The 57,671-nt window shown below is 41.4% G+C and carries 53 protein-coding genes (1 of these 53 running past the window's edge); 9 read left to right on the top strand and 44 right to left on the bottom strand.

Annotated elements, in window-relative coordinates:
• Together DWZ33_RS08240 and DWZ33_RS08235 are read left to right on the top strand one after the other, a co-directional pair.
• Positions 1-2,095 carry the 3' portion of an ATP-binding cassette domain-containing protein gene (locus DWZ33_RS08240; RefSeq protein ID WP_118454478.1) on the top strand. The gene continues 344 nt to the left of window position 1, outside the view, so the window shows 2,095 of its 2,439 coding nt (coding positions 345-2,439); its start codon lies off the left edge, out of view; it ends in the stop codon at positions 2,093-2,095.
• Positions 2,096-2,098: 3 nt separating this feature from the next.
• Positions 2,099-2,356: a GNAT family N-acetyltransferase gene (locus tag DWZ33_RS08235; protein ID WP_022938125.1), complete on the top strand. Its 258-nt coding sequence runs from the start codon at positions 2,099-2,101 to the stop codon at positions 2,354-2,356.
• A gap of 168 nt (positions 2,357-2,524) precedes the next feature.
• Here DWZ33_RS08235 and ptsP read toward each other — a convergent pair whose 3' ends face one another.
• From ptsP to DWZ33_RS08155, 16 genes are all read right to left on the bottom strand, one after another.
• Positions 2,525-4,231: a phosphoenolpyruvate--protein phosphotransferase gene (ptsP, locus tag DWZ33_RS08230; RefSeq protein ID WP_022938126.1), complete on the bottom strand. Its 1,707-nt coding sequence runs from the start codon at positions 4,229-4,231 to the stop codon at positions 2,525-2,527.
• Between the two features lie 106 nt (positions 4,232-4,337).
• Complete coding sequence (locus DWZ33_RS08225) at positions 4,338-4,649, bottom strand: MG284/MPN403 family protein (protein WP_118454477.1); 312 nt, start codon at positions 4,647-4,649, stop codon at positions 4,338-4,340.
• 58 nt (positions 4,650-4,707) lie between these two features.
• Entirely contained in the window at positions 4,708-5,418 is a 711-nt protein-coding gene (locus DWZ33_RS08220) for a response regulator (RefSeq protein WP_022938128.1), read from the bottom strand.
• Positions 5,411-8,092, bottom strand: a complete 2,682-nt coding sequence (locus DWZ33_RS08215; RefSeq protein WP_118454476.1) for a sensor histidine kinase — start codon at positions 8,090-8,092, stop codon at positions 5,411-5,413. Before DWZ33_RS08215 ends, DWZ33_RS08220 begins: the two co-directional genes overlap by 8 nt.
• A gap of 90 nt (positions 8,093-8,182) precedes the next feature.
• On the bottom strand, positions 8,183-9,061 hold the full coding sequence (locus DWZ33_RS08210) for a hypothetical protein (RefSeq protein ID WP_118454475.1): 879 nt from the start codon (positions 9,059-9,061) through the stop codon (positions 8,183-8,185).
• Between the two features lie 3 nt (positions 9,062-9,064).
• On the bottom strand, positions 9,065-9,673 hold the full coding sequence (gene kdpC / locus DWZ33_RS08205; protein ID WP_022938131.1) for a K(+)-transporting ATPase subunit C: 609 nt from the start codon (positions 9,671-9,673) through the stop codon (positions 9,065-9,067).
• Positions 9,674-9,687: 14 nt separating this feature from the next.
• Complete coding sequence (kdpB, locus tag DWZ33_RS08200; RefSeq protein WP_220452416.1) at positions 9,688-11,760, bottom strand: potassium-transporting ATPase subunit KdpB; 2,073 nt, start codon at positions 11,758-11,760, stop codon at positions 9,688-9,690.
• A 5-nt stretch (positions 11,761-11,765) separates the two neighbouring features.
• The gene (kdpA, locus tag DWZ33_RS08195) at positions 11,766-13,574 is read right to left on the bottom strand and encodes a potassium-transporting ATPase subunit KdpA (RefSeq protein ID WP_118454473.1); all 1,809 of its coding nucleotides are present in this window, start codon (positions 13,572-13,574) and stop codon (positions 11,766-11,768) included.
• Positions 13,575-13,919: 345 nt separating this feature from the next.
• A complete protein-coding gene (locus DWZ33_RS08190) occupies positions 13,920-14,117 on the bottom strand; it encodes a hypothetical protein (protein WP_022938135.1) in 198 nt (65 codons plus the stop codon).
• Entirely contained in the window at positions 14,117-15,520 is a 1,404-nt protein-coding gene (locus tag DWZ33_RS18420; RefSeq protein ID WP_118454472.1) for an ABC transporter ATP-binding protein, read from the bottom strand. The genes DWZ33_RS08190 and DWZ33_RS18420 overlap by 1 nt, the downstream gene beginning before the upstream one ends.
• Positions 15,520-16,503, bottom strand: coding sequence for an ABC transporter ATP-binding protein (locus tag DWZ33_RS08180; RefSeq protein ID WP_022938137.1), 984 nt, complete (start codon positions 16,501-16,503; stop codon positions 15,520-15,522). Before DWZ33_RS08180 ends, DWZ33_RS18420 begins: the two co-directional genes overlap by 1 nt.
• Positions 16,504-16,512: 9 nt before the next feature.
• Entirely contained in the window at positions 16,513-18,363 is a 1,851-nt protein-coding gene (locus DWZ33_RS08175) for an ABC transporter permease subunit (protein WP_118454471.1), read from the bottom strand.
• A gap of 12 nt (positions 18,364-18,375) precedes the next feature.
• Positions 18,376-19,332, bottom strand: coding sequence for an ABC transporter permease (locus DWZ33_RS08170; RefSeq protein WP_118454470.1), 957 nt, complete (start codon positions 19,330-19,332; stop codon positions 18,376-18,378).
• Between the two features lie 93 nt (positions 19,333-19,425).
• Positions 19,426-21,261, bottom strand: coding sequence for an ABC transporter substrate-binding protein (locus tag DWZ33_RS08165; RefSeq protein WP_118454469.1), 1,836 nt, complete (start codon positions 21,259-21,261; stop codon positions 19,426-19,428).
• A 237-nt stretch (positions 21,262-21,498) separates the two neighbouring features.
• Positions 21,499-22,563, bottom strand: coding sequence for a C45 family autoproteolytic acyltransferase/hydrolase (locus tag DWZ33_RS08160; protein WP_118454468.1), 1,065 nt, complete (start codon positions 22,561-22,563; stop codon positions 21,499-21,501).
• Between the two features lie 148 nt (positions 22,564-22,711).
• Complete coding sequence (locus DWZ33_RS08155; RefSeq protein WP_118454467.1) at positions 22,712-24,619, bottom strand: FAD-binding protein; 1,908 nt, start codon at positions 24,617-24,619, stop codon at positions 22,712-22,714.
• Between the two features lie 92 nt (positions 24,620-24,711).
• Here DWZ33_RS08155 and DWZ33_RS08150 point away from each other — a divergent pair, with 92 nt between their 5' ends.
• On the top strand, positions 24,712-25,506 hold the full coding sequence (locus DWZ33_RS08150) for a MerR family transcriptional regulator (RefSeq protein ID WP_118454466.1): 795 nt from the start codon (positions 24,712-24,714) through the stop codon (positions 25,504-25,506).
• Positions 25,507-25,567: 61 nt separating this feature from the next.
• On the opposite strand, the gene DWZ33_RS08145 is transcribed toward DWZ33_RS08150, so the two are convergent.
• From DWZ33_RS08145 to DWZ33_RS08110, 8 genes are all read right to left on the bottom strand, one after another.
• A complete protein-coding gene (locus DWZ33_RS08145) occupies positions 25,568-26,221 on the bottom strand; it encodes a bactofilin family protein (protein WP_022938147.1) in 654 nt (217 codons plus the stop codon).
• Between the two features lie 46 nt (positions 26,222-26,267).
• On the bottom strand, positions 26,268-26,963 hold the full coding sequence (locus DWZ33_RS08140; protein ID WP_118454464.1) for a LytR/AlgR family response regulator transcription factor: 696 nt from the start codon (positions 26,961-26,963) through the stop codon (positions 26,268-26,270).
• Positions 26,964-27,351: 388 nt separating this feature from the next.
• Positions 27,352-28,554, bottom strand: a complete 1,203-nt coding sequence (locus tag DWZ33_RS08135; protein ID WP_022938149.1) for a diphosphate--fructose-6-phosphate 1-phosphotransferase — start codon at positions 28,552-28,554, stop codon at positions 27,352-27,354.
• Between the two features lie 65 nt (positions 28,555-28,619).
• On the bottom strand, positions 28,620-28,970 hold the full coding sequence (locus DWZ33_RS08130; protein ID WP_022938150.1) for a hypothetical protein: 351 nt from the start codon (positions 28,968-28,970) through the stop codon (positions 28,620-28,622).
• The gene (locus DWZ33_RS08125; protein ID WP_118454463.1) at positions 28,967-30,820 is read right to left on the bottom strand and encodes an ABC-F family ATP-binding cassette domain-containing protein; all 1,854 of its coding nucleotides are present in this window, start codon (positions 30,818-30,820) and stop codon (positions 28,967-28,969) included. The genes DWZ33_RS08130 and DWZ33_RS08125 overlap by 4 nt, the downstream gene beginning before the upstream one ends.
• Positions 30,821-30,824: 4 nt before the next feature.
• Complete coding sequence (locus DWZ33_RS08120) at positions 30,825-32,132, bottom strand: N-acetylmuramoyl-L-alanine amidase (RefSeq protein WP_022938152.1); 1,308 nt, start codon at positions 32,130-32,132, stop codon at positions 30,825-30,827.
• An 11-nt stretch (positions 32,133-32,143) separates the two neighbouring features.
• A complete protein-coding gene (locus DWZ33_RS08115; protein ID WP_118454462.1) occupies positions 32,144-32,956 on the bottom strand; it encodes a LicD family protein in 813 nt (270 codons plus the stop codon).
• A 211-nt stretch (positions 32,957-33,167) separates the two neighbouring features.
• Positions 33,168-33,719 carry a DJ-1 family glyoxalase III gene (locus DWZ33_RS08110; RefSeq protein WP_118454461.1) on the bottom strand — a complete coding sequence of 184 codons (552 nt, stop codon included), beginning with the start codon at positions 33,717-33,719 and terminating at the stop codon, positions 33,168-33,170.
• A gap of 172 nt (positions 33,720-33,891) precedes the next feature.
• On the opposite strand from DWZ33_RS08110, the gene DWZ33_RS08105 reads away from it, so the two are divergent.
• The 6 genes from DWZ33_RS08105 to DWZ33_RS08080 are packed head-to-tail and all read left to right on the top strand — an operon-like array spanning position 33,892 to position 40,053.
• Positions 33,892-35,151 (top strand): ABC transporter substrate-binding protein, encoded by a 1,260-nt coding sequence (locus tag DWZ33_RS08105; protein ID WP_118454460.1) that lies wholly within the window; start codon positions 33,892-33,894, stop codon positions 35,149-35,151.
• 42 nt (positions 35,152-35,193) lie between these two features.
• The gene (locus tag DWZ33_RS08100) at positions 35,194-36,489 is read left to right on the top strand and encodes an alkaline phosphatase family protein (RefSeq protein WP_118454459.1); all 1,296 of its coding nucleotides are present in this window, start codon (positions 35,194-35,196) and stop codon (positions 36,487-36,489) included.
• Positions 36,490-36,498: 9 nt separating this feature from the next.
• Positions 36,499-37,554 carry an ABC transporter ATP-binding protein gene (locus DWZ33_RS08095; protein WP_118454458.1) on the top strand — a complete coding sequence of 352 codons (1,056 nt, stop codon included), beginning with the start codon at positions 36,499-36,501 and terminating at the stop codon, positions 37,552-37,554.
• Complete coding sequence (locus DWZ33_RS08090) at positions 37,551-38,447, top strand: carbohydrate ABC transporter permease (RefSeq protein WP_118454457.1); 897 nt, start codon at positions 37,551-37,553, stop codon at positions 38,445-38,447. The genes DWZ33_RS08095 and DWZ33_RS08090 overlap by 4 nt, the downstream gene beginning before the upstream one ends.
• 2 nt (positions 38,448-38,449) lie before the next feature.
• On the top strand, positions 38,450-39,271 hold the full coding sequence (locus DWZ33_RS08085) for a carbohydrate ABC transporter permease (RefSeq protein WP_118454456.1): 822 nt from the start codon (positions 38,450-38,452) through the stop codon (positions 39,269-39,271).
• Positions 39,272-39,273: 2 nt separating this feature from the next.
• A complete protein-coding gene (locus DWZ33_RS08080; protein WP_118454455.1) occupies positions 39,274-40,053 on the top strand; it encodes an HAD family hydrolase in 780 nt (259 codons plus the stop codon).
• Positions 40,054-40,485: 432 nt separating this feature from the next.
• Here DWZ33_RS08080 and DWZ33_RS08075 read toward each other — a convergent pair whose 3' ends face one another.
• From DWZ33_RS08075 to DWZ33_RS07980, 20 genes are all read right to left on the bottom strand, one after another.
• Positions 40,486-40,800 (bottom strand): type II toxin-antitoxin system RelE/ParE family toxin, encoded by a 315-nt coding sequence (locus tag DWZ33_RS08075; RefSeq protein WP_022938161.1) that lies wholly within the window; start codon positions 40,798-40,800, stop codon positions 40,486-40,488.
• Positions 40,790-41,089: a type II toxin-antitoxin system RelB/DinJ family antitoxin gene (locus tag DWZ33_RS08070; RefSeq protein WP_022938162.1), complete on the bottom strand. Its 300-nt coding sequence runs from the start codon at positions 41,087-41,089 to the stop codon at positions 40,790-40,792. The genes DWZ33_RS08075 and DWZ33_RS08070 overlap by 11 nt, the downstream gene beginning before the upstream one ends.
• 238 nt (positions 41,090-41,327) lie before the next feature.
• Positions 41,328-42,131, bottom strand: coding sequence for an HAD family hydrolase (locus DWZ33_RS08065; protein WP_118454454.1), 804 nt, complete (start codon positions 42,129-42,131; stop codon positions 41,328-41,330).
• Between the two features lie 7 nt (positions 42,132-42,138).
• Entirely contained in the window at positions 42,139-43,431 is a 1,293-nt protein-coding gene (locus tag DWZ33_RS08060; protein ID WP_118454453.1) for an extracellular solute-binding protein, read from the bottom strand.
• Positions 43,428-44,099 carry a response regulator transcription factor gene (locus DWZ33_RS08055; protein WP_022938165.1) on the bottom strand — a complete coding sequence of 224 codons (672 nt, stop codon included), beginning with the start codon at positions 44,097-44,099 and terminating at the stop codon, positions 43,428-43,430. Before DWZ33_RS08055 ends, DWZ33_RS08060 begins: the two co-directional genes overlap by 4 nt.
• Positions 44,100-44,101: 2 nt before the next feature.
• Positions 44,102-45,409: a sensor histidine kinase gene (locus tag DWZ33_RS08050; RefSeq protein WP_118454452.1), complete on the bottom strand. Its 1,308-nt coding sequence runs from the start codon at positions 45,407-45,409 to the stop codon at positions 44,102-44,104.
• A 1-nt stretch (position 45,410) separates the two neighbouring features.
• Positions 45,411-46,382 (bottom strand): sugar ABC transporter substrate-binding protein, encoded by a 972-nt coding sequence (locus DWZ33_RS08045; RefSeq protein ID WP_118454451.1) that lies wholly within the window; start codon positions 46,380-46,382, stop codon positions 45,411-45,413.
• A gap of 80 nt (positions 46,383-46,462) precedes the next feature.
• The gene (locus tag DWZ33_RS08040; RefSeq protein WP_118454450.1) at positions 46,463-47,296 is read right to left on the bottom strand and encodes a PTS system mannose/fructose/sorbose family transporter subunit IID; all 834 of its coding nucleotides are present in this window, start codon (positions 47,294-47,296) and stop codon (positions 46,463-46,465) included.
• A complete protein-coding gene (locus DWZ33_RS08035; RefSeq protein ID WP_022938169.1) occupies positions 47,296-48,138 on the bottom strand; it encodes a PTS mannose/fructose/sorbose/N-acetylgalactosamine transporter subunit IIC in 843 nt (280 codons plus the stop codon). The genes DWZ33_RS08040 and DWZ33_RS08035 overlap by 1 nt, the downstream gene beginning before the upstream one ends.
• A 17-nt stretch (positions 48,139-48,155) precedes the next feature.
• Complete coding sequence (locus DWZ33_RS08030) at positions 48,156-48,647, bottom strand: PTS sugar transporter subunit IIB (RefSeq protein WP_022938170.1); 492 nt, start codon at positions 48,645-48,647, stop codon at positions 48,156-48,158.
• 14 nt (positions 48,648-48,661) lie between these two features.
• Complete coding sequence (locus DWZ33_RS08025) at positions 48,662-49,081, bottom strand: PTS sugar transporter subunit IIA (RefSeq protein ID WP_118454449.1); 420 nt, start codon at positions 49,079-49,081, stop codon at positions 48,662-48,664.
• A gap of 207 nt (positions 49,082-49,288) precedes the next feature.
• Entirely contained in the window at positions 49,289-50,398 is a 1,110-nt protein-coding gene (gene ald / locus DWZ33_RS08020; protein ID WP_118454448.1) for an alanine dehydrogenase, read from the bottom strand.
• Positions 50,399-50,499: 101 nt separating this feature from the next.
• A complete protein-coding gene (gene asnS, locus DWZ33_RS08015; protein WP_118454447.1) occupies positions 50,500-51,882 on the bottom strand; it encodes an asparagine--tRNA ligase in 1,383 nt (460 codons plus the stop codon).
• Positions 51,883-52,138: 256 nt separating this feature from the next.
• Positions 52,139-52,762 (bottom strand): redox-sensing transcriptional repressor Rex, encoded by a 624-nt coding sequence (locus tag DWZ33_RS08010; protein WP_022938174.1) that lies wholly within the window; start codon positions 52,760-52,762, stop codon positions 52,139-52,141.
• Between the two features lie 65 nt (positions 52,763-52,827).
• Positions 52,828-53,829 carry a tRNA (adenosine(37)-N6)-threonylcarbamoyltransferase complex transferase subunit TsaD gene (tsaD, locus tag DWZ33_RS08005; protein WP_118454446.1) on the bottom strand — a complete coding sequence of 334 codons (1,002 nt, stop codon included), beginning with the start codon at positions 53,827-53,829 and terminating at the stop codon, positions 52,828-52,830.
• On the bottom strand, positions 53,807-54,853 hold the full coding sequence (locus tag DWZ33_RS08000; protein ID WP_118454445.1) for a PDDEXK nuclease domain-containing protein: 1,047 nt from the start codon (positions 54,851-54,853) through the stop codon (positions 53,807-53,809). Before DWZ33_RS08000 ends, tsaD begins: the two co-directional genes overlap by 23 nt.
• Positions 54,841-55,299: a ribosomal protein S18-alanine N-acetyltransferase gene (rimI, locus tag DWZ33_RS07995; RefSeq protein WP_022938177.1), complete on the bottom strand. Its 459-nt coding sequence runs from the start codon at positions 55,297-55,299 to the stop codon at positions 54,841-54,843. The genes DWZ33_RS08000 and rimI overlap by 13 nt, the downstream gene beginning before the upstream one ends.
• The gene (gene tsaB / locus DWZ33_RS07990; RefSeq protein ID WP_118454444.1) at positions 55,296-55,889 is read right to left on the bottom strand and encodes a tRNA (adenosine(37)-N6)-threonylcarbamoyltransferase complex dimerization subunit type 1 TsaB; all 594 of its coding nucleotides are present in this window, start codon (positions 55,887-55,889) and stop codon (positions 55,296-55,298) included. Before tsaB ends, rimI begins: the two co-directional genes overlap by 4 nt.
• Positions 55,886-56,338 (bottom strand): tRNA (adenosine(37)-N6)-threonylcarbamoyltransferase complex ATPase subunit type 1 TsaE, encoded by a 453-nt coding sequence (tsaE, locus tag DWZ33_RS07985; RefSeq protein ID WP_118454443.1) that lies wholly within the window; start codon positions 56,336-56,338, stop codon positions 55,886-55,888. The genes tsaB and tsaE overlap by 4 nt, the downstream gene beginning before the upstream one ends.
• A gap of 3 nt (positions 56,339-56,341) precedes the next feature.
• On the bottom strand, positions 56,342-57,565 hold the full coding sequence (locus DWZ33_RS07980; RefSeq protein ID WP_118454442.1) for a peptidoglycan bridge formation glycyltransferase FemA/FemB family protein: 1,224 nt from the start codon (positions 57,563-57,565) through the stop codon (positions 56,342-56,344).
• Positions 57,566-57,671: the final 106 nt, after the last annotated feature.

Raw genomic sequence — 57,671 nt, 5'->3', positions numbered from 1 at the left:
AATCTGTCATGAGCTGTTTGATCAATCGATGATTAAGGAAGAAACTGAAAAACAAGAGGATTCGTTTAAGGTTTACATTCATTGTCCGCATTGTCATGCAAGGATTGAAAAATTAACCCGTTCCCATTTTTCTTATAATACAAGAGAAGGTGCCTGTTCGGCTTGTCAGGGACTTGGTCAGGAGCTGATGCTTAATGAGTCAAAGCTTATTGATGATACATTAAGCTTAAAGGCAGGTGCGGTTGCTTATTGGGAAGCCCGCTACAAAGAGTATCAGATTGAATTATATGAAAAGGCTTTAAAGGTTTATGGCTTGCCTGCTGTTCATAATTTGCCGGTTAAAGACTTCTCAGAGGCTCAGAAATCGCTGCTGCTTGATGGAACTGATAACCAATGGATACGAATTGCCTATCCGCATATTAAAGCGCCTAAAACGGTTTCTGAAGGTCTGTTTGAAGGTGTGCGGCCCATCCTGTGGCGGCGGTTAAGTGAAAAAGGCAGTTTAAGCAAACAGCTGGCGCCTTATTTCATTGAGGGTGAATGCCGTGAATGCCATGGCGAACGGCTTAATATACTCAGCCGTGAAGCAAGTATTATGCATACCCGGCTGCCAGAACTAGTGCAATATTCCTTAGAAGCGCTCTGGCAATGGATTGATTGCCTTGAAAAGCAGTGCAGTCAAGAACAGCTGGTATTGGTTGAGGATTATCTGCTTGATTTAAAAACCAAGCTGCAGCGGCTGATTAATGCCGGTCTTTCCTATCTGACACTTGACCGGCAGACGATGACGCTTTCCGGCGGTGAGCTGCAGCGAATCAGACTGGCCGCGGCTTTAGATTCTGAATTAAGCGGTGTCCTCTATATTCTCGATGAACCGACAACCGGTCTGCATGCCAAGGATACAGAAGGTATTATTCAATTGATGAACAAGCTCAAGGCTATGGGTAATACGGTACTTGTCATCGAGCATGATCCTGATGTGATGAAGGCTGCTGATCAGATTATCGACATGGGTCCAGGGGCCGGTCGTTTTGGCGGTGAAATCGTTGCTCAGGGCAGTTTTGAAGAACTGCAGAAACAGGCCTCCTCCATCACGGGTCAGTATTTTAAAAAGCAGCGGACCTGCCAAGGAAAAAACCGTCAGCCTCAGGGCTGGATTGAAATCATCAATGCAACGCGCAACAACTTGAAGCACCTCGATATTGAGCTGCCGATCAATGTGTTATGCGCAGTCACCGGGGTGTCCGGATCAGGCAAATCAACGCTAATATTTGAGGTGCTGGCAAAGCAGCAGGCATGTGATGCAATCTTGAATCTTCAACAATTTAAAAAGATTATCGCCATTGAGCAGACACCGCTGAACCGCATGAAACGCTCTAATGTAGCGACATACAGCACTCTTTTTACCGAAATCAGAAAGATCTACGCCAAACAGGGTTATGCGGCTGGTCTGACACCTCGGCATTTCTCATTTAATGCTCCCGGCGGCCGCTGTGAGCATTGTGAGGGATTGGGTACGGTCACCAGCAATCTCTTATTTTTCAATGATATAGAAGTCACATGCCCGATCTGTCATGGCAGACAATTCAGTGATGATGTATTAAAAATAAAATTTAAGGGCTACAATATTCATGAAATTCTGCATTTATCAATTATGGAAGCCGCGGAAGTCTTCCAAGAATTTCCGAAGCTGATGAAAATATTAACACTGCTTATCGACAGCGGCTTAGGTTATCTTGAACTGGCGCAGTCTTGCACGACATTATCTGCCGGTGAAGCACAGCGGCTAAAGCTTGCCAATGAATTAAATCAGAGTCAGAAGCAGGGAAATCTTTATCTGATTGATGAACCAACAACGGGTCTGCATCCCATCGACATAGATAATTTTCTGAAGCTGCTTCAGCGTCTGGTTGATCAGGGAAACACGGTTATTGTGGTAGAACATAATCTTCAGCTGATCCGGCAAGCCGATTACATCATCGATCTGGGACCTTTGGGCGGCATTCATGGCGGTAAAGTCATCGCCCAAGGAACACCTCTTGAAATCAGTGAAAATCCGGAATCAATCACCGGTCATTATCTAAAGGAGATATAAACTATGAACTTTACAACTGAAAAGAATCGCATTTATTATGAAGCAGACGGCAAACTGCTCGCGGAAATTACCTTTATCGACAGCGATGAAAACAGTATGACCATTAATCATACCTTTGTCGATGACAGTCTGCGCGGACAGGGCATCGCTTCCCAACTTGTACAAGCGGCAGTCAATGAAATTAAAAAACAGAAGAAGCATGTAAAAGCGTCCTGTTCCTATGCGGTGAACTGGCTTGCTAAACACCCTGACGCAGCTTAAATAAAACACATTTATAAAAAACCACTGACACTATTAAGAAGCGTCAGTGGTTTTGTTATTTTAATCAATCTGATTTTTATCTCAAGAAAAATCAGAATTTTTGTATTTTTTTTGAGATAAAAGTCAAAAAAAGATGTACAAGTTAATATGTACACCTTTTTGATATGTTTATTTATTTAATGCAGCCTTTACCAGTTCAGTTACTTCTTCAGCTGTATCCAGAGTCAGCGCCTTAGCAGCCAGCTCTTCCATTTCTTTCTTGCTTAAAGAGTTAACGATCTTACGTGCAGGCAGGATTGATGTTGCACTCATTGAGAATTCATCTAAGCCTAAACCAAGCAGTACAGGCACTGCATATGGATCACCGGCCATCTCACCGCACATACCAGCCCAGCGGCCATTGCTGTGAGCACCATCAATTGTCAGTTTGATTAAACGTAACAGAGATGGATTCAGCGGCTGATACAAGTAAGAAACTTTCTCACTCATACGGTCAGCAGCCATTGAGTATTGTACTAAGTCATTTGTTCCGATTGAGAAGAAATCAGCTTCCTTCGCAAAGTTATCAGCCAAAATAGCCGAAGCCGGAATTTCAACCATCATACCTACTTCAATATTATCCGCAACTTTAACACCTTCCTTAATCAGATTTTCTTTTTCTTCAAGGAAGATTGCTTTAGCCTGACGGAATTCATTGATTGTCGCAATCATTGGGAACATGATGCAAAGCTTGCCATATACAGATGCTCTGATCAGCGCTCTTAATTGAGTACGGAAAATATCAGTACGATCCAGACACAGACGAATCGCGCGATAACCCAAGAATGGATTCATTTCTTCAGGGAATGTGAAGTAAGGCAGCTTCTTATCACCGCCGATATCCAATGTACGAACAACAACCTTCTTGCCGTTCATTCCCTCTAATACTTCTTTATAAGCTTCAAATTGTTCATCTTCAGTTGGGAAATGATCTGAATTCATGTATAAGAATTCAGTACGGTACAGACCTACGCCTTCACCGCCATTATTCAATACACCTTCAACATCCTTCGGTGTACCGATATTACCTGCCAATTCAACCTCATGACCATCAACAGTCACTGATTTTGCAGTCTTTAATACTTTTAATGCTTCTCTTTCTTCAGCAAAATCTTTTGCTTTCTGTTCATATAAAGCAACAGTTTCAGCATCTGGATTCAGGAACACTTCACCAGCAACCGCATCCAAAATTACTAAATCACCATGATTAGCTGCTTCAAGAACACCGGCACAGCCAACAACGGCAGGAATTTCAAGGCTTCTTGCCATGATAGCGGAATGAGACGTTCTGCCGCCGATTGCAGTCGCAAAACCTTTAGCGTGCTCATTCAGCTGAGCTGTATCAGAAGGTGTTAAATCATGTGCTACGATAACAGAATCTTCATCAACCGCAGACAGATCAGGAATGATCAGACCCAATAAATGAGCTGTTAAACGATGCGTAACATCCTTAATATCAGCCGCTCTTTCACGGAAATAATCATTATCCATCGCTTCAAACATCGCAATTGTATTCTTCGCAACTGTATCTGCTGCGAATTCAGCATTTACCTTATCATTTTCAATCATCGCAACGATTTGTGACGCAAAATCAGGATCTGAAGCCATCATTAAATGGGCGTCAAATACTGCCAGCTCTTCTTCGGATAATTTTCCAGCAGCTCTTTCTTTGATTCCTTCGATATCTTTCTTAGTTGCCTCTAAAGCCTCATTAAACTTGGCAATTTCATTAGCAGCATCGATATTGTCAACCTTGACAATTTCAACCTTAGGCTGTTCAAGCTTATAAACTTTCGCAATAGCAACGCCAGCAGATGCAGCAATACCTTTTAACATACTTTTTTCGTCCTCCTCAAGATCTCTTCATGATAAGCACAACGTCTAAACGTCGTTCAGTTGACTATAAATAACCGTTCTTATCTAAACTTTATTTTATCATTATTTAAGCGGTTACGCAACGCACAAATTCATCAATAGCTCTTGATCGGATACGGTAATAAGTGCTCTTTGTGAAATAATTCATATACCATTTAGCCTGACGGCTGCTGAAATAATCATTACGCAGGATCAGCGCCTCATCATCAGGCAGGCTGGCAAGAATCGCGTCAATCGTTTCGATATATTCAAAAGCCTCTGCCAGCTCACGATTATCACACTCCGAAACCATCAAATTATCTATATCATAATACTGGCGTTTCAGCTTCTTATAGATTATCGCCAATTGCTTCACAATAGCTTCATTGTCCTTCTGCATATCATTCACCCATTCCCTTAGTTAATATATATGCAGAAAAGCATTAAATACCTAAAAATCATTCATTTTTTTCATCAATTCTAAGTAAACGATAACCAATCCCGACATGAGTTTGAATATATCGCGGATGAGACGGATCAGGTTCGATTTTTTTGCGCAGCCCAGCCATAAAAACACGCAGTGAAGCCACATCATTATCCCATGCGCTGCCCCAGATTTCACGGGTGATAGTTGTATGTGTCAGTACCTTGCCGACATTTTTTGCCAGCAGACACAATAATTTATATTCAATAGGTGTGACATGCAGTTCCTGATCATTAAGGTAAACACAGCCGCCCGCATAATCAATTTTCAAACCGCCATTAACGAAGACGGACGCGGCGGCATTGCTACTTTGCATATAATGAATACGGCGCAGCGCCACCCGTAAGCGAGCCAGCAGTTCTTCCACGGAAAAGGGTTTAGTCAGATAATCGTCAGCCCCAGCATCCAGTGCCTCAATCTTATCCCGGTCTTCAACCCGGGCACTTATTACAATAATCGGCATCAGTGACCAGGAACGCAGCTTCTTTATAATTTCAATACCATCAATATCCGGCAGTCCGAGATCAAGCAGGACAACATCAGGATTATGCGTAACCGCTTCGCTGATTGCTTCACTGCCGGTAGTGCTCACATGAAAATGATAACCTTGTGTTTCCAAGGTTGCCGCAATTAAATTACGGATGGCAGAGTCATCCTCAACCACAAGCAGAAAGGGTTTATTCATGTAAATCTACCTCCTCACTTGGCAGCAGAATCGTAAATATTGTACCATGCCCAACATTATCAGCTACCATAATGCTGCCGCCATGCGCCTGTACAATGGTACGGCATAAGGATAACCCAATCCCCATACCGCGCCGGCTGTCAGCAACCGATTTCTTAACCGTATAAAACATGTCAAACAGCTGAGCTTTATCCTTATCTTGAATTCCATTGCCATTATCCGCTACCTTAATTTCAATCATATCACCTTTTTTATTACTGCTTATAATGATTTCAGAACCTGAAGGCGTATATTTAATCGCGTTGTCGATCAGATTGATTAAAACCTGCATAATTAAATGACTGTCCATCTTAGCCAATAAAACTTCATCACTTTCAATTACCTTAAGCTGATGTTCAGAAGCATGACGATTAATGTGTTTCATGGCTTCCAAAATCACCTCATCAACAACTTCTGCCTGCATATTTAAATGCGCTGTACCATCTTCAATCCGAGTTACTGAAAGCAGATTCTCAGTCAGATTAATCAGCCACATTGAATCATCATAGATATCCATCAGCAGCTGATTTCGTTTGGCAGCCTCTAAGCGGTCGCAGTTATTCATCAGCATGCTGGCATTGCCGGAAATACTGGTCAGTGGTGTCCTGAAATCATGAGAAATGCTTCGCAGCAGATCAGCTCTTAATTTTTCATTGCGGGCCTTTACAGCAGCTTCCTCACGCTTATAATTATACATATCCTTTTCCAAGGCAAGCGCACATTCACTGAGAATTGATAATACAAGATTACTGGCAAACGTGTCCAGCGCCTCCTTTAAAGCCAATCCTACAACCCCCTGTACTTGGGAATCACTGCGGACAGCAAGATAAAGACATTGGGCGTTGCCTAATGTATTCGTTGTCTTACCGGCACGTTTATTGTTTTCATAAACCCATTCCGCAACTGCCTTCTCATTATCCGAAACGATTTGGGCTGCCGGCATTGGTTCTAAAGCAAAGATACTTGGCTCCTTTAAGCCATGACCATCGTCAGACGGATAAAAGATTACCGGCACTTCAAGCAGTTTTATCAATTGATTTGATGTACATGCGATAATATCCTCCGCACTCTTTGCATTCTGCAGCAGCTGACTGGTTTCCAGCAAAATCTTTGTCTGAAAAGCTGTATTCGCTGATTGCCGCGCCTGCTTACGAATACGGATTGCTAAATCACCGGTTATTACAGCCGCAATAAACATGATGATAAAGGTAACCGGATAACCAGAATCATAAGCTGCCAGTGTATAGCGCGGGATAGTAAAAAAGAAATTAAAGATAACAACACTTAAAATTGAAGACAAAGCGCTGATTAATTGATTAGCGGTAACCACCGAAGTTATTAATACACCTAAAATATAGATTGTAATAATATTTGCTTCACTGAAACCCATCTCATAAAAAATAAAACTAATCAAGGTCGACAGCAGCAACGCGGCCGCCGCAAAGCCCAAATTTTTAATATTTAATTCACGGCTGCCCGCATATGTTAACTTACGCTTTAATACCGGCGTATCTTTATCCGGAATAATATAGATATCCAGATTGGGAGCATAAGCCGTCAGCTGTTCAGAGAACGGGCGGCGGATTAAACCAAATCTCGTACGTGTATTACTGCGGCCAAGAACAATCTTACTAACCTTATTATTGCGGGCAAATTCAGCGATTTGAAACGCTACATCATCACCAAAAGCCGTTTCAATATTTGCCCCCAGCTGACTTGCTAAGTGGATATTATCGCGCAAACGTTCCCGATTTTCCTTCGTCATCGATGGAAATGCCGAGGTTTCCACAAATAAAGCCGTCAGCTTTCCTTTAAATGCTGATGCCATGCGCGAGCCTGTGCGGATGATCTTTGGATTTGATGGTGAGGGAGATAAACACACAAGGATATGCTCATCAGCATATCCTATACCTGCATGATTTACCTGTTCTGCCAGCTTATTTACTCGATCCGCCGCTCTGCGCAAAGCAATTTCACGCAGAGAAGTCAGATTGGCTGAATTAAAAAAGCCTGTAATAGCCTGATCTGCCTGCTGCTTGCGGTAAATCAATCCCTCATTAAGACGGCGTGTCAGTTCCTCCGGCTCAATATCCACAAGCTCTACCTGATCCGCCTGATCAAAAATCCGATCAGGAATCCGCTCATGAACAACAACACCGGTAATCGAAGCGATAATATCATTTAAGCTTTCAAGATGCTGAACATTAACGGTGGTAAATACATTAATTCCCGCCTTCAGCAATTCTTCAATATCCTGATAACGTTTTTCATGACGGCTGCCATGGGCATTGGTATGTGCCAATTCATCAACCAGCAAAACCTGCGGATGACGTACTAAAGCCTGATCAAGATCAAATTCGTTTAATTTTATATTGTGATAATTAACTGTTTTAGTCGCTATCTTTTCCAAACCTTCACACAATGCCATGGTCTTTTCACGGGTATGCGGTTCAATATAACCAATCACGACATCAATACCCTGTTTTTTCAGATCATGAGCCGCTGACAGCATCGCATAAGTTTTGCCAACCCCCGCCGCATAGCCAAAAAAGATTTTCAGCCGGCCGCGGCTGTTGATCGATTCTTCATATTTAAGACGTTCTAACAGCTCATCTGGCGTTTCTTTTCTGATCATCAGCTCACCTCTATATGCTTCATATTATATCATAAGTGAAATTAATAAATCATAAGGAATAAAGCCGCCGGTATTAAGATTGTATAAAGATCAGCGATGAAGCGGCGGGGCTGGAAAGATAATTTTCAGCAGCAGCTGTTGAGCCGGTGACCCATGAACATAGTCATACAGTATTCGTTTACCATTTCTATCCTGCATGATAAAGCCATTATCATCATAAGTTATTTTTATATTAGCTTGCTGAAGGGCAAAACGAAGTGATAGCTCCCATGTGAAGAAAGAATTAAGACAGCCCATTTCAAGCTTATTCATCAAGACGCTAAACTCCACAGCACTTACCCCATCTATTAACAGCAGCAGCCATAAATCGACCTGCTGCTTCAGCGTATAACTGAAACGATCCAGATCTAATTCATCAACGGGTCTAAGCGGCAGATAGCGAAAATACGTATTCTTATCTAAGTCAGGATAATGTGTAAAGCTTTGATTGGTAAACGCATTCCTTTTGATGAGCAGAAAATCATGACGATAATCAATGCCCTGCAGGATATCACTCAGCATTTTTAACTGCTCCTGATCTGGACAGCTGATCCGCAGACATAAATCATATAGTTCACTGAAATCCTGTCCGGAAACATTCAGCTTTTGGACCTTTACTTTATCATTTCCTACTTCTAGTATAATTTGAGCTGTTTCGATACCATTGGCACAGCCATAGATAGAAATGGGATATTTATGTGAAATATAAGCTATCGAATAGAGTAAATCATTCAGTAAAATCTCACATTGGAAATATGAATGACCATAATAAATCCAAAGATTATTCTCATTTGTGTAAATTGTCGGATTCATCGATAATTCTGATGATATTGTCAGTAACAGGGCTATCAATTCCTCCTGTGCGCCATCGGTACAATCATAGGCAGGCAAGTCTATTTCAAATTCTAGGGCGATGTTTTTCTTGTGCATAATTTACTCCAATATTCCATCCAGCATTAAATTTACTTTCAATACGTTCACGCATCCTTCGCCAAAGAAGCCTAAGAATTTATCTTCGGTGCATGCCTCAATGATGGCGTCAATTTCCGTCAGTGTCATATTATTATTTTCAGCTAAGCGGGCGGCTTGATATTGAGCGGCTGCCACTGAAATATGCGGATCTAAGCCGCTTCCAGACATGGTAACTAAATCAACCGGAATCGGCTGATCTTTCATTTGCGGATGCGCGGCCTGAATCGCTTCAACTCGCTGAGCAATTAATGCCTCATATTCATCGCTGGCTGGACTGATATTACCTGCCCATGCATACATCATCATTTCTCCTTCATCGTTTGTGAAGGTCGCTGCTTCAATATTCATGATTCTTCCCCACATATGTGCTTCATCCGTATATTGCTGGCCAAGCAGTTCACTGCCGTATACTTTGCCGTCAACCTCAATCATGCTGCCATTGGCCTGAATGGGAAACAAAAGCTGTGAAATTCCTGTGACTGCCAGTGTATAAATCACACCGCAGATCAATGTAAAAATTAATACTAAGCCAGCCGCTTTACCTAGCTGGGCTTTAATTGTTTGTATCATAAGCTTACCCCTTTCTAAACAAGATGGAAAAATACCAGAAGCATATCAATCAGTTTAACGAAAATAAACGGTGTAATAATGCCGCCAAGACCATAAATCAACAGATTCCTGCTTAACAGACTGCCGGCTGAGACCTCACGGTAACGTACTCCCTTTAATGCCAAGGGAATTAATGCCACAATAATCAGCGCGTTATAGATAATTGCTGATAAGACAGCACTTTGTGAATTATGCAGATGCATGATATTTAATGCCGAAAGTTCTGGATAGATGGTAAGAAACATTGCCGGAATAATCGCAAAGTATTTAGCGACATCATTAGCGATGCTGAAAGTTGTCAGACTGCCGCGGGTCATCAGCAGCTGCTTGCCGATTCGCACTATATCAATCAATTTTGTCGGTGAAGAGTCTAAATCAACCATATTGCCAGCTTCTTTAGCCGCCTGTGTGCCGGAATTCATAGCCACTGCGACATCTGCCTGTGCCAGAGCCGGCGCATCATTGGTACCATCTCCAGTCATTGCTACCAGATGTCCCTGACGCTGAAAATCACGAATCATAGCAAGTTTACCTTCCGGTGTTGCTTCAGCAAGGAAATCATCAACGCCTGCTTCAGCCGCAATCGCTGCGGCAGTTAAAGGATTATCACCGGTAATCATAATCGTTTTTATACCCATTTTCCGCAAATCAGCAAACTTTTCCGAAACACCATGCTTGATGATATCCTTTAAATAAATGACACCTAAGACTTGATAATTTTTAGAAACAACCAGCGGTGTACCGCCCATATTCGCTATGCGGGTTACAATCTCATCACATTCCTTTGGATAGATGCCGCCATTTTCTTGAACATATGCCTTAATGGTTTCAGCCGCCCCCTTGCGAATTTCTTCGCCTTTAATATCTACACCGCTCATTCTTGTTTTAGCGGTAAACGGAATAAAGGTCATGCCTTGATCGCTGAGACTGCGGCCGCGCAGATTAAATTGTTCCTTAGCAAGAACCACGATGCTTCTTCCCTCCGGCGTTTCATCAGCCAGTGAGGAAAGCTGTGCCGCATCAGCTAAATCATCAGCGGATACACCCTGTAAAGGGATGAATTCACTTGCCTGGCGATTGCCAAATGTTATCGTTCCGGTTTTATCCAGCATCAGAATATCGACATCGCCTGCCGCTTCAATAGCACGGCCGCTCATTGCCAATACATTAGCCTGATTCAGCCTGCTCATACCGGCAATACCGATGGCAGAAAGCAGAGCACCTATCGTTGTTGGCGCTAAGCAGACAAGCAGTGCCACCAATGTCGTTACGGATGTCGGATTAACAATACCTGCCAGTTTCGCCGAGAAATTGGCATACATATACAAAGACAGAGTAACTAAAATGAAGATGATTGAAAGCGCGATTAAAAAGATCTGCAAAGCAATTTCATTCGGTGTTTTTTTACGTGACGCTCCCTCTACCATTGCAATCATCTTATCAAGAAAGCTTTCACCGGCCTCATTGCTTACTTCTACGATCAGCCAATCTGATATTACAGTAGTTCCGCCGGTAACAGCACTGCGGTCACCGCCGGCTTCTCTAATTACTGGTGCTGATTCACCAGTAATAGCTGATTCATCAACAGAAGCTGCACCCTCTATAACTTCACCGTCAGCAGGAACCTGTTCGCCTGCCTTGACGATGTATAAATCTTTCTTTTTCAATGCTGTTGACGCGACATCACAAATCATATCACGCTGATCTAAAGAAGGGATCTTATGGGCAATTACATCTTTTTTAGCTGCCCGAAGCGCATCTGCCTGTGCCTTTCCCCTTCCCTGAGCAATTGCTTCCGCAAAGTTGGCAAACAATACGGTGAACCAGAGAATAATAGCGATTGCTGATGTATAACCACCTGAACTATCTTTTATATCAAAGATTGCTAAAATGGAAAGAAGCGTAGTCAAAATTGCTGATACATAGACTAAAAGCATGACTGGATTTTTGACTTGAATTCTGGGATCTAATTTTATAAAAGAATCCTTTATGGCACGCAGTACCATTTTGCGATCCGCAAAAACTGTTTGTTTATGACTCATATTCATCCCTCCTAAACAATCATCTGAAAATACTCAGCGATAGGTCCCAAAGCCAGCGCTGGGAAGAAGCTTAACGCGCCAACCAGCAATACGACAAAGACCAGCAAGAATACAAACAGCGGACTGCATGTTGATAATGTACCAGCCGTAACTGCAATCTTCTTTTTCTTAGCCAGATTGCCGGCAATCGCCAAAATACTGATGATTGGTAAAAATCTTGCAAACAGCATGACTAATCCTAAAGAAACATTAAGGAATACGGTATCGGCCGCAAAGCCAGCAAAGGCTGAACCGTTATTGCCGCCAGCTGAAGAATATGCATACAGCAATTCAGAGAAGCCATGAGCACCGCCGTTTGTTAAACTATCCATGATTGAAGGTAAACCAGCTGCGATGCCGCTGCCAACCAGAATACTAATCGGTGTTGCCAGACAAGCCAGCACCGCCCATTTCATTTCGTAGGGTTCTATCTTCTTTCCCAGATATTCAGGTGTACGGCCAACCATTAAACCTGCGATAAACACGGCCAGAATTGCAAATGCCAGCATGCCGTACAACCCACAGCCGACACCGCCGAATATAACTTCGCCCAACTGCATCTGAAGCATCGTCATCATACCGCCCAAAGGCGTATAGCTGTCATGCATCGAGTTGACAGAACCATTTGAAGCCGCCGTTGTGAAAGCTGCCCACGTTGATGAACCAGCAATACCAAACCGCGATTCTTTACCTTCCATATTACCGCCTGCCTGATTAATGCTGCTGATATCCACAATACCGTTCTGTGCAAGCTGCGGCGTAGCAGCTTGTTCATTTACCGCAATAACAGCCCATGCCACTAACAGCATACTCAGCATAGCAATAAATATCGCTCGCCCCTGCCGCTTATCCTTAATGCTTTGACCAAAGGAGAAGCACAGTGCCGCAGGAATCAGCAAGATAGCAATTACCTCAGCTAAATTGCTTAAATAAGTTGGGTTTTCAAGGGGATGCGCAGAATTAGTTCCCATATAACCGCCGCCATTTGTACCTAGCTGTTTAATTGCAATCTGACTAGCTGCCGGACCCATTGGAACAAATTGCTCAGTAACTATTTGAGCATCAACTTTCTGACCCTTAGCAAATACCTCACCGTTTACAATTTCAATATCCGTCAGAATTGTTCCATCTTCGCCGACAGCAACAGGTTCAACCAACGATACAGCCGCCCCCGGCTTTAAGTTTTGAATTACTCCCTGTGATACTAGCAGTAACGAAAGCACAAGACTCAGCGGCATTAAAATATAGAGAATACTCCGTGTCAGATCAATCCAGAAATTACCTAACGAATTCGCGTTCGTCTTTAAGAAACCACGAATCAGCGCATATAGTACCGCAAGTCCAGTACCGGCTGACACAAAGTTTTGAACGGTCAGTCCCAATGCCTGTGACAGATAACTCAACTGTGACTCACCGCTGTATGCCTGCCAGTTTGTGTTGGTTACAAAGCTGGCCGCCGTATTAAACGACAGGTCCCACGGCAAACCTGAAAATCCTTCTGGATTGCCAAGCAATACACCCTGAAGCATCAGTAATAGAAACAATAATACAAAACCAAATAGAGAGAAGAGTATGACACTGATCAAGTATTGTTTCCAATCCATTGTCTGTGTTTCATCAATTCTTAAAAGCTTATAAATTAATCTCTCGCATGGCTTTAGAAATCTTGAAAGAAATACATGTTCGCCATCCATAACACGGCTGATGTATCCGCCTAATGGCACAGCTAATACTAGCAAAATAAGTAAATATGGCAGATATTGCATTAACATCTCAATCATTGTTATCACCCCTCATCAATAAAACAATATAGTAAATAAGCATGAGCAGGGCACATAGCCCAATCCCTAGTATGATTAAATTCATCTTTATTTCCTCCTGCATGAATACAATAACATTTAAAGAATTAGGATGGTGTTAGGGTTAAAAGCACCGGCATTAAGATTTCGTTAAGAAAAAAAGTCATTGGCAGCAGCCAATAACTTAGTTATTTTTATATATAATTTAAAGAAAATATGCATATTTACCGATTTTATCAAGTTAATATATGCATTTTTGCATATTTTATCAAGTTATCACTTTTAGGCCAGAAAAAAAGCCACTGACAATAGCCAGTGACTCATCAACTATCTAAGAAATAACAGCCAGACAATGAAATAGATACCGCCAAGAATAACAAGGATAACGGGAACAAACGTAACGAAAGCAGCAATAAACATTGCAATACCGTCATGCTTATCAAATTCCACATCTTTAAACTTGTCTTTTAATTCTTCATCCCTATCCCCAAGCTGTTTTTTATATTCCTTAAAATTTTTACTCATTATTCATTATTATCCAGAAGATGACAAGCTACCCAATGCTCTGGTTCAACTTCACGCCATCTTGGGCACTCAGCCTTACAGATATCCATTGCATGCTTACATCTTGTATGGAATTTACAGCCCGTCGGAGGGTTGACAGGACTTGGAATATCCCCTTCAAGTATAGCCAATTCCTTGCTGTCTGGTTCCGTAGTTGGAATTGCTTCCAGCAAAGCGATTGTATATGGGTGCTTAGGATTTTTGAAAATGCGTTCTGATGGCGCGCTTTCAACCATATTACCCAGATACATTACACCGATACGATCAGAAATGTATTTAACAACACTTAAATCGTGGGAAATAAATAAATAAGTCAAATCTTCTTTTTCTTTTAAGTCTTGCAGCAGATTAATTACCTGTGACTGAATCGAAACGTCAAGCGCTGATACAGCCTCATCACAGACAATGAACTTAGGATTCAAAGCAAGCGCTCGGGCAATACCGATACGCTGTCTCTGACCGCCTGAGAACTGGTGAGGATAGCGGTGAATAAAATATTTATCCAAACCACATTTTTCCATGATGTCAATAATGTAATCTTCAAGTTCCTGAGAACCTTTTTTAAATTTCTTATGAGCAACTAATGCTTCAGAAATAATTTGTCCTACCGTCATACGAGGATTCAATGATGAATATGGATCTTGGAAAATAATCTGCAGATCCTGACGGAGTACACGGCCTTCTTCACGGGTAAGCATACCAAGGTCAATGCCCTGATCCCATAATGATTCAGCTTTATCAAAGCCCTCATGAGACTTGCATGCTTCCTTCAGCTTATCCAGCTTAGCACGGCAGTCAGCCTGCTTCTTTTCAGCAGCTTCATAAGCAGTGCGGCTGGCTGTATTATTCACATCCAATGTCTCTGCGAGCTTAGCAACTTCACAGCCGGCATGATATTCTTCCAGCAATGCGTCACCAGCTGTTTTTAAATCAGAGGCATAGAACAAACCGCCGGTTAAACGGGCAATTTGATGGAACAAACGATCTGCATCATCCGCTGGGAAGTTATTCACTGAATTAGTATCAGTCTTAGCCTTCTCCACAGCCTTCTTGTACTTACCAATCTCTTTATCAAGATTTTTAAGCACTCTTTCCACATACTGCGGCTGATATTCATATATTGTACGGCCATAATAAACCGTATTTCCTTGTGTCTGCGGATAAAGCTGTAGGATAACACGGCCAAGCGTTGATTTACCGCAGCCTGACTCACCAACTAAACCATAGGTTTCACCCTTATTGATATGAATTGAAATACCATCATTAGCCTTTACATACAGCTGTTCCTTTTGAAACCAAGAAGACTTTTTAACGGGAAAATATTGTTTAAGATTAGTTACTTCAATTAGTTTTTCTTTAGTCATTATTTTTCCCCCCTCTTTACCGGATAGAAGCAGCGAATGCTGTGATTTTCTCCTACCTTTACCAATTCAGGTTCTTCCTTACGGCATTTGTCACACGCATACTTACAGCGCGGTGCAAATTTACAGCCTTCAGGCAGTGCCAATGGATGCGGAACGGAGCCTGGAATTGCATCCAGACGCTCTGTACGTTCAGAGTTAAGACGAGGAATTGAAGTCAGCAGTCCCTCAGTATAAGGATGCAGATATTCAGAACCACGGAAAATATTTTCAACCGGTGCAGACTCAACAACCTGTCCGCAATACATAACCGCAACATCATCAGCCATCTGGTTGATAACACCTAAATCATGAGTAATGAACATGATTGATGTACCCAGCTCATGCTTCAGATCATTCATCAAACGCAGAATCTGTGCCTGAATCGTAACATCCAGCGCCGTTGTCGGTTCATCGGCAATCAGCAGCTTTGGCCGGCAGGCAAGTGCCATAGCGATCATTACACGCTGACGCATACCACCAGATAATTGGAATGGATAGCTTTTGTTTACCTGTACTGGATTCGCAATTTTAACCTGCTGAAGCATTTCAATACTGCGCTTCTCAGCTTCTTTTTTGCTGAGCTTCTGATGCAGCATCAAAACCTCACTGATCTGACGGTTTACCGTAAAAATCGGATTTAATGAAGTCATTGGTTCCTGGAAAATGATTGAAATATCATTTCCGCGAATATGACTCATCTGCTGTGCATTCAGATCAGAAATCTTCTTGCCGTCAAAATAAATTTCACCAGAATAAATCTTCTGATTTTGTTCAAATAACTTCAAAATACTCATGGCAGTCTGACTCTTACCAGAACCTGACTCACCAACTACACCTAATGTACGTCCTTCTTCGATGGTTAATGAAACACCATTAACGGCCTTGATCAATCCGCGTTTGGTATCAAAATACGTATGTAGATCTTTAATTTCTAATAAACTCATGATTTACACCTACTTTTCATTAGCCTTTGGATCAAGGGCAGCACGCAAGCCATCACCTATCAGGTTGATAGAGAAGGCAGCGATAAAGATACAAAGAGCCGGTAAAATCCACTGCCACCAGTAGAGCTCGATAACCGTCATCTTCTGTGCATTCGTCAGCATATTACCCCAAGAAGGCATAGGCGGCTGAACACCGAATCCCAAGAAGGACAATGCAGATTCAGTCAGCATGTTAGAAGCATAACTCAATGTAATATTAACAATACAAATATTTAAAACGTTTGGCAGGATGTGACGTACCATGATGCCGGCTTCTTTAATACCAAGAGCACGGGCAGCCAGTACGAAGTCTTTCTCACGTTCAATCAGGATCTGACCACGAATCAAACGTGCCAGGCCCGGCCATGAAATACATCCAAGAATAAACATAATCAAATACATTTTCTGATCACTGGTCATATCCGTAGATAAGAATGCGGATAATGTGATAACCAATGGCATAAATGGAATTGAAGAAATGATTTCTGTCAGACGCATCATCAGGTTATCAACCCAGCCGCCTTTAAAACCAGAAATCATGCCGACGATGATACCGATAACCCCCTGAATCAAGCAGGCGATGAAACCTACGATTAAGGTTACCTTACCGCCGTGGATTAAACGCGTCAGCAGGTCACGGCCCTGTTCATCAGTACCTAACGTATAACCGTCATTACCCCATGTCGCTACTTTGCCATTTTCCTGCAACGCATATACCTGGAAGTAATCGCCATAGATCGCTGTCGCTTTTAAATTTGACGGAACATTCTGTTCACCCAAATCGTTTGTACCCCAAGTATAAACCGTACCGCTTTCGCCGAGTGCGTAGAAGCTGTTCTTACCGCTTTGAATTTCTACAATCTTTTCATCAATTTCAGGCATTTCCAGACAATGCTTATCACGGGAACCCCAAACATGCAGTTTACCCTGATCATCTAATACCAGACCATTACGGAATGAAATAGCGATTTGCGTTGCCTTTACTGAACCATCTTTTAATTCTTCCGGCACTGCGGAGAAGTCATTACCCGCAACACCTAATGTACCTACTGTACCATCATCAAGAAGCAGCAGCATGTTATAGCTTGAACCCTTCATATCGACAATACGGCCTTGGTACTCTTCCGGGATGATATCCAATTTACTGGATAAGACACTGCCCCAGATATACAAATTTCCCTTTTTGGTTAAGACAGCAGAATATTGCTCACCAGCAAAAATATCCTGAATCTTTTCCATTTCAAATAAACCCTTCATTTCAACAGGCACTTCGCCCTGATTGAAGTTGTTGTAACCCCAGGCATAAAGCTTTCCAGTATCTGACAGTGCCAGTACATGCTTATCACCAATCGAAATTTTCTCAATTTTACGTGATTTTACATCATCAGGGATATTCAGGCTTCCTTCCTGATCAATACCCCATCCGTATAAATTACCTTCGTTAGACAAACCAATTGAGAAAGTGATACCGGAACGAATATCCTTAACCCCTTCCTTGACAAGCTGATCACTTACGCTCAAATAACCCTTACCAGGCTGAACGTTCTTAATGACCGCCTCAGTATTTAAAGCATCCATCGGGAACATAATTGATCCGATGAAAGAGAAACACAGGATTGCAACAAATCCAATCAATCCAATACGTGCTAATTTATCATTAATAAAATTCTTCCAAACAACTTTAGTCGGCGAAGTAATCGCTTCTTCCTCCAACACGCTTAACCCATTCATGCTTTTTCTTGCTTTAGGTGAGAATAAACCAGCAAACATTGACGTGAAAGAGCTCAGCATTCTTGAAAATATATTTTTCTTTTTATCCATATTTTGCTCTCCTTAATCAAGTTTGATACGTGGGTCTACAAGCGCGTAAGCTAAGTCGCAGACAAAATTCGACACTAAATAAATAATTGCATAGAACATATTCAAAGCGATAACCGTCATTGAATCACGACGATTCAGCGCCGTTACAAGGACACGGCCAAGACCATTCCATGAGAAGATCTGTTCCGCTACCATTGAACCTGAGAATAATGCGCCAATTTGAGCGATAACTACCGTAATGATAGGAATCAAGGCATTACGAAAAGCATGCGAATAGATGACTACCTTTTCGCTCAAACCTTTTGAACGTGCTGTACGAATATAATCCTGACTCAAAGCGTCAAGCATGGCGTTGCGCACATAACGAATCGTTCCGGCCAAACTCATGATTGTTAAGGTTGCGACCGGCAATACTAAATAACGTGCCCAAGCCACTAAATCAGTAAGATCGGTTGGCATACCATTTGACGGCACCCATTTTAATTTAAATGCGAAAATCGAAATTAAACATAAACCAATAAAGAATGACGGCATACTCATACCGATCAGCGAGAATACCTGCCAGAACTGATCAATAAATTTCCCTCGTTTAATCGCCGACCATATTCCGGCAAAAATAGAGATTGTCAGTGAAAATAACAAAACAAAACCATTCAAAATTACAGTGTTCTTCAATGGCTCAGCTAAAACATCTTTAACTGGCTTGTTATATGTAGTAGAGTAACCAAGTTCACCTTGAGCGACATTCCTCACCCAGTTAACATATTGCACAGGCACTGGTTTATCCAGCCCCAAATTTTCTTCAATCGCAGCATATACGAGTTCGTATTGATCAGGACGCGTATTTGTTGGAATCATCATCGCAACTGGATCACCAGGCATTAATTTGTTTAATCCGAACAATACAATGGATATCGCAAATACTACCGGAATCAGCGAGAAAATTCTCTTGATTGAGTACTTTATCATGTTGCTCCTCCTTTCAAGCAATAACAGCAACAAAGAAGATAGTAAATTTCTCTACTATCTTCTCTGCATAAACTTAACTTTTATTTTTTAAGACTATTTCCAGCTCATGTCACAAATAATTTGTGCCCAAGAAGCAAATGGAGTAGTATTAAAGCCATTCAGATCAGCATCAGCAAAATCATAGTATTGGTTTGCATAAATTGGAACCATCGGCATAATATCATTCCACTTAACCTGATATTCAACCCAAATGTCCGCAAACGTTTCAGTATCTTCAGAAGGCGTATGTCTTAAACGTTGAATGATTTCATCAAGTTCAGGATCACATGTATTTGTAGGATTTGATGGTGTTCCTGCAAAATCACATGCATATGAAGAATAGTAAGGGTCTGGTGCGTCAGAGAAGTTGTTAGCCATGTTGAAAGTGTTGTATTTTCTTTCACTGTCCGGCTTAGCTCCGCCATAATAGTAAGCATCTAACAGACCTGCAAAGTCAGTTCTTTCGATATTGAAATGGATACCAACCTTAGGTGCATTTTGTTTCAGCTGCAGTTCGATTGTATCAGTTACTGGGTTGTCATTAGTACCTAAGTGAGTAATAGCTAATTCTTCACCAGCAGCGTTGTGACGGTAATAACCTTCACCAGCTTTAGTTACATCCCAAGGAGTAACACCATCAGCTTCAAACTTGTATGAAGAATTGTCTAATTCAGCATTTGCTTTATCGATTGAGAAAGCGTAGTTGATTAGCTTAGAATCCAATTCAGCTTTCTTAACTTGATAAGTCCAGTATGCAGTAGCATAGTCAGAGTTAACAGTTGTACCGTAACCGCCAAGGATATTGTTGATCAAATCATCTTTATCCAGAATGTAGGCGATAGCGTGACGTACTTCTTTTTCTTTAGTAGCACCGAAGTCTGTGTGCATAGGAACGTTTCCGTAACCGTTACGAGCATAAGTAGATTCCTGAACATTTTCAGCAGCTTTTGCTTTTTCGATCTTGTCGCCTTCTACAACACCTTGAACGATGTCAACTTCACCATTAACCAGCATATCAACATCTAATGTAGCATTTACTGTCTTTACGATGATTGTTTCGATAGATGGAGTTTTCTTATCCCATGTACCTGCGAAGTTATCATTTTTAACAAGTTTAACTTGTTTGTTTTCAAATGAGATAAAGCTGTAAGGTCCGCAGCTTACTGTTGGTGCGAAACGATGATCAGTTGCAAATTTATTAACTGCTTCAGCCAGATCGCCCACTAATTTAGAACCTTCATCAGTTGATTCAATAGTAGCATCTGGTGCTAATGTGTGCATTGGATATGGATAAACACGCATGAAGCTCAGTTCCCAGAAATATGGTAAACGATCTTTAGACACGGTTACTGAGAATGTCATGTCATCAATCTTCTTAACACCGCCTAAAACATCAGTTTCACCTGTGTGATATGCAGCATAATCAACGAAGTTTTCACCTGTTGAATCAGATGCACCAGCGGCAACTAATTGCGGAGAACCTGCTACTAAATAAGCAAATACATAATCATCAGCGGTTACTGGTTCGCCGTCATTCCATTTTAAACCATCATTTAAAGTCCATGTATAAACTGTGTTGCCATCAGCATCTTCAGATTTAACAAGTTCTTTAACAACTGTTTCATCAACGATCCATTCACCTTCAGATGTGAAAGCAACCGGTGAATATCCATGAATTAAATCACGAACATTCTTGTCATATGAACTATTTCCGAAACCTTCAGATTGGTGGAAATCACCGTTCATATCAAATGTTGCGACAACTAACTCTTTACCTGCATTTGCAGAGCCACCGTTATTGGCATCACCATTGCCATTACCGTTGCCGTTACTGCTGCATCCAGCTAAAGCCATTAGCGCAACCATACAAACTGCTACTAACTTTTTCATTAAAGAATTCCCTCCTATCAACTTATATTGATAATGTAATCATTATACATAACAACCCTTGATTTTACAAGCCTTATTCACATTTTTGTGACTTGTATAACATTATTTTCCTGTATTTCCATAATGTTTATCGCCTATTTTCACACGTTTTTACAATATTTGTTTTAATTTTCATATTTTTTCATTATTTCAAGCAAAAAGAACACTTTCAGCATTTTGCTGTCCGTGTTCCCTTCCTTATTTGTTCAAATTGTACGTATACGGAGTATCATATTTCATCCCGATACTGATTGTAGCACTCAATTCACTCTGATTATAAATGATTGACCACTGTGTTCCTGTCATTTCATTGTCATCATTAAGATGCAGCGGCTGAGAAACAGCTTTAAGCAGATTCATGCCTTCAGCCTCACTCAAAATACCTTTATTCCCTGTCAGTGTCTTCTCCAAAGTTGCATAGCGATCCTGCCCCTTGCCAAAGTCATAATCACCCGGTGTCAGCAGAAAGTTTGTGGCTGCCTGCCAATTGCCGTCCATTTCAACAACACTTATTTCATTATCAACATATTCCACGACAACTGATTTACCATTAGCATCAGCAATTTGGAAATGATAGCTGCTGTTTGCGGATGAGTGCATATCATATTGTTTTAACAAAGCAACTGCTTCATCAACCGTGGCCGCCTTATCCAATACCATTCGCACCGCTGTCGTCGTAGTGATATCAATTTTATCAGTTTGCTGATTCGTTGCCTCCGTTGGTATCAGCAATACACCGATGGCCAAGCCCTTTTCATTAATGCCATCAAGCGGTGCATAAGGAGCCGCCAACGTAATAATGCTTGACAATAAGCCATCCGGCAATTTTTCTTCATTATAGCCTAAAAAGCCTAAATTAACCGTTGAGAAAGAAGCATAGCCATTATCTGGCTGCGTTTTTACAAATAAAGCCGGTGAATATGTTAAATCAAAATTTCTGCCAAATATTTTTGCGCCGTCCGGTGTGGCCGCGTTAAAGGTTGAGCAGCCAAGATTAGGAATGCTGAATTCTACTGGGATTCCTTTTAAAAGCTTTGTGGATACAAATTGAATCAGTTCAGCATCCGTACTGGCGCCGGTGGCCAGAAAATCATCAAAACCATAATCGCCTTTATATTCCATTGTATATAATGCGTAATCATCTACTTTTTTCATTGACTGAAGCGTTGCCAGTTCATTATGGAACATGGCATAGAAACCGCCCACAAGGACAACTGCTACACACGCGATACCAATGAGTAATCGTTTAACTATTTTGTTCATAAGCCCTCCTATAAATGACCATTAAATAAAATTAGTCATGTTTAGAGTTTACTACTTTCGTGTGCTTCTGTCAACAAAATATTGACCATATAAATATATTAGTCAAAAAAAGAATCCCTTCATTAAGAAAGGATTCTGTGTTTAATCATTAATTGGCATTTGCGGCACTTTGTCCGGCAATATGTCCGAAAGTATAAATATCCGCGATTGCATTACCGCCTAAACGATTTCCCGCATGGATACCGCCGGTCACTTCACCAGCCGCATATAAACCAGGAATAACCTCGCCTGACTGATTATAAACATGACACAAAGTATCGATAACCAAACCGCCCATTGTGTGATGCAATGATGGTTTCATAGCACGGGCAACATAAACATCATCACCGCTGGTTTCAATTTTGGTAGTAAATACCGTCTTGCCAAAATCAGCATCAAGACCTGCGTCTGCATAGCCGTTATATTTTTCAACCTCAGCTGTTAAAACAGCAGGGTCCATATTGATCAGTTTTGCCAGTTCTTCAATGCTTGATGCTTCATAGCAGTCTTCATCCTGCCATAATGCTACATTAGACTTTAAACCAATTTCATAGAAGAGTCCCTGTTCACCGCCATTAGCAAAAGCAGCCTTGGAAATAACATCACGTTCCGCATATTCATCGACAAAACGTTTACCTTCCGGTGTCACATACATTACATTGGTGCCATTACCTAAAGCAAGACGGCCATTTGACGCAAAGCCAATCGGCATCAGCTGGGTAAATTCCATGCCGGTTACATCAGCATCAGCAGCCTTTTGAGCCATGATAATTCCTTCTCCTACGGTTGAGGATACATTGGTTGAACCAATTGACGCATACAGATCATCACCCCAATAATTATCATACTTCATTACCATTTCGGTATTTCCGGCAAAACCGCCAGTCGCAAGTATAACACCATTATTAGCATGCAGAATCACTTCAGTTCCATCATTTTTCACAGCATGCACACCGACAATTCTGCCATTTTCCACATATAATTCATCGGCAGTGGTCTGATAGATAATCTCGCCGCCATTCTTTTCTACATAAGCCGCCGGTTTATCAAAGAAATCTACCTGCTTTGATGTCTTTGGTGTCTGTGATCTCAGCCATAATGAACCAATTGGCTCGGATAATGTATTATTGAATTCAGAACCGGCAGTTTCTTTCAGCCAAGAAATTGTCGCGTCACTATTCGTAACAAGCGTATTCAATAAATCATAGCTGCCATAAATCGTATTGCCGTCAAGATCTTCTCTCAAACCGCCTAGATAACTCTGAATCAAGTGGAATTCTACGGAATCAAATAATGTAGAAGTATCACCGCTTAAATAATCGTTAATCTGCTGCTTCAATGTGCTGTAAGTGTTTTTAAATTCACCGACAAACAGATTCTCATCATATTCAAGATACGTTCTCAGCGTAGAGAGCCGTCCTTCATCTGAAGGTGTCAATGCGTCTAATTCAGCATTAACCGCATTCCATACGCCGCCGGAGGCTAATGTATTGCCGCCCAAAGCTGCAGTTTTTTCAATTAAAATAACTGTTTTTCCTTCTGATGCGACCGTAGCTGCCGCTGATATACCGGCACCGCCGCCGCCAACAACAATTACATCCGCGGTTTTTTCAATCGTTTCGCCGGCAATTTTCTCTACCGGTTTCTGTAAGCTTGCTAAGTCGGCACCAGCTGATTCAAGAGCCTTGGCCGCCGCCTCAAGAATTGCGGTACTGGTTACTGTACAGCCGGTAATTGTATCAAGTCCCAATGACTGATACTCAACAATTTCTGCCGGCAGTGTTTCAATCGCCGGATCAGAAATACCATCGGTTTCATTTTCATCCGTAATCTTTACACTTAGAATCGCATCATCGCTGACTTCAACTTCAACGACTACCTCGCCGTTCATGCCTTGTGCAGAGCCAGTATATGTACCTGCTTTATAAGCAGTTTCACTACTGGCAGGCGCTGTGGAGCAGGCACTTAATGTGACTGCCATCACGAAAGAAATAAACAATACACTTAATTTCTTCATATCGTCCCTCCTATTTGCTATTTGTTTAACAAATGCTATAATAACTATAAACTCTGTATTTATTACAGAGTCAATACAAGGTTGGTGAAAATATGAATATTCAGGAATTATCAAACCGCACACATATTAATAAGGAAACCATCCGATCTTATCGGTTAAAGGGGCTGCTGCGTCCCATACAGGCGGATAATGGGTATTATGAATATAGTGAAGAGGATGTATATATCCTTCTTTATATCCGGCAGCTTCGTGATTATGGCATGCCTTTGGAACATATCCGCCACGCTTTTGATACTCTTGAATCCGATTATCAGGTTGCTCTCTACGACCAGCAAATTGCCGAAACTGAAGCTGAAATCGAGCGTTTAAAAAAACGGGTTGATTCACTGAAAAAAACGAAACAGCATCAAGAGCTCAGCAAAGCCAATCTGAATCGTGTTGAAATTGAATATTATGAGGAAACTAAATATGATATCTATCTTGCTGACGGCCCTGACTCAGAAATACTGACAAAATGGCTGCAGAATATCAATATGTGTACGATAACCTTAAATATAGATAAAAATGAGTTGACTATGACAACTCATGGTAAAATCCCTATCAAAGCAGGCATCGGAACTTTTCAGTGGTTTGTTAAGCGGGCAGATCTGCCGCTTACCCCAAAAATCGTTCAGTTCCCCAGCGGATATTATTGTTCAGCAATCATTGAAGTTGATAACATTCACGCTTTGGATGCTTCTTGTTTAATACCTATTCGTAATTATATTAATGAGCATCATTATACTTTAGGCAGTGATGTTACCGGTTTTTTAGTCCGTGTTGATTATTCAAAGGTACAGCCTCGGTTCTATTTCAGAATCCGGGTTTTAATCAAAAACAAAGATTGACATCAAAATACAAGGGCAGCCAAGCTGCCCTTTGCATATAGTTATTGTCATTGATATAATCTTAAGCAATTACTTCTGAAGAAGCTTCCGGCTCTTCCTCATTTTCCATGCTCGCCAAAATAGAGCTTGTCGTTTCATCGATGAAAGCTGAGTGATCTACTTCAATCTCTGACGGTTCAGGCGTCGCCTTCGTTTCAATGCTGCCGACAATCTGCGCGCCCTGCGCGATGCTGATCTGTCTGGCTGTTATATTACCCTGCACAACCGCCTGCGCTTTAATGGTCACCTCTTCATCAGCAACCGTATTCCCCTTTAAATAGCCATCAATCGTTACCGTTTTAGCTGATATATCACCGGTAATCGATGTATCACAATCAATCATGATCTTACTTTCAGATACAATATTCCCTGTATAAGAAGCATGCTGAAAAAGTACATTCAGTGCCTTTACATCACCTTTCACCTTACCATTGATACGGATCGTACCCTGTGATTCAATATCACCCACCACTTCACCATTTAATTCAAAATCTTCACGGCTTTTAATATTACCGATAATCACAACATCGGATGAAATAACAGTAGCCGTATTCTTCTTCACTGTACTGGTAAGCGGCGGCGCAGTTCTCAGCTGCGGTTTCTCCTCATTACCCCCAATCCCCATTTTCTTTGCCAAATCACCAAAGTTTGATTTTGGATTATTAAATGTACTCATAATTTTCCTCCTAGATTTATCTTTAACTGTTTGATACAGTTTAAAGCTATCGAATAAACTGCAATAAAGCTTCTGACGCTTTTTTCCATGTTCCCTTAGCAATTGGAACGTATATGTCATCATTTAAGATAAAATCATAACGCCTGATGCCAGTTACATAATCCAAATTAACCAGATATGATCGATGACATCTGAAAAAATTGGTTTTGGGCAGCTGAGCCGCCAATACGTCCAGTTGTCCCTGATAGGTAATAATTTCAGATTCTAAATGCAGCGTAAGCGTTCTTTTCATTATTTCCGCATATACGATTTTATCGACCGCGACAACACGGCTGCAGCCAGCCACGGGAACCAGTAAATGCTTTGCCATATTTGTTTTATCTGTCAGCCTGCTGAGTATGTGATTCACATTATTTTGTGTGAGATTGCGATAAATCAGATTGCCATTCCTCACAGCTGCGGAATCAACAATCTTGTCATCACTGATAAGCATATATTCAGCAGACTGATCAGCGTCCATAAAGGCTTGGATGTCATCAATCGGCAGCTGATTACTGATTTCAATTACTATTAAATCCAAACGCTTCCCCTTTTCCGCAACATCATGCAGTTCCGCTAATCCGCTACATAACAAAAAATCAGTTTTGATCTTCAATTTCTTAAAATATAATTCAACCATTGGTACCATTTGCTTATAAAACGTGTAATTCTTAGTAACAACAGCAGTATTCACAGCGATCATTCAACCACCCCTCTTGTTTTAATGCCTCAATCAACAATTTCCTAATGGCGGTACAGGTAAAATTGTCTTACAAAGTATACTTTATAAGACAGTCTAAAAAGCACTAAAATGTGTTTGTAATATTAACAAAATACGCTAAAATGTGTTTACAAAGTTAAAAAATTGGTATAAAATGGTAAAAAGAAGGATGTCTCATAATGTATACTTTTTGATACAGTATCTCAAATGTTGTATTTCTTGTTATACATCACTGATAATGAAAGAAGCTGCCTATCAGGACAGCTTTTTATATGTTTGGCACAATTATCAGTATAATTAAAATCTTAAGCACATAAAAAGGTATGAACTGTCTTCAATTCATACCTTTTATTCATTTTTTTAATTCAGATTATTTCATGTGGTATGGCTTCACATAAGCAGGAACGCCATCCTTCATGATTAATGCAGGCTCACCAACGATTAATGGTTTGAAGTAATCGTAAGCTTCCTGACTCAAACCTGCATAGTTAGGCAGAATCCATTCAGCAGGAATGTGCTTAACATGGTTTGCGAATTGATCAGCTGGACCTTCGATGAATTCAACATCATATTCAGCACCTGGTTTACGCTGTACACCTACAACATGACCTGTAAATTTGCCGTCAGCACTTCTCATATGAGCAGACATACCTAATTCAAAGGCTTCTGTAACGTCTACTAAGCTTTGAGTATAGTTAGCGCAGCGCTGTGCAGTGCTTAAATCCTGAACTTTAGCACGAGGTGCAATGCCTGCTTCAAGAATCATATTCTTAACCGCATTACCGGCACCGCCTAATACAGCGTGACCGAAACCGTCATTAACTGCCTTGCCAGCAGCCAGATAAGAGCCATCAGCAAAATGCGCGCCCTCGCTGACAACGATATAACATTTACCCTTTGTTTCCATGCATTTTTTAACTTCTGCAAGGAATACTTCCTGATCAAAATCTTCTTCAGGCAATACAAGCAGATCCACTTTACCTGAAATTACAGAAGAACCAGCTAACCAGCCAGCATCTCTTCCCATTGTTTCAAGAATGAATACTTCTGAACGAGTGTATACGTTGTAATCCAGCCATGTAGAAGTTACAACATCATTAACAAACTTCGCAGCAGAAGCAAAACCAGGGCAGTGATCAGTAACCATCAGGTCATTATCAACTGTCTTAGGAATACCTACGAAACGTTTCGCGATATTATTTTTCTTAGCCCACTGGCTTAATGCATCAACTGTATCCATTGAATCATTACCGCCGATGTAGAACATGATTTCAATGTTGAATTTATCCATAACTGCTACCAGTTTGCGATAATCAGTTTCGTCATCTCTCTTTAATTTATAACGGCATGAGCCTAATGCTGAAGATGGAGTTTGACGAAGGATACGATTTTCCATATCCGGCATGTGCGTTAAATCAACAAGTCTTTCTTGAAGAATACCTTCAATGCCATTCAAACCGCCATAAACTATATCATATACCGGGTTTAATTGGTTTGCCTTAACTACGCCAGCAAGTGATGCATTGATAACGGTAGTAGGTCCACCAGATTGAGCAACTAAACAATTTGCCATTTTATAATCCTCCTATTTAAGTACGTGCCTATTTTATCATACTTTAAAGCAATTTAAAAGAGACGTTATCGGCTTTTATTGAAGAAAATCTTTAAAGCGCTCAGCATTGAGATAACAACATCATTCACCAGCAGAATCAGCATTAAAGAAAAACTTTTAAAACCGATCAAAAGATAACCAACCATGATGGCTATGATGTAGAAACGGACTCTTTTGCCGCGCGCTGTCGCTGTGATTTCCTCCATATGCTTAACGATATAAGCCTCATCAAGATATTGAGCAGAGGCGGCATCAATGATTGCCAAAAGCAGCCAGAAAATATTGATATTTACCATATAGATTCTAAGCAGACAGGGCAGTCCCAGCAGCATCAGCAATAACGCGAATTCAGCCTCCTTCAGCTTTTTCTCCATCATTGTTCAAGCGCCTCACTGTATTCTTCCCACTGCGCCATTAAATTCTCTATTTCATTATTCACTTCATCAATCTGATTATCCAATTCATTCATTTTCTGATAATCATGATAATATTCAGGATCAAAGCGCAGCTCACGCAGGGCTTCAATTTCTTCTTCCTTAGCCGCGATCTTTTTCTCCAGCTTAGCGATTTCTTTGCCGATATTCAGATTCACTGGTTTGCTCTTTTTCTCCTGATGACTCACTTTAACCTGATTTTCTTCAACAACCTTATTTCCTTCGATGTAATCATGATAATTCATCGGTGTATAAACCGCGCCGTTTTCATCAATATGCAGAATCGCCGTCGCCAGTTTGGAAATAAAATAACGGTCATGTGAGACAAACAGCATTGTGCCGTCATATTCAGAAAGACTTTTCTCCAATGCTTCCTTGCCCAATAAATCCAAGTGATTGGTCGGTTCGTCCATAACCAAAAAGTTAGGCTGCGAAAGCATCAGCTTCACTAAGCTTAGACGCACCTTCTCACCGCCGGATAAACAATCAACGGTTTTAAACACCTCATCACCGGTAAATAGAAAACAGCCTAACGCGCTTCTTACTTCTGTACGGGTCAGATCAGGGAAATCATTCCAGACTTCCTCAAGAATTGTATTTGCCGTATTAAACTGCGCCAGCTCCTGATCAAAATAGCCGGGTTCAATCTGATGACCGAGCATCACTGAACCGCCCAGACTTGGAATTTTACCCATAACGGTTTTCACAAAGGTTGATTTACCCTTACCATTAGGCCCAATTACCGCTACCCGCTGACCCTGCATTACCTCAAGATTGATCGTACAAAGCTCATGATCATAACCAATTTTTAATTCTTCAACGGTAAGCACCCGTTTGCCGCCGCGGATTCTTGAAGTAAAGCTGGCCTTAAATGACTTCTTACTTTCTTTTGGATCTTCAATGCGTTCCATGCGATCCAGATATTTTATTTTAGACTGTGCAAATGCCGCCTTATTTTTCTTATAACGGAACTTCTCAATCAAAGCCTCCATCCGCTCAATTTCTTTTTGCTGACGGGCATAGGCTGATTTCTGCCGCTCAATATCATTATCCTTCTGTTTGACGTAGGATGAATAATTGCCGACATAACGGCGCATCACACCATATTCTATCTCATAGATTTCATCAGCCACGTTATCGATAAAAGTACGGTCATGAGAAACCAGCACAACCGCCTTCGGATAACGTTTCACATAGCCTTCAAGCCATTCAATGGTTTCCAGATCAAGATGGTTGGTCGGTTCATCCAGCAAAAGAATATCCGGAGCTGACAGCAGCAGCTTCACAAACGCGATACGGGTTTTCTGACCGCCGGAAAAAGTCTGCACCTCACGCTGAAGATCTTCTTCATGGAAGCCAAACCTTGTAAAGATATTTAAAATATCTGACTGAACCGTATAACCGCCCCGTTCTTCAAAACGATGCTGAAGGTCGGCATAGCGGTCAAGCAGCTCCTGAGAATGGTCATAAACCATCGCCTCAGTCATTTCATTCAGCTGCTTCTGCATGATTTCTACATCTTTAAAAACCTCATTCAATTCTTCCTGTACAGTGCGTGATTCACTGGTAAAGGTCGTCTGTGCCAGATAACCGATCCGGCAGCTGCCAGCCTTATGAATCGTTCCTGAATCAAGCTCCTCTTCACTGGCGATAATCTTCATCAGCGTTGTTTTGCCGCAGCCATTAGCGCCGATTACCGCGATTTTTTCATTATTCTTAACCTCGAACTGAATATTTTCAAACAGAATATTCGCGCCGAAGCCTTTTGTTCCTTTATTTATTTGATATTGCATACCCTTATTCCTTTGTAACTTTCAAGTAAGAGGCGATTGAATTCGCTGTCTCACTGATGATTTTATCAAAATTAGTTTTCCAGAACTCGGCATCCTCATCATTGGAAATATACAGATATTTAATCACTACCGCCTGCATTCCATGCTTATTCGCTGTCGCAAAAGAATTTTCAGTGCGTGAACGCTCAGATATCATGCCTGCCTGAGTGGCAACACCGCCAGCCTCACGAATCTGAAGAATACTGTCATAGACCGCGCGTCCGTCATCACCCTCAGCCAATACCGGCGGTACAACACCATCAACACTGGTTCCTGAAGTATAAAGCGAGCTGCCGTCAAGATCAATATTTTTCTTCATATCAAACAACAGCTGATTCGCCAATGTTGATGAAGCATAATTTGAGTAATAAACCTCCATACCATTCAAATAATTGTAAGAGGAAGAATTAAACTGAAGATTGATATAATACTTAGCATTTTTTTCATAAGCCTTATATAATCTGCCATTTAATCCATATGTATTAATTTCCTGTTTGATGCTGTCCTTGGTAATTCCCACCGTAAAGCCATAGCCTTCCAGCTTTTCTTTTAATGCTAGAGCTGCGGCATACATTTCATCATTCTCATTCAGGCCATTGGCATCATAACCCCAATCGACACCCATGCCATAATCATCATTGCCGCCCGCCGGATCAAGCATAATATCCACTGAATCATGCTGAACCGTATCACTGGTTACATTGATGAACATATAATTCTGATCAAGCAGTGTTTCCTCATCATTAAGAATTCCCTTATCCGCAATTAATTCTACCTTCTTACTGGCATTATTGCGGGTAACCGTATGAAAAACATCCTTTAATGGCTCCTTCATAACAATCCGCTGATCGCTTAGATTATATACTAAATAGACCTCATAAAAACCATTCTCAACCTCTGCCAGATTCAACTGATGATCCGCCTTATTTTCAAGCGAGAACATTAATTCCTTGCCGGTACAAATATCAACCAGCTTTAATGTCTTGCCGACCATTTCATCAGCAGTCAGCACATCATAAGGCTGTTTCAAAAGATTCAGCGTTTCACCATAATAAAAATAGTCGCTGATCTCATATTGATTCTCAAACGTTTTATTAATAAAAGAAGCCGTTTTAGAAGGTGTAAAACCACAGATCGTATAACCGTTGTCATTTCCTTTATCCGGTGATATCAACAGATTAAAAACAAGATATACAACAAGAATAATCAAGGTAAAGAAAGGGACTGCGACTTTCCATTTCACCTTTAATTTTTTCTTTGGCACATAACTCATAAGGCACCTCCTTAAAGTTTAATATCAATAATATGCTTGGGCTGCTGATCCTTTTCTGCAGGATACTGCATATAAGTCTCACCAATTTCAATTTTCAAATATTCCTCCGCCTTATTTGGGACCGGCAGCATCGTATCCTCAAACGGTACATAGCGGGTCGGATAAATCATTGATTTAGGATATACGATAGGTTTAAACGGTGAATAGAAAGTCCATGTCAGATCATAACCGATCAGCGGACTGCCCTTCGCTTTTTCACCATACCGCTTCGCGTGATTCACAAACAGCTTTTTCAATCCCAGCGGATTCATATGCAGATTCTCACAAAGTGTAATCAGCGGCATCAGCGCGTCATTGCCGATTCGATGAATTAAATCCACGACTTTGCGCTCACTGACATAATCAATGATGAAGACATCGATAAACAAACCATCGCCATCCTGACATTTATTAGCCAATAAAGTATTCGCTTCTTTAACGTAAGTATGCTTCTTGCGTATTTTCATCGCCGGTATCGTGACAGTATATTCCTGATGAGTATCGAAACACTGAAACATATATCCCTCAGGCAAAGCAACCGGCAGAATTTTTAAGAATTTTTCATAATCTTCACGCATCATGGCAATGTCGGCATCATCATCCCAAGGAATAAACCCTTTATGACGGATTGCGCCTAAAGCACTGCCGCCAACTAAATAATAAGGAATATCGTAGTCCTTGGATATTTTATCAATCATTTTAAGCATTTCAAGCAAAACCATCTGTACATCACGCACAGTTATCACATGGCCGTCATCCATGGTTTTTAATATATATTCTTTCATTTGTCACCTGATTGTATCATTTATGTACTATTTTCATTCATCCATACTCTTCATTATTATACACTAAAATATAGAATTATGGTAAATCTATCGATGAATGGAACCTTTTTTAGTATAAATTTTTAATTTATAACTCAGCTTTCAGCAAATATAACAGATAAAATAAAATCTCACAGCCGCTGCCATGAGATTTCTTGGATCTTCAATTTTATTAACACTGATCGTATTGAATCGATGCCTTAACAGCTTTAGCCTTATCTTCACCCTGAATCAAACGGACTAATTCAAGGCCAAGATCAAGCGCGTAGCCTAAACCGCGGGCGGTTGTGATCATGCCATCGGTAATTACACCCTGTCTTGTATATTCAGCACCGATCAGCTGATCCTCAAAGGTTGGAAAACATGTCGCATACTTCCCCTTAAGCAAGCCTAATTTGCCGAGTACACTTGGCCCGGCACAGATTGCGGCAAGCCGGCGGCCGTCAGCAGCTGCCTTAACCAATGCCTCACACAGCGGCTCACAAGCAGCTAAATTAGTAGTTCCCGGTAACCCGCCAGGTAAAAATAATACATCGGCATGATCAAGATCCGCTTCCTTTAAAGTTTTATCTGCTTTTATTTCAATCTGATGCGAACCGCAGACGCTTGCCTGATTATTAATTGAAATTAATTCTGTATCAATGTCGGCACGGCGCAGTACATCCACAACCGCCAGACATTCAACTTCTTCAAAGCCATCAGCCATAAATGCTAATACTTTCATTTAAATCCCTTCTTTCTTCTTTATTATTCTAACGCAAACAATGCTGAAATACCACAATTACGATTTACTGTTTGATAGGTAAGCATCGATTTAACCAAATATTAACAGAATTTTAATTGAACATTTAATGTCTGATGGTAGGCTTACACATGTTAAATAACATGGAGGTAATATGAAAAAGAATAAAAGCTTATTGCTTGCCGCATGTCTGCTCTTAGGCGGATGTTCAGCAAATGCGCAGCCTGATGCTGCATCGGATAACACCACAGAAAAAACGGAAATAACCTTGTGGCATACGTTTACGGAGGTTCATGAGGAAACGCTGCAGAACATTATCAGTGAATTTAATGCTTCTCAGGATGCATATACCGTTACAGCTTTAACACAGCCGCTGGATGGCTTTTCATCAAAAGTCTATGAAGCAGCTTCCAATGGCACCGGGCCGGATATGGTTATGCTGGATGCTTCAGTAGCCGCGGATTATGCGGAGGAAGGGATGGCCATTGATTTTTCTGATTATCTTGATATTAACACTTATCAATCAAGAGTCAGCGAAGGCTTATTTGAAGAATCCACGGATTTTGCCGATGGTGCCTGGCACTGCATCGCCATTCAGTCAACCGGGCCGGTATTCTTCTATGACAAAACACTCTATGATGAATTAGGTTTAAGCGCGCCGAAGTCTTGGGATGATGTTGAGAACAGCTCAAAGAAAATCTATGAAGCAAAAGGGATTCCGGGTTTTGCGGTTGATTCCATTCCAGATCTTGCCATCATGCTGTTAAATCAGTCCGGCGTTGGTTATATTGACAAGGAAACAAAGACTGTCAATTGGCAGGATGATCGTTATATTGAATTGGTAGAATGGTTCGCTAAGGGTGTTCAGGAAGGCTATTTCCAATTGGCGCCAACTACCGGTGATTACAATTCAGGAGATATCGGTGCTCATGTATTAGGTGCCTATATTGGTTCTTCTGCGGGTCTGCCGTTCTTAGATCTGGGTGATCATGAATTGGCTTGTACCAGTGTTCCGCAGTTAAGCAATGGTGCTGAAAAGTGGGTTCAGCAATGGACTAGAAATATTATTGGCTTTAAGAGTAATGAAACGAAGGAAAAAGGTGTTGCCGCTTTTGCGGAATACTTCACTAATGCGGATAACGCCGCAGCATGGGCGATCGCTTTTGGCGGCTTCTCCCCGTACAGTGATGCTGATTCAACATCGGCCTATAAAGAATACATCGCCGGTAATATCGCCCTTCAGGCATTAGCTCTGCAGAATGATTATGCTGGTGCCCTGCCGGTATTAAAGGGTTCAAGCACTGTCCGCACAGAGCTTGAAAAAGCGGTTAAGAAGGCTGCCACCGCCCAAGCCTCGGCCAAGGACGCCTTAAATGAAGCTGTGCAGGCCGCTAATCTGGCGCTGAGTGAATAATAGAATTGCTGAAATTTTCAGCAATTTTTTGAAAGGAAAACTATGAAGAAACAAAAATTACTCGTTTTTTGTCTTGATGCATTATGCACTCTGGATCTTGAATATATGAAAGAATTGCCGCATTTTAAATTTATGTTTGAAAACGGCTCAATGGTTAAGCAGGTTGAACCGGTATATCCTAGTCTCACCTATCCGTGTCATTGTTCAATCATCACCGGCTGTACAGTCAATCATCATGGTGTGCCGCATAATGAGATCGTTGGTGTTGAGCGTAAAGATGCCCCCTGGTACAATCAGCGTTCGGATATAAAATGTCCTACCCTTTTTGATTTATTTAAAGCTAATGGATATACAACCTGTTCCCTGACCTGGCCAGTGAGCGGCAAGGCGGATATTGATTTAAATATGCCAATGATTGTACCGATTGGTTATCAGGGCTTCAATCCCTATCAGTTTCTTGAGGATAACGCATCAAAAGCATTGCTGGATCGTTATTATTGGAAATATGGCCGTTATTTGAAAGGCAAAGACCGAAATCTTGACTTATATACGATGGCATTGGCAGCGGATGTGATCCGTGATTACGCGCAGCCGGATATCATGTTTGTAAAGATGTGTGATCTTGACAGTGTCCGTCATGAATACGGCATTGATAATGAGCAGGTAAAGGCACAGCTGCGCAAGCATGATGAAGAATTCGGCGTATTGGTGGAGAGTATTAAACGCTATGGGGATTTTGAGAATACTAATTTTGTAATTCTCGGCGATCATGGCCAACAGGATGTTAAGCGCTGTCTGAATATGAATCTGCTTTTGAAGCAGCATGGTTTTATTCGCTGCAATGAGAAGGGTGAATTAATAGATTATGATGCCTATTGTCATTCAGCTGCCTTATCAGCATGGATTCAGCTTAAAAATCCAGAAGATTCAGCAATGCGGGCTAAAGTATACGAATTCTTAAAAATGGTTAAAGCAGATCCGCAGTACAATATCGGTTATTTGTTTACCAAAGAAGAAGCTGAAACACAATTTGGTTTAAGCGGGCCGCTTGATTTTGTACTTGAAGGAAAAGAACCGATGTCCTTTCAGACAACCTTAGCCGGCAATGATCTCTTTGCGAAACATCTGCCTGCCGGTTATCATCAGACCTTAGCCAGTCACGGTCATCTGCCGTCAAGAGATGAGACGACAACCTTTATCGCCTGCGGACCAGCCGTGCGCAAAGGCGTTGTCATTGAGCGCTCAGCTATGGTGAATGAAGCGCCGACCATGGCTGCCATGTTTTCTCTGACTATGGATCATATTGACGGTACAGTTTGGCAGGAGCTATTAAAATAGGAGAATTTCATGAAAATTAAGATCGAAAATTTAACGAAACAGTTTGCCAATCACACAGCTGTTTGCCGCTTTAACGCGGAAATTGAATCCGGCCAGCTGATTGCTTTGCTCGGCCCTTCCGGCTGTGGTAAAAGTACGATGCTGAATATGCTTTCTGGAATCCTTACACCAACGGAAGGTTCAATCTTCTTTGCTGATGAGGATGTGACATTCACCGCTCCGGAAAAACGCGGTGTCGGTTTAGTCTTTCAGAATTATGCGCTCTACCCGCATATGAGTGTTCTTGATAATATCTGCTTCCCTTTAGAAATTCAAAAAGTGCCTAAGGCTGAGCGTACTCGCCGGGCAATTGAAATGGCTAAGCTGGTTCATGTGGAATCTATGCTGGAACGCAAACCGGCACAGCTGTCAGGCGGTCAGCAGCAGCGTGTCGCAATCGCCCGCGCCCTGGTGAAAAAACCAAGACTGCTCTTATTAGATGAACCGCTGAGTAATCTTGATGCCCGGCTGCGCATTGAAATGCGTGAGGAAATCCGCCGCATCCAACAGGAAACCAAGATAACCACCATCTTTGTTACCCACGATCAGGAAGAAGCGATGAGTATTTCTGATGCGATACTTTTAATGAAGGACGGTGTGCTTCAGCAAATGGATCAGCCGCAGCGGCTCTATGATAATCCGGCTAACTGCTTTGTAGCCGATTTTCTAGGCAATCCAACCATCAACAAACTAAACGCAGAAGTAAAAGACGGCATTTTATATGTTGAAGGTCAGCCGATGAACGAAATCGACGCCGCTGAACTTCCGCAGCAGCGAAAGCTTATTTTTTCATGCCGTGCAGAAAGCATCCGTTTACAGAAAGCGGCAGCGGGACTGCGGGCAACGCTGATTCAAACTTATGTTATTGGTAAGGAAGTAATTGCTGCCCTGCAGATTGGCAATTCGCAGATCCGTGCTTATATGGACAGCGATGAAGCCATACCGGCAGGGTTGGAAGTGACGCTACGTTTCCGTGATAAGGGAATCTTTATCTTTGATGAAGCCAGCGGGGAGCGGTATTTATGAAAAGAAGACGCAATCTGAAAGAAATCCTTTCGCCCTATCTTTATCTGGCACCCTTCTTGATCGGTGTTATCGTCTTTACCCTTTATCCGATGATCAACGTCTTTATCATGTCCTTTAAAGAAAATTATAAGTATTTGACCGGTGCCTTCAGCGGCTTTGGCTTGGATAACTATACTACGGTATTAAGTGATCCTTATTTCCAGCAGGCAATCATTAATACCTTCAAATATGTATTAACCGTTATTCCCATCTCAACATGTCTGGCAATCGTTATCGCGGTCTTGCTGAATCAAAATATTAAATTTAAGGCATTGCTTCAGACTGCCTATTTCTTACCGATGGTTACATCGGTAACTGCCGTCGGTTTGGCATGGAAATTCATGTTTAACTATAACAGCGGTTTAATTAATTTCTTTCTGAATATATTCGGCTTTGAAAGCATCAACTGGCTGCAGAGTGCCGGCAATAATTTTCTGGCGCTTGTAATCTACGGCATCTGGAGCATTCTTCCTTTTACGATAATCCTCTTGCTTTCCGGTTTACAGAATATTGATCCCCTGTATAATACTGCGGCTCGGGTTGATGGCGCCAGTCCTCTAAGAATCTTTTTTAAGATTACCATTCCTTTATTAGCGCCGACTATTTTTCTTGTTTTAATTGTTAATACGATCAGCGCATTTAAAGTCTTTAATGAGTTATTTCCATTATTCAACGGACCGGGTGTTGCCTATAATTTATTTACTGTCGTTTATTATATTTATTATCAGTTCCGTGGACTCACACCGCCTAAATATGGCAATGCCGCGGCGGCAGCCATGGTACTCTTTGTCATCATTTTCTGTTTCACGATGCTTCAATTATGGCTTCAGAAGCGCGCGTCAAGGGAGGGATAAGCATGAAGCTCAAATTCAGCCGCACAATGATCTATCTCTTTTTATTCATGGGAGCAGCTTTAATGGTTCTGCCTTTTTATTGGATGATCAGCGGCGCTTTTAAAACCTCTGCCGAGATTACCCAATTCCCACCGGTATGGCTGCCTGCCAGCTTTAATCTGGATAACTTTAAGTTTGCCCTTGAAACAGCCCCCTTTGCGACTTATTTTATCAATTCTGTCATCGTCACTATTTGCTGCTTGGTCTGCTGCGGATTCACAACGATTCTGGCTGCCTTTGCATTCTCCAGACTGCAGTTTCCCGGCCGTGATCTCTTATTTTCACTTTTGCTCGCATTGATGATGATTCCCTTTGAGATGCTGATCATTACCAATTACCGAACCATTGTCGCCTGGGGCATTCATGATACGATCATCGCGTTGATTATTCCCTTTACATCGAGTATTTTTTATACTTACATCCTGCGTAATTTTTTCGCCAGTATTCCTGACTCTTTATATCAGGCGGCGCGCATTGACGGCTGCTCGAATTGGAAATATCTATGGAAGATCATGGTACCAATGGCTAAACCTTCTTTAGTTACCATTACCCTGCTGAACGCGATAGCCTGCTGGAACAGTTTTCTATGGCCTATGCTGGCAACCAATTCACCTGCTGTCAGAACACTGCCCTTTGGTCTTTATGCATTCGTCACCGAAGGCGGCGCTAAGACTGAACGGATGATGGCAGCGGCGGCAATCGTAGTTATTCCGATGATTCTGCTCTTCTTATTTGCCAGAAAATATATTGTCAATGGTGTTGCCCGCGGCGGCCTGAAAGGATAAGTATGAAAACATTAATCTTGGATTGTGATGGCACAGTGTATCAGGATCTTGATTTTGATCTTGTTTATTTTGAATATATTTTAAGAAATGATGCCCGTTTTGAACTAAAGCATCTTCATGAATTATGTGAACTGATCATGCAGGGAGAAATTCTGCGCATGAATACTCAGATACAGCTGCCTGAAAGACACGCGCAGACAATTATGGAGCTGACCGATATGCTTGCTCATTTAGAACCTGTAAAAGTGACTCTGAATAATGATCCGCGCTTCCTCTATCTTGGTGATTTATGGGCTGTGCTGACCTTAATTGGCAAATGTATCGGCGTTGATGAAGTGACCGCCCAAAAGGCTTTTTATCATACACGCAGCTGGCAGTTAAAGCATCTGGAAGTAAATCACGCATTAAATGATGCCATCCGGCGATGCAATGAGAAGATGACAGTTTGTCTGCTGACTAATTCCCCTGAAGATACCGCTCATGATTTTATTGTAAAGCTGGGCTTAACCGACGCTTTTTCAGTTATCCTGTACGATTGTCATAAACCTTATGGTTTAATGGATGCGATTAAAGCCTATAATCCGCAAATCTTAGATGATATTGAAAATATTACGATGATCGGTGACCACTATTATAATGATCTGTTTCAGTTTAAAGACTTAGGCGCTACTACGATTTGGATGAATCCTTATCCTAAGATTCACCGCCCAAATCAGGTCTTTGAATTAAACACCTTAAAAGAACTGACTGCCTATCTGAATTGTCTCGCAAGCGGGAATTAGCCTGTTTTCAGAAATGATTAATTATGGACTGTATTGTCCAAAATAAAAGAGTAGCGCGTCTACTCTTTTTCATATATAGGAAGTTGAAACAAATAACTTACATAGTTTTATCTACGTCATCCCAATGTTATCTACATCATTTCGATATAAAATGAGGGAGATAATCTCTATTACCTCATAGTCCTGTTTAATGATTTCGAGTAAATTTGCTAAGTTTACTTGGATAGAAAAAAGAGACTATTTGAACTTTTAGTTCTTATGATCGCTTACTTGATTCTTAGACTTTTCAGCAGCTTCATCGCGCTTTTACATATGTAAACCTTACAGCAGCCGCTTTAAAGATTCCAGAATACTTAACATCTGATATTTAATCAAAAATGTTGTGTTATAACATAATTTTAATTCAATATACACTTATATCATCTTTATTCATTACTCTATTTTATTTTCATAATCTTGGAGTTCGTGAAACAAAGCATCCACAATCACATCATTCTCTTCTACACGAAAGAGCATAAAATACCCATGTCTCTTAAATTTGATTCTTTTGTACCCCTGTTCCTTAAGCCTTCGATTTTCACATGTTTTAAGACTTCCTGCAACACTCTTCAACATCTGAACAGTTTCTTCAAAATCAGCTAGAAGATTTCTAGCTGCCTGCTCACTTCTTATTTCAAAAAGCAAATATCTAATATATCTGTCTAATTCATTTTCTGCATTTTCAGTTATGATTATATTATAATCCATACTTTGACCTAATATCAGAAATAACAGCCATTGCCTCTCTTTGCTTTCCCTGAGCGCTCTGTTCTCTTGCAATAGTTAATCTTTCTAATATTTCATCCTCAGACATCGCAGCTAACGGATGCTCATTAACTGAACTCCTTTTAATTTCAAATGGAAAACCATTATGTGCAACAGCCTGAGTTAAGAAAATTCTAATTGCAGAGGTTGTATCAGTTCCTAAATCTTTGAAAAGTTTATCGGACTTCTTCTTTAAATCATCATCAATTCTAATTTGGATTGTACTTGACATATTTAAGCCTCCTCATTATTAATATATTGCTATATCAATGTTATGTCAATACATTTATATACAAATAGTATGTTGATTTTTTATATCGAAATTTAAGGGGAAATAAAAAGAACAAATAACTTTTCCTAATGAGATATTGGGCGTTTGATACTTGAGCATGCAATTTCCTATAATGCAAAAAAAGGAAGCTGCCCGATCCATTGATGCCCAGCCTCCTTTTCAATCAAACATTCACCATCTACATAATGCACCCCAAATATTTCAGCGCATTCGCAATCCCATCCTGATCCGATGCCGTGGTGATAAAATCTGCCTTAGCCTTTACTTCTGGAATTGCGTTTCCCATCGCAATCGCTGTTCCGGCGGTTTCCATCATTTCTAAATCGTTATAATTATCACCGATACAGGCAACCTCATCATGACTTAAATGCAGATAATCCATCAAATCCTTTAAGCCGACACTTTTATTAATGCCCTTCGGCACAACGTCAAAACCATCTTCTGAATATCTGAGGAAAGCAATGCTGTTATCCTCATTAAAAGCTTGCTCCACCTTTTCAATCGGCGCATGAACACTGGCGCTCTGGGGCGCGTCATCACGCAGGTGACGATTCATCTGCGGACAATCCACAAAGGGATCGCGGCCGATATCACTGTTCATCTGACCCGCCAGCCAGTCAATCTTTTCAGGATACTGATAAATATACATCGCGTCTAGGAATTTCCAGATTAAACCAGCTTCATTGTCCGTGCAGAATTGATTCAAGCGATCCACATCAGCTTTGGTGAAATCATGATGAGAGATTACCTTTCCTTCATGATCGACGACAACACCGCCGTTCATCGACAGGATATAATCGGCATTTAAGTCATTCAGCGCCTTGCCTAGACCATAATGAGCACGGCCTGTCGCTATGACAAACAGATATCCATTTGCCTTCATTTCCTTTAACGCTTCAATACATGAAGCCGGTATTTCATGCCGAACTAAATCATAAAGCGTACCATCTACATCAAAAACGACCATTTTTAATTGTTTCATAAGATTCCTACTTTCTTAGATATGTATCTATCTGACGCTGCATACTGGCTAACCCATTCTCAATATCAGCATCATTATTCATTAATTCATTAATCTGACTGTTTGCTATTTGGATAATCTGATTATATTGATCTGTACGGCGTATTGCAATACCCTGTTCCATTACATCATTCAGAATCGTCATTTCAAAACTGCTGCTGCCAGGATTATCTGCCTTTAAGGCATCAATGACTTCAGGTGATTGCATAACCTTTCTGAGTACCGATACGGCAGGTGAATTTTTGGCAAGTTCACTTTGAATCGCCGGTTCACTGCTTAACAGCTTCATGAATTCCCATGCCATTGCTTGATTTTTACTTCTTGATGATAAACCCAGCATTAAGGTATCAATCTGCGAAATATTACCGCCGTTAGCCCCCGCCGGCATGGTGAGACAATCCCATTCAAAGGTTGAGTATTTTTTTACACGCCACGGATAAGGCATATACGTTCGATAATCACTATAATTCATCGGCTGAAAAGCAACCTGCCCCTTATCAAACATTTCTGCCGTCACCTTTTCTGTATTTAACGCGTTCAGCCTGCGCATGAAGGCCACTGTTTCCGCGGTCGTCTCATTGTTTAAGTCAACTTGATTGTTTACTTCATCATAGAAAGCAGTGCCGGTGCTATATAAAGCATCCTCCCATGTATAATCATAATAACAGAATTGATCCTGAATACCGTCACCATTTGTATCTTTGCTGATCTGATTGCAGATTGAATAAAAATCATCCCATGTCCAGTCACTGTCCGGCATCGAAATGCCTTCCTTATCCAAGAGCGTTTTATTTACAAACATTAAAGTAGGCACACTTTCATAAGGCAGCGCGTACAGTTTATTATCCTTCATTCCTTCCTTTAATGAATTGGCATAATATTCTTCTTGATGAAATTGATCGTCGTGAATACTTAAATAAGTTAAATCAGCCAGACTGCCATTATTCGCCAGCATTGAAAACATCTGCGAGGGAACAAAGAAGACATCCGGCAGCTGATCATTAATGATTTGGCGAGACAGCCATTCCTCATACAATTCCGGCCGGATACCGCTTTGAAATTCTACCTTGACATCTGGATATATTTCATTAAAAGCAGCAATGGCATTTTCAATGCGGTCATCACTTGCCGAGCTTGGTACATTCCAGTTACTGCCGGCGAAGATGCCAATCGTTAATTTCTGCTGTTTGGGAATGAAAACAAGAATCAGCGCAGCGATCATCACACATAAGCAGAGCAGCCACAATTTTAACCGTTTCATTTCTGATCCTCTTTATTTACCAGCTTATGATTCTGTACTGCCCATATCGCTAATTGAGTGCGGTCACGAAGACTTAATTTATCAAGAATCACACTGATATAATTACGCACAGTCCCTTCGCTGAAACATAGCTTATCGGCAATTTCGCGATTGGATAAGCCATTGCCCACCTGCTGAAGAATCTTCCATTCTGTTTTGCTTAAGGTCTTGATTCCCTCCGGGGTTTCTGGTTCCAGTGTGCTGTTTGCCATTTCAGAAAACATCTTCATCGCTTTAACCGCAACATTGGGATGAATAATCGCGCCGCCATTTTGAACCGTTTGTATCGCCTGATACAATTCTTCCAAAGAAACACCTTTAAGCAGATAACTGCTGGCACCATATTTTAAAGCATCGTAAATATATTCATCATCATCAAAGGTTGTCAGCACAATAATTTTAATCTCTGGATAGGCTTCCTTTACAAGCTTGGTGCATGTGACACCATCCAATTCCGGCATTCGAATATCCATTAAGATTACATCTGGTTTCGTTTCAGGAATCTGCGCCAATACTTCCTTACCATTTTTTACTAATGAACAAATATGAATATCAGCTTTTGTGCTTAACAGAATATGCAAGCTGTCACGCATTAACTCCTGATCATCCGCAATCATTACTTCAATCATGATTAAGCCTCCTTTCGAATCGGCAATTCGACAATTAGCACAAAGCCATCTGTGCCGTAAGCTCTCAAAGTTCCCTGCAGCAAGGCTACCCGCTCCCGCATATGATGCAGACCAAAGCCCTCCACAATTTGCGTACAGCCGATGCCGTTATCTTCAATAATAATAACAAGATTCATTTGATCCATACCAAACGAGATATAGATTTCCGTCGCTTTGCCATGACGGAGAGCATTCGTCATCCCTTCCTGTACAATGCGATAAATCGTATCCTCCTCATCCTGCTGAAATTCCAAGGAAGATAAATGACAGGCAAAATGCACCTGTACGCCGCTGGATTGATGAAATTCCTCAATCATCGTGGCTAATGCTTCCTTTAATGTTTTCTTCTGAAGAGCATCAGGGCGCAGCTTATTGACGGAATGCCGGACATCTTTTAAACCATCACGGGCCACATTGCCTAACAGCGTTAACTGTTTTTTGGCAAGTTCTGGGTTGATGTCCACTAAGGCGGCGCATGCTTCAAGACCTGTTGATAAACCTGTCAGGGTATGTCCCAAGGTATCGTGAATCTCTCTAGCCAAACGGTTTCGTTCACGGGTTTCACCCATTTTTTCACGCACATTGGCATATTCCTTTAAATCCTCATTCAAATTCTGCAGTTCCTCATTTAATTGCTGGATTTTCTTACTTTCATCCAACTGATTTTGAATCAGAAACAGCATATTCGCAATAAAACATATAATACACAGCGTAGTAAGTATATTTTTTACGCCCATGATTAATGAAGCTGCCTGACTCGTATAGATACCAAGATAAGCGTCAAGAGCAGTTACCGGGATAAAATTCGTAATTACATTTGTATTGGTCAGCAGATACATGAAAGTGTAGATGACTAAGGATGGGCCCCGATATTGTCTCTTTTTAGATAATGACACCATGTTGGCGATGACCAGCAGCAAAATATCATTGGTGCTGAAGGATAAACTCCACATCATAAAGTAGCAGACAGCTAGTTCCGCGATTAATAAGAATAAAGTATTCCTGAATGTTTCATTCAGTACAAAACGCAGGCGCAGCAGAATCATCAGTAAAATAAAACTGCCGGCGGTATAGAAAGGCACCCGGTAATAAGCAATCGGAATGACATTCACCTGCTTCAGAAAAGCAGCTGCCTGATAATGCTGGAGAATATGCAGTGAACTGAATACAATTAAGGCGCAGAGAAAAGCAAGCTGGAGGAAACAGATCATGACCATGCTTTGATAGGAAAAACTCAGCCGGTTTTTAATGTCTGAAAAATATGTTTTCATATCATTGCCAGCTTTCTAATGAAAATTCATCGATGTTGCTGCCATTAATCATAGTAACAGGAATCTTTTCCTCCACGATTCCGCTTTCATGATTCAGCAGCCGATAGGCACTTTCAACAGCTTTCTTGCCCATCCGCTTTGGATATTGAGCAACTGTCGCCTGCATGAAGCCCTCTTTGACTAAGACCTTTGCTTCCGGCGTACCGTCAACACCATACACCAATACCTCTGAAAGTTTGTCAGCTTCCTGTAAGGCGGCGACGGCGCCTAATGCCGAAGGATCATTTAATGCCATGACTACATCAAACTGCACACCCTCAGTAATTGCCTGCGCGATCAGCGGCATACTGATTTCAAGCTGTCCTTCACACTCAATTTCATCAACGATCTGATACTGCGGATATTGGCTGATGGCATCTTTAAAGCCTTGAATCCGTTCAATAGCTGAATAAGCCGCGTCATGACGCAGAATCATAATCTGTGCCTGATCAAGAGCTGCCATCATATTCTCAGCACACAACTGCCCGGCATGATAATTATCTGAAACTACGGTATAATCAACAAAATCCTGACCATTATAAACATTCGTATCCACGGCAACAATGATTATGCCTTGCTGCTTCGCTTCCGCCAGCACATCGATCAGTCCCTTGCTGTCCACCGGATTGACTATTAAAACTGAGCAGCCCAGATCCATCAGATAATCAATCTGATCAATTTGTTTATCAAGTGAAAGCTGTGGGTCCATGGTGATTAATACATCACCGTTTGCTTCAATCACATTCCGCATTTCCTCATTAATTACATCAAAAAAGGGATTATTCAGCGTCATATAGGTAGAACCAAACAGTATTGGTTTTTGCTTTCCGTCAGCAAGCTGTTCTTCACTGAAATTATAAAATTTAAGTAAACCGGCAATACAGAGAACCATGCATAATACAAAGCAAAGCCGGCGCATTATTTTATCGTTCATACAATCTCCCCTTGCAGCATCATTATACAATACCTGATTTAAAAAGTCCTTATCTTTCAAGATAAAGACTTTGATTTATGTTAGTAAGCAAGCTGCGGATCAAAGAAACCAATCAGTACGCCGACAAAGGCAATTACTACAAGCAGCAGCATAACCTTAATCGGTGACATTTTCTTTTTGGCAATCATGTACCAGCAAAAGAGCACAAATGCCGCGGTTAAGCCTTTGGGCAGAACTGAATTAATCTGAGCGTTTAAATCAAGGAAGGCTTCCCCAGTTTCAGCATTAATCATTTTAAATACCGTATTGACAGATACCCATGACGCGGCAACCGCACCGATAACCATACTGCCCAGCATCATGATGGATTCACGAAGCGCCATCGCTTTATCACCAGTAAGAAATTCCACTGCCTTACCGCCAAATTCATAGCCTTTGAAATAAAGCATCCGCATCCCTAAGGTAACAATTAAATTCCATGCGATAATATAGAAGATCGCACCAACCGGTGAACCATCCGTTGATAAACCTAAGGCAATACCCAACAGCAAAGGAATCAATACACCAACAACCAATGAATCACCGATGCCGGCAATGGGGCCCATCAGACCCGCGCGCAGACCGTTGATCGTATCACCGGTAACACCTTCACCATTTGCCTTCGCTTCTTCCAGACCGACAGTAACACCGACGATGACAGTACCTAACTGCGGTTCTGTATTAAAGAAGGCTTTGTAGGTTTCCAATGCTTCCTTCTGTTCATCTTTTGTATCATAGAGTTCTTCAATGATCGGCAGCATCGCGCAAAGATAACCAAATGTCTGCATATGTTCCTGTGAGAAACAAGTCAGATGACCATAATACCAGTTTCTGAATGATTTATTTAAGGTCTTTTTAGATAATTTCTTCATGATCAGATATCCTCCTCTTCGTCATCGATGTCTTGTGATGGTGCTTTCACACGAATCAGCTGAGCACATTTGATTTGATAATTCATATAGGCAAACATTGCGGCAATAATTGTAGCAACAACTAAGTTAATATTTAACGCGGCTGCCAATGCAAAGCCTACGAAGAAAGGAATGAAGTCAACACCCTTAAGAATGATTTGTTTCAGCAGGATTGCAATACCGACACAAGGCAGTAATGAACCTACGGTAAAGATTGTTTTCATTGCCAGACCATCCATCGGCAGAACGGCTTTAATGGTATCGACCATGCCGGCACCTGCCAAACAGATAATGAAGGTTGGTAAAAAGGAACAGACAATATGGGAGATCCAAGGCAATCCCATGTCAACCAGATATAATTTCTTAAATTCACCTTTTTCAATCGCTTCCCAGCCGATATGCTGCCAGATTAAATTCATTGTTGCAGTTCCATAAAATAAGACTGTACCTAACGTACCAACCATAGCGCCGAAGGAAGTCGCAAGTCCATTGCCATCAGCACTGGCGGCATCCAGGCCATAGGATTTAAGGGCCAGCATGGCTAGTGGAATACCGATATAACTAACCGCGCGCACATCTGCCGATACAGTGCCGCCCGGGGTTACCAGGGCGATATATAATAACTGCATTGCCGCGCCGACCAATATACCGGTGCGCACATCCCCTAAAATAATACCAACAACTAAACCAGCTACCAGCGGACGGCCTAAGGTATAATTACCAATGGCTGAACCACCCATGCCGGGCATACTTGCTAAACAAGCGAATAAGCCAAGTAAGCCTGCCTGAAAAACATTGATTGTCATATTCTATTCCTCCTTTTTTAATAACCAAATTGATTTTTAAACTTAGACCAATTACCGATGCTTTCATCAGGAATCAGACGGAATTCTACATCATAGCCAGCCTTACTGATTGCTTCCAAAGCGTCGGCTTCAGCCTGTGTAATGGATTGATTGTTACCTAGCTTAATAGCATTGGGACGATCGTTGCAGGGCCCGATGATGACTTTCTTTACATTGCATTTTAAGTTTAGATCGACTAATATCTTTTTCATATCCAATGGATTTTTAGTAATTAGGAAATAGTTTGTATCGGAATCCAACACCTTCTGATACTTCTTTTCCCAATCTTCCATCGTCCAGATAAAGGTTTTCTTCCCGCTGGCGCTCTTATAGGCAGCTTTTAATACACTGTTATTAGCAGCATCATCATTGACGGCAACAATTCCCTCACATGGATATTCCAAAGCCCACCGCGTGCATGTCTGACCATGAATCATACGATCATCGACACGAATAAAACTAATTGACATATTATTTCCTCCCTTTAAATTTCATCGTCATCATCTGATGACAGTTTTACTTCATTCACAGCCTGCATGCCCTCTCTCAAGGCCGCTGCTTTGCAATCTTCAAGACTTCCCTCTTTCATCAGCACCGCATTAAGCGCCATCGCCAGATTAAGACCGCCAAGAATTACTGAGCGTTTCAGCAGATTATGCTCACTGAAACAATTAATCAGTGTGGTCAGCGGTGAACCGCCGATCATATCGCCTAATACAATAAACTGATCATTTTCATTAAAGCTATCACAGCATTCATTGATACGGCTGGCCAGTGCTGCCACATCTTCCCCTGCTCTTAAGCCAATACTGAGTACATCCTCACGTTCACCGACAAACATTTTCAGTGTATCGTGAAGACCTTCGGCAAACTTTCCATGCGTTATGAGTATCACGTAATTCATTTTATTGCCCTCCGTTGTTTACGCTTTCATTTTAAGCAAAAGGCTGATTTTACACACCTGTATTTTGTCAGCACTTAATCATGAAGTTTTACAATGCTGAAATTATATTTGTCATAATTTTCATATATAGGAAATAAATGTTCACAAATCCGCGGTAAATGCACAAAAAAAATCCCAACCAGAGTCAGGATTTCTAAATTGATGAATTTATAATAATGTTTCAGGATCGGTATAAGTCATGCCGAGTGCTTCGCTGACACCGCGGTAAGTAATATGACCCTGATAAGTATTAAGCCCTAACAGGAAGCCAGGATCTGCTTTTAATGCGGCAGTTCCGTGATCTGCCAGCTTCATCAGATAAGGCAGTGTCGCGTTGGATAATGCCATTGTGGAAGTACGCGGTACAGCTCCCGGCATATTCGCAACTGAATAATGCAGAACACCATAGCGTTCAAAGGTAGGCTGATCATGAGTGGTAATATGATCACTGGTTTCAACACAGCCGCCCTGATCAATGGCCACATCGACAATGGCGCTGCCTGGCTTCATTGTCTGCACCATATCCTTAGTAACGATCTTAGGTGCTTTGGCACCTGGTACTAAGACCGCTCCGATGACTAAATCAGCGGTTTTTAATGCCCGTCTGAGATTGTATTCATTATTATAAGCCGTATGAATCGTACCGCCGGAAATATCGTCGATATACCCCATCCGTTCAGCATTGATATCAAAGACTGTAACGATGGCGCCTAAACCGCAGGCAATCTTCGCCGCGTTTAAACCCACCGTACCGCCGCCGATGATAACGACCTCGGCTGGGAATACACCGGGAACACCGCCTAAAAGCAAGCCGCGGCCATTGTTATTTTTCTGAAGCATAGTAGCCCCAACCTGTACCGCCATCCGTCCGGCAACTTCACTCATCGGCGTTAACAGCGGCAGTCCGCCTTTACGATCACGCACCGTTTCATAAGCGATGGCTGTTGTTTTTGAATCAATCAGGGCTTTGGCGAATTCAGGATCATTGGCAATATGCAGGTAGGTAAATACCATTTGATCCTCACGCAGATATTGATATTCTGATGGTAAATATTCTTTAACCTTCACAATCAGCTCCGCTCTTTTAAAGACTTCCTTTACATCCGCAATTTCAGCTCCCGCTTCTTGATATTCCTCATTGCTAAAACCGCTGCCAATTCCGGCATTCGCTTCAACGATCACCTTATGTCCGGCTTTGCATAACGCAAATACACCAGCGGGTGTACATGATACACGGTTTTCATTATTTTTGATTTCCTTTGGAATTCCAATAATCATCTTCTTCACGCTCCTTTTATAAAACGTATTATAGCACTATCCGCTCTTCGCTGAAAGTTTTTATATAAAGAAAAAGACCGGCAGGCACCGATCTTTAACGCTTAGAATAATAAATTTCTTGGTGTTCTTGGGAACGGTTCAACATCTCTGATGTTTTGAATACCCGTCAGATACATTAAGAAACGGTCAAAGCCAAGGCCAAAACCGGCATGCTTGCAGCCGCCGTAACGGCGCAGATCCATGTACCACTGCAGGTTATCCTTTTTCATTCCTAATTCATCCATGCGATGATCAAGCACATCATAACGCTCTTCACGCTGTGATCCGCCGACTAATTCACCAACACCCGGCACTAATAAATCACAAGCGGCAACTGTCTTGTTGTCATCGTTCACACGCATATAGAAAGCCTTGATTTCCTTAGGATAATCCGTCAGGAAGACTGGCCCTTTCACTACCTGTTCACAGATATAACGCTCATGCTCAGAATTCAGATCCATGCCCCAGAATACTTTATTCTCAAATTTCACATCCGCTTTTTCAAGAATTTCAATTGCTTCAGTGTACGGCATACGCTTAAACTCTGAATCACGGACATGGGTAATTCGCTTAATGCAGTCCTGATCGATCATCTTCTCAAAGAACTTCATTTCTTCTGGTGCATTCTCAAGCACATAGTTGATACAGAACTTAACCATATCTTCAATCAGATCCATGTTATCATCAAGATCTGCAAAAGCAATTTCCGGTTCGATCATCCAGAACTCTGATGCATGGCGTGACGTATTTGAATTTTCAGCACGGAATGCCGGGCCAAATGTATATACATCACGGAAAGCCATCGCAAACGCCTCTACATGCAGCTGACCAGTAACCGTTAAGAAAGCTTCCTTGCCAAAGAAATCCTTTTCATAGTCCGCATCCTTGCGTGTTGTCGCGGTAAACATTTCACCGGCACCCTCACCGTCATTACCCGTAAGAATTGGGGTATGTACGTAGACAAAGCCCTGATCCTGAAAGAATTCGTGGATTGCCATCGATAAAACTGAACGCAGACGGAATACCGCATAGAATGTATTCGCTCTTGGTCTTAAATGTGCAATCTCACGCATATACTCAAAGCTGTGACGCTTCTTTTGCAGCGGATAGGAAGGATCGCAGGCGCCTTCTAATACCGCTTCTGTCACAACAATCTCAAATGGCTGCTTCGCATCGGGGGTCAGCTTAAACTGTCCGGTCACCGTAATTGCGCTGCCAGTTGAAAATTTAGCAATTTCATCACGGTTCTTAATCAGATCACCGTAAACCAACTGGGCGTTGCGGAAATAAGTTCCGTCATTTAATTCAATAAAGCCTACTTTACCATTATCACGATTGGTTCTTACCCAACCCTGCAGCTGAACATACTCAAGGGAATCAATTTCCACATGATTGTTGGAGAATACCATTTCGTATAATTCTCTAATGGTCATAAATTCAAACATATCTTTGTCCTCCTGGATTTGTTTAAAAAATAAAAAAACGTCCCTATACAGGAACGTAATTTACGCGGTGCCATCCTGATTCACGGGACTCAGCCCATGCATCTTTTATGAGATAACGCTCTCCTTAGCGAAACCGTCTACTGTTAGTTCTCCGGTTCAGCTCCATGAGTGTTCAGTCACTGACTTTCCTTCTCTGCCTTTCACCAATACGCAGAGTCGCTGACAAGTGCCGTCAGGCTGTCTCATTTCATCGCCATTAATCTTTTAATGAATTGGTTTCAAAAACCAGCTCTTGTATAGATGATACTACATCTACGGTCTTAATTGCAACCCCTTTTGGCACTTGAAAGTGCTCATGAGTAAAATCAACGATACCGACGATGCCGGCAGCTACCATGCGGTCAACCGTTTGCTGGATATCAACATTAGCGGTTAGGATTGCGATACGGCAGCCCTGAGGAATTTTTTCTTCCAGATCTTTTAAGTCGTAAACCGGGATTCCGAAACGAACTCCCTGGCGGTCTGGTGAGATATCAAATGCACATGTGATTTCACCAACCACATGATTCCACTTATTATATTTCATCAAGGCACGTCCCATGTTTCCGGCTCCGACTAAAATGATTTTCTCATCGAAGTCAAGACCCAGCTGCTGATTAAAGATTTCAATCAGCTTGTTGACGTCATAACCATAACCCTGCTTGCCAAGATTGCCCAGGAAAGAGAAGTCACGGCGGATTGTTGTCGGCTCAATGCTGACAACATTAGATAATTCTTTAGACATAATCCGTTCAACACCGGAATTTGCTAGTTTTCGCAGTGCTTTTAGATAAACTGGGTAACGCTGCAACGTTGCCTTTGGTACATTTTTATTTGCCATTTTCATCACCGACCTTATTATAGCACACTTTTTTTGATTGTGAAATATGTGTTTTTTTAAACTACTTATAATTCAAATGCAGGATCAGCCGTACATGACGCATCGCCGCGCACACCATGCTCATAAGCGATCGTTCCAGCTACACCAATCATCGCCGCGTTATCGGTACAGCATGACAACGGCGGGATAATACATTCAATCTGGGGGAATTTTTCACTGACCAATTCACTGATGCGCTGACGCAGACAGCTGTTCGCCGCGACACCGCCCGCTAGGACAATCATTTTAGGCTGCATCTGCTTCATTGCCTTTTCAGCTCTTTCTAAAAGACAGGCGATTGCTGTTTCCTGAAAGCTGCAGGCAAGATCAGCAGGTTCAAATGTTTCATTGTTGCGCTCACAGCGTTTAATGAACTGCAGAACCCCGGATTTTAATCCGCTGAAGCTAAAATCCAATTCCTTTTCCGGATGCGGCTTAGGCAGCTTATAAATATTCTTTCCCTCTTTTGATAATTTATCAATATAAACACCGCCTGGATATGGCAGACCAAGGATACGTCCCACTTTATCAAAGGCTTCGCCAATCGCATCATCCTGCGTTGTACCGATGACCTCAAAGCTCCACTCATCCTTCATATATACTAATTCTGTATGACCGCCGGATACAACAAGCGCCATTAATGGAAATTTCAGATCAGCAATCAAACGATTGGCATAAATATGACCGGCAATATGATGCACCGGCACCAGCGGCTTATTAAAAGCCCACGCTAACGTTTTTGCTGCCTGCACCCCGACATGTAAAGAACCAATCAATCCCGGCCCCTGCGTTACCGCAATAGCATCCATTTCTTCGATGCCTAAACCCGCTTTTCCCATACACTCCGCAATCACCATTGAGATATTTTCCACATGAATTCTTGACGCTACTTCAGGTATTACACCGCCGAACTTCTTATGTACATCAATCTGGGTTGCGACTACATTGGATAATATTTTTTTGCCGTCTTCGATAACGGCTGCCGCTGTTTCATCACAGCTTGATTCAATCGCTAATATCTTCGTCATCTATATTTCCTCCCTTCATATCTTCTATACGCTTACGTTCCGCTTTAATTTCATCTTGTAATTCATTCACGGTCGGCAAGGCAAACAAATATTTTGAAGCAAATACTTGCTTCGCATCATTTAATACCGAATACTTTGCAATGGCTTCATTCTTCTGAGAACACAAAATGATACCAATTGTCGGATTGTCATCCTCGTTCTTATAGATGGCATCATACATACGAATGTAGCTATCCATCTGTCCAACATCACCATGAGTTAGTTTTCCGATTTTTAAATCAATCAATACATGGCATTTTAAAATACTATGATAGAATACCAAGTCCAGATAAAAATCTTCATCTTCATAGCGCATCAATTTTTGACGTGCCACAAAGCAAAATCCACGGCCTAGCTCTAGAAGAAATTCTTGTAATTTATCGATTAACGCCTGTTCTAAATCAGATTCACGAAGCGCTGGGTAATTTTTCAAATCCAGAAAATCCAATACATACGGATCTTTTATATAGTCATCCGTTGCTAAAGGTTTCAAAAGTTCGATTGCTTCTTCCTTTACTGGTGTTTTATCCTTACTTGAAAGCAGTCTTTCATAATATAGCGTAGATATCTGTCTGTCTAGCTGTCTGCTAGACCATGCAGATGCGGCAGACTCATTCATATACCAAGCTCTCGCATCATCGTTTTCTACTTTCAGTAAAAGACGGTAATGTGTCCAGGTCAATTCGGAACGCAGTGCGTTCCAATTTGGAAAGCGGGTATAGAATAGACGCATATTTCTCAAATTTCGCTCATCAAATCCAGATCCGAATTCCTCTGTTAACTGAACGGAAAGACGCTTTATCAGCGATTTCCCATACTCAGCTCGTACATTTCCCTGCTGCTCAACTTCAACGATGATACGGCCAATATTCCAGTACGCTTTTACCATCGCAAAGTTCACGGCTTTATAAGCCTGATTTCGAGAAGCAAGCAAGGTATTTCTAATTTCAGAATAAAGTTCCTGATAGCTTGTCAATCCACCCATGCCGTTTGTCCTCCCAAAGGCTTGATCATTAAATAAGCATCTTCACCGTCAGCATAATAGCCTTTGCGGATATTCACATTGATAAAACCATATTTTTCATATAATTTAATTGCCGGGGTATTGCTGATACGCACTTCCAAAGAAAGCGTTGAACAGCCGGCCGCATCAGCATCCTGTACAATCTTATCCATCATCAGTGAGCCGATTCCCTGTCCTTGATGTGACTTACGGACTGCAATCGTAGCAATCTGCGCATCATCAAAGATAAGATAAGACACTGCCGCACCGACAATTTGTTCTCCATCCACCGCGACAAAGGCTGTGGAAAATTCATTCTCACTGATTTCGTATTCATAAGCTGTACGCGGCCAATGGTCACTGAATGCCTCATTCTCGATTTCTAAGACGGCATCAAGATCATCAAGCTTCATTTCTCGTAAAATCATTGCTTAACCAGTTCTTCCTGACTTTTAAGATAATGCGGAACTAAAAGATGCACATGTTCAATTTTCTTCCAATAAGGCTTAACATCCATCATATTCTTCACAAAATCTATTTCTTCATATTCATGTCCTAATAATTCTATATCACCGACAATCAGCTCATGCTCAGCATCGATTTTTATCTCATCCAGCGTCTTGATACATTCACTGATCAGCTGACCTTTTTCACAGATTCCCACATAGGCACGATTGCTTCTGGCATCAAGAATGACTTCACAGCGATCCTGACTGCCGGCAACCATTTGAAATGTTGAAATGGTATACAAAGGCTTTTGCTTAGTGGTGCATAAGACTTTAGCTATCGTCATCGCGATACGCTCACCCGTGTAGCTTCCCGGGCCCTCAGTTATCACGATCTCATCTAAGTCATCCGCACACCAGCCTGCCTGTTCCATGCATGCCATCAATGCCGGAAAGAATTTTTCAGACTGCTGTTTCCATGCTCTTTCCGATGTTTTCGCAATTAGCTTTTCATCTTCAAATAAACCGATCACAAGGAATTTGTGCGCGGTATCCATACATAATGTTTTCATATCAGTTTCTCCACGATCTCTTCATACTTACTGCCAAGCGCAGTACAGATAAATTCACGATTTTCATCACTGCCGTTATGGATTGTTATCTCAAGCCGCTGGTCTGGCAGCTGATTTGCCATATAATCAGGCCACTCAATCACACATACCCCGTCACCTTCGATAAATTCATCAAAGCCAAGATCCTGCTCTATGCCTTCAAGACGGTAAGCATCAATATGATAGAGCGGAAATTTGCCATGATAAATTTTTAAGATGGTAAAAGTCGGTGAATTGATGGTTTTATTTACGCCGATGGCTTTACCAATCGACTTTGTCAGCGTTGTTTTGCCAGCGCCCAGATCACCGCTGAGGGTGATGCACATCCCTTCATTCAAAAGGCTTCCAAGCTTTAAACCAAAGGCTTCGGTTTCTTGCTTGGAATGAATTTCTATCGTTTTCTTTACCATGTTTTATGCCTTCACTTTCATTTTCTTTCTTAATTTATAAGCCATTTCACTTGCTTTATAGAGACTTTTGTTTACTGGCAGATCAAATTCACCGATGGTTTCATCAATCGTAGGATTAAAATTGGCTTTAAATTTTGTTAATCCATCATCTAAAGTGCCTTCAACACCACCCATATTACACCAATGGCAGCCATTTTCAAAGGCCCAATTCATTTGTTTTACATAAATACTGTATTGCGGCATAAATTTTTTAAAGCGTTCATCCATACCGGCATAAAGCATTTCCATGGTTGGACCGTATTTCACTGATAAGCAGCCGGCAATCACCATTTCACTTTGACCCTCAACAGCGGCGGCTATTTCAGTATATTCACTGAGATCCTTACGCAGGCTGGATAACTGTTCCTCAAGCCGGCGGCGTTTTTTGACTTGGTTTTCCGGTAAGTCATTATATTCCTGAGTCATTGTCTCAAGAGATGTTTGGGTAGTATCCACAAGCTGTTTCACGTTCACCTTAGCCAGCAGGATTTTAGCATCATCACCATAGGCGTTCATCAGCTTTTGAAAATATTGCTCATTACGCAAAGCGATTTTCTTACGATTCTCAGTTTTCGCAACGACCTGCGCGAATTCCTTTACCAGTTCGCTGCCGCCCATAATTAACTGTACATGACGTTTAAGCGCGTCCTTCATCAGCCGTTTCGTATGTCTTGGCAAATTTTCTTCAAAGTTGTCTACTGCATAGACATTGGCTTGATAACGCGGCTGAATGGTACTCATAATATCTTTTGTAAAGCCTTGATGAATCGCTCCGCAGGCTCTTAAACTGTTCATTACCTGTTTACATTCATCATTTATTGATTCATTAGCTTCTTCGATACGATATTGGTTCTTTAAAATATATGGATCGATTTTGATATAGAGGCAGTGATGCTTTTTACCTAATTTTTTTAGTTCTTTCAGCATAAAAGCGGTTAATGCCTGATCCTTATAATCCATAATCGGACCTCTTGGGATATAGAATAAAGTAAAGCCTAACGGCAGTCTTTTGATTAATACCATTGCTGTCGCAGCTAAACAGCCATCTTTTTTGACACCGGTATAACAATGATCCCAATTTGATTTTATATCTGCCCAGGAGGATGATTGAAGCAGATTGCAAAGCGGATGAGCTTTGACAAATTCATCATTTTCTTCACGGCTTAATTGATCTGTAAATTCTAACATATGATTACCTCCACAGTTTAGATATTATACCACAAATGCCAATGGATAAACAAAAAAAAGACCCAATGAAGGGTCGATCACCTGGCAGCTAGTTATCTTCACGGGA

The sequence above is a fragment of the Dielma fastidiosa genome (assembly GCF_003475485.1).
GTDB classification, from domain to species: domain Bacteria; phylum Bacillota_I; class Bacilli_A; order Erysipelotrichales; family Erysipelotrichaceae; genus Dielma; species Dielma fastidiosa.
The sequence above is the reverse complement of the archived record's forward strand: the minus strand, read 5'-3'. Positions and strand labels throughout refer to the sequence as shown.

Bases quoted from the DNA above. Each gene is read 5' to 3' on its own strand.
- DWZ33_RS08035 (WP_022938169.1), bottom strand. From the start codon at position 48,138: ATGACAATCAATGTTTTTCAGGCAGGCTTACTTGGCTTATTCGCTTGT.
- DWZ33_RS08150 (WP_118454466.1), top strand. From the start codon at position 24,712: ATGAATATTCAGGAATTATCAAACCGCACACATATTAATAAGGAAACC.
- DWZ33_RS07980 (WP_118454442.1), bottom strand. From the start codon at position 57,565: ATGTTAGAATTTACAGATCAATTAAGCCGTGAAGAAAATGATGAATTT.
- DWZ33_RS08025 (WP_118454449.1), bottom strand. From the start codon at position 49,081: ATGAATTACGTGATACTCATAACGCATGGAAAGTTTGCCGAAGGTCTT.
- DWZ33_RS08160 (WP_118454468.1), bottom strand. From the start codon at position 22,563: ATGAACAAAATAGTTAAACGATTACTCATTGGTATCGCGTGTGTAGCA.
- kdpA (WP_118454473.1), bottom strand. From the start codon at position 13,574: ATGATTGAGATGTTAATGCAATATCTGCCATATTTACTTATTTTGCTA.
- DWZ33_RS08105 (WP_118454460.1), top strand. From the start codon at position 33,892: ATGAAAAAGAATAAAAGCTTATTGCTTGCCGCATGTCTGCTCTTAGGC.
- DWZ33_RS08180 (WP_022938137.1), bottom strand. From the start codon at position 16,503: ATGAGTTTATTAGAAATTAAAGATCTACATACGTATTTTGATACCAAA.
- DWZ33_RS08100 (WP_118454459.1), top strand. From the start codon at position 35,194: ATGAAGAAACAAAAATTACTCGTTTTTTGTCTTGATGCATTATGCACT.
- DWZ33_RS08065 (WP_118454454.1), bottom strand. From the start codon at position 42,131: ATGAAACAATTAAAAATGGTCGTTTTTGATGTAGATGGTACGCTTTAT.
- DWZ33_RS08225 (WP_118454477.1), bottom strand. From the start codon at position 4,649: ATGCAGAAGGACAATGAAGCTATTGTGAAGCAATTGGCGATAATCTAT.
- DWZ33_RS08060 (WP_118454453.1), bottom strand. From the start codon at position 43,431: ATGAAACGGTTAAAATTGTGGCTGCTCTGCTTATGTGTGATGATCGCT.
- rimI (WP_022938177.1), bottom strand. From the start codon at position 55,299: ATGATTTTACGAGAAATGAAGCTTGATGATCTTGATGCCGTCTTAGAA.
- kdpB (WP_220452416.1), bottom strand. From the start codon at position 11,760: ATGAATATGAGTCATAAACAAACAGTTTTTGCGGATCGCAAAATGGTA.
- DWZ33_RS08155 (WP_118454467.1), bottom strand. From the start codon at position 24,619: ATGAAGAAATTAAGTGTATTGTTTATTTCTTTCGTGATGGCAGTCACA.
- DWZ33_RS08215 (WP_118454476.1), bottom strand. From the start codon at position 8,092: ATGATCAGAAAAGAAACGCCAGATGAGCTGTTAGAACGTCTTAAATAT.
- ald (WP_118454448.1), bottom strand. From the start codon at position 50,398: ATGATTATTGGAATTCCAAAGGAAATCAAAAATAATGAAAACCGTGTA.
- DWZ33_RS08165 (WP_118454469.1), bottom strand. From the start codon at position 21,261: ATGAAAAAGTTAGTAGCAGTTTGTATGGTTGCGCTAATGGCTTTAGCT.
- tsaB (WP_118454444.1), bottom strand. From the start codon at position 55,889: ATGAAAACATTATGTATGGATACCGCGCACAAATTCCTTGTGATCGGT.
- DWZ33_RS08135 (WP_022938149.1), bottom strand. From the start codon at position 28,554: ATGGCAAATTGTTTAGTTGCTCAATCTGGTGGACCTACTACCGTTATC.
- DWZ33_RS08050 (WP_118454452.1), bottom strand. From the start codon at position 45,409: ATGAAAACATATTTTTCAGACATTAAAAACCGGCTGAGTTTTTCCTAT.
- ptsP (WP_022938126.1), bottom strand. From the start codon at position 4,231: ATGTTAAAAGGTATTGCTGCATCTGCTGGCGTTGCTATTGCGAAAGTT.
- tsaE (WP_118454443.1), bottom strand. From the start codon at position 56,338: ATGGTAAAGAAAACGATAGAAATTCATTCCAAGCAAGAAACCGAAGCC.
- DWZ33_RS08030 (WP_022938170.1), bottom strand. From the start codon at position 48,647: ATGTCAATTAGTTTTATTCGTGTCGATGATCGTATGATTCATGGTCAG.
- DWZ33_RS08095 (WP_118454458.1), top strand. From the start codon at position 36,499: ATGAAAATTAAGATCGAAAATTTAACGAAACAGTTTGCCAATCACACA.
- DWZ33_RS08220 (WP_022938128.1), bottom strand. From the start codon at position 5,418: ATGAATAAACCCTTTCTGCTTGTGGTTGAGGATGACTCTGCCATCCGT.
- asnS (WP_118454447.1), bottom strand. From the start codon at position 51,882: ATGTTTGAATTTATGACCATTAGAGAATTATACGAAATGGTATTCTCC.
- DWZ33_RS08090 (WP_118454457.1), top strand. From the start codon at position 37,551: ATGAAAAGAAGACGCAATCTGAAAGAAATCCTTTCGCCCTATCTTTAT.
- DWZ33_RS08140 (WP_118454464.1), bottom strand. From the start codon at position 26,963: ATGATCGCTGTGAATACTGCTGTTGTTACTAAGAATTACACGTTTTAT.
- DWZ33_RS08075 (WP_022938161.1), bottom strand. From the start codon at position 40,800: ATGGATTATAATATAATCATAACTGAAAATGCAGAAAATGAATTAGAC.
- DWZ33_RS08110 (WP_118454461.1), bottom strand. From the start codon at position 33,719: ATGAAAGTATTAGCATTTATGGCTGATGGCTTTGAAGAAGTTGAATGT.
- kdpC (WP_022938131.1), bottom strand. From the start codon at position 9,673: ATGATACAAACAATTAAAGCCCAGCTAGGTAAAGCGGCTGGCTTAGTA.
- DWZ33_RS08190 (WP_022938135.1), bottom strand. From the start codon at position 14,117: ATGAGTAAAAATTTTAAGGAATATAAAAAACAGCTTGGGGATAGGGAT.
- DWZ33_RS08085 (WP_118454456.1), top strand. From the start codon at position 38,450: ATGAAGCTCAAATTCAGCCGCACAATGATCTATCTCTTTTTATTCATG.
- DWZ33_RS08235 (WP_022938125.1), top strand. From the start codon at position 2,099: ATGAACTTTACAACTGAAAAGAATCGCATTTATTATGAAGCAGACGGC.
- DWZ33_RS08080 (WP_118454455.1), top strand. From the start codon at position 39,274: ATGAAAACATTAATCTTGGATTGTGATGGCACAGTGTATCAGGATCTT.
- DWZ33_RS08070 (WP_022938162.1), bottom strand. From the start codon at position 41,089: ATGTCAAGTACAATCCAAATTAGAATTGATGATGATTTAAAGAAGAAG.
- DWZ33_RS08055 (WP_022938165.1), bottom strand. From the start codon at position 44,099: ATGATTGAAGTAATGATTGCGGATGATCAGGAGTTAATGCGTGACAGC.
- DWZ33_RS08130 (WP_022938150.1), bottom strand. From the start codon at position 28,970: ATGATGGAGAAAAAGCTGAAGGAGGCTGAATTCGCGTTATTGCTGATG.
- DWZ33_RS08210 (WP_118454475.1), bottom strand. From the start codon at position 9,061: ATGCACAAGAAAAACATCGCCCTAGAATTTGAAATAGACTTGCCTGCC.
- DWZ33_RS08125 (WP_118454463.1), bottom strand. From the start codon at position 30,820: ATGCAATATCAAATAAATAAAGGAACAAAAGGCTTCGGCGCGAATATT.
- DWZ33_RS08170 (WP_118454470.1), bottom strand. From the start codon at position 19,332: ATGATAAAGTACTCAATCAAGAGAATTTTCTCGCTGATTCCGGTAGTA.
- DWZ33_RS08145 (WP_022938147.1), bottom strand. From the start codon at position 26,221: ATGAGTACATTTAATAATCCAAAATCAAACTTTGGTGATTTGGCAAAG.
- DWZ33_RS08175 (WP_118454471.1), bottom strand. From the start codon at position 18,363: ATGGATAAAAAGAAAAATATATTTTCAAGAATGCTGAGCTCTTTCACG.
- tsaD (WP_118454446.1), bottom strand. From the start codon at position 53,829: ATGACGAAGATATTAGCGATTGAATCAAGCTGTGATGAAACAGCGGCA.
- DWZ33_RS18420 (WP_118454472.1), bottom strand. From the start codon at position 15,520: ATGACTAAAGAAAAACTAATTGAAGTAACTAATCTTAAACAATATTTT.
- DWZ33_RS08010 (WP_022938174.1), bottom strand. From the start codon at position 52,762: ATGGCAAATAAAAATGTACCAAAGGCAACGTTGCAGCGTTACCCAGTT.
- DWZ33_RS08045 (WP_118454451.1), bottom strand. From the start codon at position 46,382: ATGAACGATAAAATAATGCGCCGGCTTTGCTTTGTATTATGCATGGTT.
- DWZ33_RS08120 (WP_022938152.1), bottom strand. From the start codon at position 32,132: ATGAGTTATGTGCCAAAGAAAAAATTAAAGGTGAAATGGAAAGTCGCA.
- DWZ33_RS08000 (WP_118454445.1), bottom strand. From the start codon at position 54,853: ATGGGTGGATTGACAAGCTATCAGGAACTTTATTCTGAAATTAGAAAT.
- DWZ33_RS08115 (WP_118454462.1), bottom strand. From the start codon at position 32,956: ATGAAAGAATATATATTAAAAACCATGGATGACGGCCATGTGATAACT.